Consider the following 57671-nt stretch of genomic DNA (forward strand, 5'->3'; position numbering starts at 1 on the left):
ACGGCCCGATGCTTGCCCCTCTCCCTGGTAGATCCATGATCGTCCGTGACTCTCGCTCCCCGACGGGGGCCAGGGACATGACGTTCGTTTCCGACCATGACCAGGAGCAAGACGCCCATGAAGATCACCATCTTCGGTTCCGGATACGTAGGACTCGTCACCGGCGCCTGCCTCGCCGACGTCGGCCACGAAGTGATGTGCGTCGATGTGGACGCCGACAAGGTGGCCCGCCTCAGCCAGGGCGAAGTGCCGATCTACGAGCCCGGCCTCGAGACGCTGATCCACCAGAACCTGGACGCCGGCCGCCTGCACTTCACCAACGATGCCAAGGCCGCGGTCGAGTTCGGCCTGCTCCAGTTCATCGCCGTGGGCACGCCCTCCGACGAGGACGGCAGTGCCGACCTGCGCCACGTGCTGAAGGTCGCCGAGACCCTCGCCACGCACATGACCGAGTACCGCATCATCGTCGACAAGTCGACGGTACCGGTCGGCACCGCCAGCAAGGTGGAGCGCACCGTCGCCGCCACCCTCGAGGCGCGCGGCGCGGACATCGAGTTCGACGTCTGCTCCAACCCCGAATTCCTCAAGGAAGGCGCCGCCATCGAGGACTTCTCGCGCGGCTCGCGCATCGTGATCGGCACCGAGTCCGAGCGCGTGCGCCAGACCATGCGTGAGTGCTACGGCCCCTACAACCGCCAGCGCGACAAGCTGATGTTCATGGGCGTGCGCAGCGCCGAGCTGACCAAGTACGCCGCCAACGCCATGCTGGCCACCAAGATCAGCTTCATCAACGAGATGGCCAACCTGGCCGAGCGCCTGGGCGCCGACATCGAGGAAGTGCGCCACGGCATCGGCAGCGATCCGCGCATCGGCTACCACTTCATCTATCCGGGCTGCGGCTACGGTGGCTCCTGCTTCCCCAAGGACGTCAAGGCGCTGGCCCACACCGCCGAGGCCGCCGGTCACCCGGCCCACCTGATCAACGCCGTCGAGCAGGTCAACGCGCGCCAGAAGAGCCGCCTGTTCGAGATGGTCAGCGACGCCTTCGACGGCGACCTGGCCGGCAAGACCATCGCGCTGTGGGGCCTGGCCTTCAAGCCCAACACCGACGACATGCGCGAGGCGCCAAGCCGTGCGCTGATGGAGGCCCTGTGGCAGGCCGGGGCCCGGGTCCAGGCCCATGATCCCGAGGCCGCCGAGGAGTGCCTGCGGATCTACGGCAACCGCGAAGACCTGGACCTCACCGAGCATCGCGACGAGACCCTCGAGGGGGCCCATGCGCTGGTCATCTGCACCGAGTGGAAGGCCTTCCGCACCGTCGACTTCGTCAAGCTCCGCGAGCGCCTGATCGAGCCGGTAGTGGTCGACGGCCGCAACCTCTTCTCGCCCGAGAGCGCCAGGGACGCCGGGCTCACCTACTACGCCATCGGTCGAGGCGCTTCCGTCCGTCCCGTCGTCGCCTGAGGCCTCGCCATGTCGAAGCTCCCCGACCACACCTCCGTCGCCAGCAAGGTGACGGAGGTCACCGCCCTGCTGCTGATGCTGGCCCTGCTGGTGCTGCTGCTTTCCGAGCTGCCGTCGGAGGTCTTCTCGCCGGCGTCGAAGAGCTTCTTCTTCGCCATCGGGGCCATCGGGGCCATCGGCGCCTGGCGCTACTCCTGGTGGTTCGTCCAGGCGCTGCGCTCGGTGTGGTACAACCGGCGCATCTTTCCGCGGCTGCGCGCCGCGGCGGACGCCGCCGGCGAGGCCGGCAAGCCCAGCGAACTGTACGTGCTGTGCACCTCGTTCCGCATCGATGCCGACGTCAGCTATCGCGTCTATGAGGCGCTGGTGCGCGAGGTCCGGGACTACGGCGTCCCGACCACCATCTTCGCCTCGCTGGCCGACCGCACCGATGTCGACATCATCACCCACGTGATGGACGACCTCGGCTGGCCGAGCAACGTCGAGCTGCGCTACATGTTCCAGAAGGGGGACGGCAAGCGCTCCGCCATGGCGGAAGTGCTGCGTGCCATCTCGCGCCGCGCCCCGGCCCCGGACGCCCTGCTGGTCTCGATGGACGGCGACATCCTGCTCGAGCCCCGGACCCTCGAGCGTTCGCTGTCGTTCTTCCGCACCAACGAGGATCTGGGCGCGCTGACCACCAACAACAGCGCCATCGTCACCGGCGGCGACGCCACCAAGGAGTGGTACGACCTGCGCTATGCCCAGCGCCATCTGGTAATGAGTTCCGGCTCGGTGTCGCGGCGCCTGCTGGTGCTGACCGGGCGCTACAGCGCCTTCCGCCTCGACCTCGCCACCCAGCCGAGCTTCATCGAACTGGTGGAGAACGACCGGGTCGACCACTGGCGCTTCGGCAACTTCACGTTCCTCTCAGGGGACGACAAGTCGACCTGGTACTGGCTGCTCAAGCACCGCTGGCGGATGCTGTATCTGCCCGACGTCTTCGTCACCGGCTTCGAGGAGCTGCCGGACCGCCGACGCTTCTTCAAGTCGACCACCGACCTGATGCGACGCTGGTACGGCAACATGCTGCGCACCAGCGGCCGGGCGATCGCCCTGGGGCCGCGCCCGATGGGCATGTTCACCTGGTGGAGCCTGGTCGACCAGCGACTCTCCATGTGGACGACCCTGATCGGCCCCACGGTGGCGATCCTGGTGACCCTGTTCGTGCGCCCCTCGTTCATCTTCGCCTACGCGCTGTGGATCCTGTTCACGCGCAGCATCTCGACGCTGATCCTGGCCTGGCAGCGCGGCCGCTTCAGCCTGCTGTGGATTCCGCTGATCTACTACAACCAGGTCTTCGGCGCGCTGCTCAAGACCTACGTCAGCTTCCGCTTCAATCGCCAGAAATGGTCCCGCCAGGGGATCTCCGCCGGCGAGCCGAAAGACCCGGCCGCGGTGAGCCGCCAGCGTCGCATGGGCCACGTGCTGCACGGCGCCTTCGTCGCCGTGATGCTCTACGTGCTGGTGCTGGCCACCGGCGTGCTGCAGCCACCGGATCGCACCGCCATGGCCATCCTCCATGGCCCCGCCGCCGAGGGCCAGGCGGGGACCGGCACGGACAACCGCTGGCTGGCCATGACCCTCGCCGACGGCTCCCCCAGCGGCAACGTCACCCTGCCGCCGTCGCGGCTCACGCTGGACGAGAATCTGCTGGACATCGTGGCCACCACCGAGCGCATGCGGACCGAGCGCCTCACCGGCGCGCCCGGCGACGAGCCGACCACGCTCGAGATCAGCCCCGACCTGGCCCGTCATATCCACGACGCCAGCGGCAGCCCGCTCGATGCCGGACAGCTCGCGACCTGCCACACGACCCTGGGCTGCGCCCTCGAACTCGACGGCCGCAAGGTGGCCCTCGTCGACCTGAATATCAGCGTGCAACCCGGCCGCTCCTGACCTCGCAGGACGCCGCCGGGAGGCAACCATTGGAGAGAGACTCCCCATGACCGATTACTACGCCGACAACCACGATCGAAGCGAGCCCACCCTGGGCGATCGGCGCCAGGACAGCCATGACAGCCGCGGCCAGGCAGGCCATCGAGGCCGGGGCCCCGACCAGACGCCTGGCGCCGGCATCGCCCACGAGCGCCGCGACGAACGGCGCTACCTGCGTGTAAAACGTGCCTTCCAGGTCAAGATGGATGACGGCCAGGTCTTCGACGGCGTCGACCTGTCCCAAGGCGGCTTCGCGATCCGCAGCCAGCGGCCGATCCGTGAGGGCGCCCGGGTCCAGGCCTCACTGCTGATCCAGGCCGGCGGCGCCGAGATGACCGTGCCCGTGTCCGCCGAGTGCCGGCACTGCACGACCGGCGAGCAGGGCTACACCGCCGGCTTCGAGTTCACCGACATCAGCCCCGGCCACCAGGAACTGCTGCGCCGCCTGATCCGCGCCAGCCTGAGCGCCCGCGAGATGGACCTCGAGGGCATGATGTCCGGCGAGGACCCGCAGACGCCCCGCAAGCGCGGTGGCGCCGGCCAGCCGCAGCCGGCCCAGCGTCCGCCCAAGCCATTGGGCCGCTATGTCGCGCTGTTCATGGCCATCGGCGTGCTGGGCCTGGTGGCGGCGGCCACCGCCTATCGCAACTTCATGCTGATCGAGCCGAGCTTCGCCGCGGTGACCGCGCCGCGCATCGACATCCGCGCGCCGGGTCCGGGCATCCTGCAGGCCCATGACCTCAAGGCCGGCGATCGGGTCGAGCGCGACGCGAAGCTGACCAGCGTCAAGAACGTCGATCTCGAATCGGACCTGATCCTGGCCCAGGCCGCCCAGAGCTATAACAGCCAGCTGATCGAGAACCTGCAGAACAACATCGATGGCGGCGCCAGCCAGGTCAGCCTGGCCAACTCCGCCCGCCCGGCCAACGGCGAGTCGGTGAGCTTCGAGACGGTGTCGCCGGAGATCGCCCGGGCTCGCATCGACCAGTTCGAGACCGCGCGCGACTTCCAGAGCTCGCGGATCACCGCGCTGGAGGCCCGCCAGTCCCAGAACGAGGTCTACAGCCCCTGCCACTGCCTGGTGGCCTGGGCGCTGAGCAGCTCCGACGGCACCTACATCAACGAGAGCGAGCGCATCATGACGCTCATCCGCACCGGCGAGAACGACATCATGGTCGAGGCCCTGGTGCACATGGACGACATCGATCGCATCGGCCCGGACCAGAAGGCCTACATCTCGCTGCCCAACACCGCCGGCCCGATCAGCGCCCGGGTGCGCAGCGTGGCGCTGGACATCGAGCGCCAGCCGCGTGCCGGCTTCCCCAGCTGGGTGCGCCAGCAGCAGAACGTGGCCAGCGTGCTGCTGGTGCCTGAAGAGCCGCTGCCGGCCGACAGCGTCGGCACCCCGGTGGACGTGCGCTTCACCGAGACCCCGCTGGTCGGCAGCGCCGCCGAGTGGGTCTGGCAGGGCGCCCGTTCGGTCGGCCAGCTGGTCGACGGCGTCACCGGCGCCAACGACGACGAGACGCCGCTCGCCGACAGCGAACGCCAGGCGAGCTGAGCCCGAGCGCCCTCTCACGAGGACATCCCGGCCGCCCTCGCGGCGGCCTCCGACCGGAGCCCGATATGTCAGCCGAACACGTCATCCCGAGAAAGCGTCCCCTGGCCCTGCTGATGCTGGCCCTGCTGCCCGGCCTGAGCGCCCCGGCCCTGGCCGAGGGCAAGGGACCCGCGATCACCTCACCGAGCGTGGCCGCCTGCTCGACCCGCTATCCCCAGGTCGCCGCGCCCTCCCCCGCCCTGCAGGCCGAGGATGCCCAGGCCGCCATCCGCGAAGGCTTCGGCACCCAGCGCGACTGGGGCACCGAGAACGCCGAGCGCCTCGCGGCCGGCGAGACTGGCCTCGATGAGGCCGGCCTGCGCATCCACTATCCCGAGGGCACCTCGTCACCCGGCGACACCGATAAGGGCGGCGCCGGCTTCTATGCCGCCCCCGACGCCCTGGCCGGCGCCGAGCGCGCCTGCCTGCAGTACCGGGTACGCTTCGAGCCGGGCTTCGACTTCGTCAAGGGCGGCAAGCTGCCCGGCCTGTACGGCGGCGAGGCACCCAGCGGCGGCGAGGAGGCCGACGGCGAGAACGGCTTCTCCATGCGCTACATGTGGCGGGCCAACGGCCAGGGCGAGCTCTACGAATATGCCGTCGACCAGCACGAGGACTATGGCAAGTCGGTCGGCCGCGGCCGCTGGACCTTCCCCACCGGCCAGTGGGTGACCCTCGAGCAGGAGGTCATCCTCAACGATCCCGGCCAGGACAACGGCATGGCCCGGGTGTGGGTGGACGGGCATCCGATCCTCGAGCAGGGCGGCATCGTCTATCGCACCAGCGAGTCGGTGACCATCGACGGCCTGATGTTCTCCACCTTCTTCGGCGGGCACGGCAAGGACTGGCGCACGCCGCGCGACCAGCACGTCGACTTCGCCGGCTTCCGCTTCTATGCCCCCCGATCCTGATCCCGAGGAATCCCGATGTCTCTGTCCCTCTCCACCGGCCCACGCCGCGGCGCCCTGCCCCGTCGCCTGCTCGCCGGCCTGTCCCTGGCCCTGTGCGGGCTGGGCGCGGGTGGGCTGTCCACGGCCCAGGCCATGACCCTCGAGGCGCGCGCCGAGCTCGATCTGTCGAACTACGAGGTGACGGCTCCCGACGCCTCCTACTTCGACGTCGAGAAGCGCATGGCGCTGCTCGAGGGCACCGACAACGCGATCCTGCTGCAGGAGATCGACCAGCTGTCCACGGGCACCAGCTGCTCGCAGCTGCTGCAGTACAAGCCGATCGACACCCGCATGCGGATCCCGGGCTACTACCCCAGCCCCAAGGAGTGGGAGCTGGCCTCGGAGCCGCTGTTCCAGTTCGAGGACAACGTCTCGCACCTGGCCGGCAGCTACGTCGCCACCGGCGATGCGTACTACGCCGAGTGCCTGGTGCGCTTCCTCGACAAGTGGTCCCAGGACGAGGCGCTGACCAACTTCTACTACGACTCCATGGAGCCCCAGGCCTGGTTCGCCACCGAGTCGATGATCTTCGCCGCGGCCATGGCCTACTCGGTGGTCCGCCCCGAGATCGAGGGCATGCAGGAGGAGCGCGAACGGATCGATGCCTGGCTCAACGAGCTGGCCCATCAGCATTCCGACATCCAGGGGCAGCCCGGCAACAGCTGCTGCAACAACCACTTCTACCGCCGGGCCCTCTACGCCAGCATGGTCGGCGTGCTGACCGAGGACAACGAGCTGTTCCGCTTCGGCGTCAGCGCCATCTACTCCGCGCTGCACGACATCACCGACGAAGGCGCCCTGCCCATGGAGATCGCCCGCGGCCGCCGCGCGACCCACTACCAGAACTACGCGCTGCTCTACCTGATCACCAACATGCAGGTCATCGCGCGCCAGGGCTACGACATCTTCGATCTGGAAGTGGACGGCCACCGCATCCACGACGCCGTCGACTTCGCCCTGGATATCTTCGAGGACCCGGCCGCTCTCGGCGACATGGCGCCCCACGAGCAGTACACCGGCTTCCTCAAGGACAACCAGTACTTCGCCTGGATGGAGATCTACCAGACCCGCTACCACGACTCGCGGATCGCCGACTTCGTCCAGCGGCAGCGTCCCATCTACAACCGCAGTGCCGGCGGCTACATGACGCTCTACTTCATGGCCCCCGACGCCCAGCAGAACATCGTCATGGATGAGACCCAGCGCGAGGACGCCGCGTTCAAGGGCCTGAGCGAGCAGTGAACGCTCGCCCCGACGTTCATCCATCACTTCGAGGCAAACTGACATCATGATCCAGATTCCACGCGACATCTCATCCCCTCGCCAGCCCACGGGTCTGAGACTGGCCGCCTCGGCCACCCTCGTGGCCTGGCTCGGCGGCTGCGCCACCACGCCGCAGCCCGACGCCCACGTCACCGCTCCCGTGCCGCCTCAGTATGCGGACTGGTTCGACGGCGGGCAGCCGCGCACCTTGGAATGGATGCACAAGAACACCGTGGAGAAGGCTCAACAGCTGCTCGAGCAGGGCCGCAGCCAGCAGGCCATCGCCGAGCTCGAGACGCTGATGCAGAAGGGGCTGCCCAAGGGCTACTACGAGATGGCCAAGATATTCGATCAGGGCAAGGGCGTGCCTCCCGACCCGGAGCGCGCGGCACGGCTCTATTCCGAGGCCATCAAGACGCCCTCCTACATCACCGGCAACGCCTCGCTGAACCTGGCCAAGCTCTACCGCGAAGGGCGCGGCGTCGAGCGCAACGACGTGCTCGCCTACTACCTGATCCAGCAGGCCATCGAGGAAGAGGTCGGCCCCCGGGCACAGGCCGCCATGGCCGAGCTGCTCGTCGAGGGCGGCAACGGCGTCAAGGCCGGCCCCGAGCAGGCCGCGGCGCTATACCGGCGCGCCGCGGAGGCCGACAACGCCACCGCCCTCGAGGCCCTGGCCAAGGCCCACGGTCCCGGCGGCTGGCTGGCGGAAGATCGCGGCCTGGCCAGCCAGTACGCCCAGCGCTACGCCGAGCTGCTGGAGCAGGACGCCCGCGCCGGCGACGTCGGCGCCATGAATCAGCTGGCCGGCGTGTTCGCCGAAGGCGGCCTGCTCGGCAGCCAGCCCCAGCGCCACATGCACTGGCTGAACAAGGCCGCCGAGGCCGGCGATCCCGGCGCCCTGAGTCGCGCCGGACGCGCGCTGGTGGAAGGCAACGCGCCCCAGCGTGGCCTGGCGATGCTCGAGCAGGCCGCGCTGGACGGTGATACCTCGGCCATGGAAACGCTGGGCAAGCTGATGCTGGAAGGCAATGCCAACGTGCCCGCCAGCCCGGAGCGGGCCCAGCACTGGCTGAGCGCGGCCATCGCCCAAGGCTCGGTGGATGCCCAGGTCACTCTGGGTCGCGCCCTGCTCGAGGGCGAGGGGCTGCCCGTCAATCCGCGCCGCGGCGTCGAATTGCTCAAGAAGGCCGGCGAACGGGACGACGCCCTGGCGCTGGCGCTGCTCGGCGCCTACTACCTCGGCGATGAGGGCCATGCCAGCCAGCCGATGCAGGCGCGCGAGTACCTGGAGCGCGCCAACGAGCTGGGCCATCCCTACGCCACCCAGCAGCTGGGGCAGATGTACCTGGAAGGCAACGGCGTGCCGGCCGACGGCCAGCGCGCCGAGGCCCTGCTGAAGGACGCCGCCGACCAGGGCCAGACCGCCGCCCTGCGCATGCTCGGCGAGGCCTACCTGGAAGGCGAGGTGCTGCCCTACCATCCGTCGAAGGCCGAGGAGCTGCTGACACAGGCCGCCGACGCCGGCGACGCCTCCGCCAAGACGGCGCTGGGCGCCGGCTATCTCGAGGGCACGCTCCAGCAGCGTCAGCCCTCGCGCGGCGTCGCCCTGCTGGAGGAGGCCGCCCGCGAGGGTGACGCCTACGCGATGGTGGTGCTGGGCCGTGCCTACCGCAAGGGCGACGGCGTGCCCCGCGACCTGGGCAAGGCCAGCGAGTGGCTGAACCGCGCCCGGGAGGCCGGGCACGGCTCGGCCGAGGACGCCCTGTCACGGCTGCGCTACGACCAGGGCAAGGCCGGCAACATCCAAGCCCTGGTGCAGGCCGCGGAAGACGGCCACCCCGGCTCCATGGCGCGGCTCGGCGAAGCCTTCCTCAACGGCCGCGGCGTGCAGCAGAACCTGGGCGCCGCGCGCTCCTGGCTGCAGCGCGCCGCCAGCGAGGGCCATCCCGGCGCCAGCGCCGATCTGGGGCGGATGTATCTGGAGGGCAAGGGCGTGGCACGCGACCCGGCCAGGGGCGCCCGCTACCTGCAGCAAGCCGTCGCCGGCGGCCACGTCGGGGCCCGCGGCGACCTGGGCAAGCTGCTGCTCACCGGCGAGGGCGTCAGCGCCGACCCCGAGCGCGGCATGCGCATGCTCGAGCAGGCCGCCGCCCGCGGCAACAGCGGTGCCCGCCTGGCCCTGGCCGATGCGCTGCTCGAGGGCGAGCACGTCGCCCAGGACACCCAGCGCGGCATCGAGCTGCTGCGCGAGTCCGCCGAGGCCGGCAACGACCATGCCGCCCAGCGCCTCGGCGCCGCCTATCTCGAAGGCAAGGGCGTCGAGCCCGATCCGCAGCAGGCCAAGACCTGGCTCACTCAGGCCAGCGAGGCCGGCAGCCTCTCGGCGCGCACCCTGCTCGGCACCGCGCTGCTGCGCGGGGAAGGCGGCATGAGCGTCGACGCCGCTCGGGGACGCCGCCTGCTCGAACAGGCCGCCGAGCAGGGCCACGCCGGGGCCCAGGCCACCCTTGGCCGGGAGCTGCTGCGCGGCGAGACCCTCGGCCAGGATCTTCGCCAGGGCGCCGACTACCTGCTGGAAGCCGCGCGTCAGGGCCACGAGACCGCGCGCCTGGCCCTGGCCAAGGCCTATCTCACCGCCAACGGGCTCGAGAACGCCAACCGCGAGCAGGCGCTGCTGTGGCTCGACGAGGTGATGGACGGCGACGGCGAGATGGCCGCCCAGACGCTGCATGACCTGCTGTCCGACCAGGACGCCATGCAGGCGCTGCAGGTGGCATCGGCCGAACGCTGATACCGATCGGCCTCTCATGTCGAGAGGCCACCAACGACGACGGGCCGGCAGTTTCCTGCCGGCCCGTCGTCGTTCGGGGGAAGGCCCGAAGGCCTACCCGCCGCGGCGCTCATTCAGCGAACGGCTTACTCACCGAAAGGATTACGCAGCACGATGGTCTCGTTGCGATCCGGGCCGGTGGAGATGATGTCGATGGAGGTGCCCACCTGCTCCTCGAGGAAGCTGATGTAGGCGCGGGCGTTGGCCGGCAGTGCCTCGACGCTCTTGATGCCCAGGGTCGACTCGCTCCAGCCCGGCAGGTCCTGGTAGACCGGCTCGATGGCCTCGTAGCCTTCGGAGTCCACCGGGTTGTCGAGCAGCTCGCCGTCCTTGCTGCGATAGCCCACGCAGACGCGGATGTTCTCCAGGCCGTCGAGCACGTCGAGCTTGGTCAGGCAGATGCCGGACACGGAGTTGATCTGCACGGCGTGGCGCAGGGCAACGGCGTCGAACCAGCCGCAGCGGCGCGCGCGGCCGGTGGTGGCACCGAACTCGTGGCCCTTCTCGGCCAGGTGACGGCCGTGCTCGTCGAACAGCTCGGTCGGGAACGGGCCGGAGCCGACGCGGGTGGTGTAGGCCTTGGTGATGCCCAGCACGTAGTCCAGATACAGCGGGCCGACGCCGGAGCCGGTGGCGGTGCCGCCGGCGGTGGTGTTGGAGCTGGTCACGAACGGATAGGTGCCGTGGTCGATGTCCAGCAGCGAGCCCTGGGCGCCCTCGAACAGGATGTTGTCGCCGGCCTTGCGCACGTCGTGCACCAGGCTCACGGTGTCGCAGACCATGGAGCGCAGCTCGTCGGCCATGCGCATGGCGTCGTCGAGCACCTGCTGGAAGTCCACCGGCTCCTCGCCGTGGAACTTGGTCAGCACGAAGTTGTGGTAGTCCAGCACCTCGCCGAGCTTGGAGGCGAAGCGCTCGCGGTGCAGCATGTCGCCCAGGCGCAGGCCGCGGCGGGCGACCTTGTCCTCGTAGGCCGGGCCGATGCCGCGACCGGTGGTGCCGATCTTGGCCACGCCGCGGGCCTTCTCGCGGGCCTGGTCGAGGCGCTCGTGGTACGGCAGGATCAGCGGGCAGGCCGGCGACAGGCGCAGGCGCTCGCGCACCGGCACGCCCTTGGCTTCCAGCTCGCGGATCTCCTCGAGCAGCGCCTCCGGCGACAGCACCACGCCGTTGCCGATCACGCAGGTCTTGTCGTCACGCAGGATGCCGGAAGGGATCAGGTGCAGGACGGTCTTCTCGCCATCGATGACCAGGGTGTGACCGGCGTTGTGACCGCCCTGGAAGCGCACGACGGCGCCGGCGGACTCGGTGAGCAGGTCGACGACCTTGCCCTTGCCTTCGTCACCCCACTGGGTGCCCAGTACGACTACGTTCTTGCCCATTTGCTCGTCTCTCGTTGCTGCGCCGCCAGCGTCGGGCGGTGCCGATATCGTGTCTGCCTGAGATCAGGCCTGATCGCTGGCCGCAGCCAGCGGCGCGACCTGCCAGCCGCCGTCGGCGGGAACCAGGTGCCGCCGGCAGCGGTGTTCCTGCGGACCGGTGCGCTGCCCGGGCAACGCCTGGACGACCCGCTCGCCCTGCTCGCGCAGGGCCGTGATGGCCTCGGCCAGGCCCTCGCCCTCGGCCGGCGCCCAGATGCCGTCATGGGGCGGCTCGCTGGGCACCAGGTTGGCCAGCAGCTTGAGCTCCAGGGAGAAGCCGGTGGCCGGACGGGCGCGACCGAAGGCGCGACCGGTGTCATCGTAGCGGCCGCCCTTGGCCAGCGCCTGACTGTAGCCGGGCACGTGGGCGGCGAACATCATGCCGGTGTGGTACTGGTAGCCGCGCAGTTCGGCCAGGTCGAAGTAGAGCGCCACGTCGGGGTGCTCGGCGACCACGCCGGCGTGCAGGGCACGCAGCTGATCGAGCGCCGCCCCCACCGCCTGGGGCGCCTCGGCAAAGGCCTCGCGGGCCTGCTCCAGCACCTCGGGACCGCCGTGCAGCTCGCCCAGGGCGCACAGCATGGCCGCCATGGCCGGATCGCTGACGCTTTCCTCGAGCCGCGCGGCCAGCTCGCCGGGCGACTTGAGCTCGAGGGCCTCGAACACCGCCTTCTCCTGCTCGGCGCTCAGCTCGGCGGCTTCCACCAGGCTACGGTAGATGCCGATGTGGCCCAGCGCCAGGTGGATCTCCCCGGCGCCGGCGACCTGCAGGCTGGTCAGCGCCAGGCGCAGGATTTCGATGTCGGCCTCCAGGCCAGCGTGGCCGAACAGCTCGAGACCGACCTGAACCGGGCTGCGACCGCCCTGATGGGGGTCGGCCTTGGCGCGCAGCACGGTAGTGCAGTAGCACAGCCGCACCGGGCCCTGGCGCTTCAGCGAGTGGGCATCCATGCGCGCCACCTGGGGCGTGACATCGGCGCTGACGCCCATCATCCGACCGGTCATCTGGTCGGTGAGCTTGAAGGTCTGCAGATCGAGTTCGGTGCCGGTGCCGGTGAGCAGGGAGTCGAGGAACTCCACGGGGGGCGGCATCACCTGGTCGTAGCCCCAGCGATGGTAGAGATCGAGCAACGCCCGGCGCAGCTCCTCCATGCGGCTGGCCTGAGGAGGCAGCACCTCGTCCATGCCGTCGGGCAGTAGCCAGCGGTCAGCGATGGTCATGTCGTTCTTCCTGCAAGACGATGATTGGCCTTCGGCAAGCCTGGCGGCAGGGTGAATCACACGCCTGGCGGAGCGCCGGAGGGGAATGCCGGGAGTGGTCGGCCACAAAAAACGGCCACAAAAAAACCGGGCCACGCCCGGTTACAGGAGTCTATCACGTTTGGCGGCGGGAGGAACCCCGCACGAATGGAAGGGGCGGCCGAGGCCGCCCCTGTGAGCCATCACTCGTCGCGCTTACTCGCTGCCTTGCGCGGTCGGACTCTTGAGGTACTGGAAGAAGTCGCTGGACGGGTCCAGCACCAGCATGTTGCCGTCGCCCTCGAAGCTCGAGCGATAGGCATCCAGGCTGCGCCAGAAGGAGAAGAACTCCTCGTCCTTGCCGTAGGCCTCGGAATAGATGGCCGCGGCCTCGGCGTCGCCCTCACCGCGCAGGGTCTCGGAACGCTCGTTGGCCTGGGCCAGCAGCACCTGACGGCGGCGGTCGGCGTTGGCGCGAATGCGCTCGGACTCTTCCTGGCCCTGGGCACGCCACTCGCGGGCCTCGCGCTCGCGCTCGGAGCGCATGCGGTCGTAGACCGCCGAGGAGACGTCCTCGGGCAGGTCGATGCGCTTGACCCGGATATCGAGGATCGCCACGCCGAGCTCGTCGCGCATCAGATCGTTGAGCTCCTCGGTAGGCCCGGTCATCAGCTCGTCGCGCTGCTCGGAGATGATCTGCGAGAGGTTCAAACGGCCGAACTCGTTACGCAGACTCTCGTCGACCCGCGGCTGGATCAGCCGCACGGCCTGCAGTTCGTCGCCGGCGGTGGCCTCGTAGTAGCGGGTGGGGTTAACCACCTGCCACTTGACGTAGGAGTCCACGATCACCGCCTTCTGCTCGAGAGTCAGGTAGCGGCTGGCATCGGTGTCCAGCGTCAGCACCCGGGTGTCGAACTTGCGGATGGTCTGGGTGATCGGGATCTTGAAGTGCAGACCCGGCTGGATGTTCTCCTCGACCACCTCACCGAAACGCAACTTCACGGCGCGTTCGGTCTCGTCGATCACGTAGAGGCTGTTGCTGGCCAGCCAGGCCACGGCGGCCAGGCCGCCGACGATGAGCAGGGAACGGTTATTGATCATCGTTAACGGCCCTCCCGGCTGATTCCGTTGCTGCGAGCACTGCGGCTGTCACTGCTGCCGTCGGCCTGGCTGGCGCTCAGGCGCTCGAGGAGCTGAGGGTCCATCGACACGCGGTCGTCGCCCTGGCCGCCGGCGGCACCGGTGCCGCCGCGGCTCAGGCGATCCATCGGCAGCACCATCAGCGGTGCGTCGTCGTTGACGTCGACCATCACCTTGGCGGTGTCGCCGTAGACGTCGGTCAGGGCGTCGAGGTAGAGGCGCTCGCGCATGATGGCCGGCGCATCCTGGTACTGGGTCAGCAGCGCGTTGAAGCGGTTGGCCTGACCGCGCGCCTCGGCCACCACCGATTCGCGATAGCCCTGACCCTGTTCGACGATGCGCTGGGCCTGGCCCTGGGCGGCCGGGATCACGGCGTTGGCATAGGCCATGGCCTGGTTGATGGTGCGCTGGCGATCCTCGCGGGCCCGGATGACGTCGTCGAAGGCGTCCTGCACCGCGTCGGGCGGCGAGGTGGACTCGACGTTCAGGGTCTGCAGGCGGATGCCGGTGCCGTAGCTGTCCAGGTAGGACTGCAGGCGGCTGGCCACCGCGGTGCCGAGGATCTCACGGCCGGAGGTCAGGATGTCGATCATGTCGGTGCCGCCGACCACGTGGCGCAGCGCACTGTCCAGGGCATTCTCGAGCGAGAGCTCCGGATTGCGCACGTTGAGCACGTAGCCGCGCGGATCGGCGACCTGATACTGGGCCGAGATCTCGACGGAGACGATGTTCTCGTCCTGGGTGAGCATCGACTGGGTCTGGCTGACCGAGCGCACCCGCGTCACGTTGACCATGCGCACGTCATCGATCAGCGGCGGGTTCCACTGCAGGCCGGGGGTGACCACTTCCTGGAACTTGCCGAACCGCAGCACCACGCCGCGCTCGGACTGGTCGACCAGGTAGAAGCCGGACGCGGCCCAGATGGCCAGGGCCACGATCAGCAGCAGGCCGGGCAGCGCGAAGGCGTTGCGCGGCTTGCCGCCGCCACCGCCCTTGCCACCGTTGCCGCCGCGCTTGCCGCGACCGCCCAGCATGCCGTTGAGCTTGTCCTGAAACTTCTTCAGGGCCTCGTCGAGGTCGGGCGGCCCCTGATTGTTGCCGCCACCGCCGCGGTTGCCACCGCCGCCGTTACCGCCGCGGCGCCCTCCCCCGCTCCAGGGGTCGTGCTGGTTGCCGCCGCCACCGGGCTCATTCCAGGCCATACGTCGTCTCCACTCTGCGTTGCGTTCCGCCGCGCGCTGCGGCGCGACGGGCATCGGTTGCGATCCTTGTGGTGCCGACCCTGGTGTGTCGGCACCCGAAGGCGACTCTTTATTACGTGCTCGTGATTCCGGGCTCGCTGTTCCGGGCTCGTTCCTGTCTCATCCGCGCCTCGCGGTTCCCCGCTCACTGCTCCCAGAGGGGGCGATCCTGCAGGGCCTCCGGCAGATAGTCATCGGCGCGCTCGCCGAGCCGCGCCATCAGCTGCAGGAAATCTCGCCGCGGCAGCCGGACCTCGAGCTGGGTACGGCCCATCTCGTCGAAGCGTTCCTCACGCACCGCGCCCAGCTCGTGCAGGCCGGCGCGCAGCTTGCCCTGCTGAGGCTCCAGGGTGACGTCGAAGTCGATGATGTCGTCGGCCAGGCACTCGGAGAGCGCCTGCTCGAACAGCTCCAGGCCCTTGCCGTCGCGGGCCGACAGCCACACCGTCTCGGGCATGCCGTCGGCGCCGCGCTCGATGCGCGGGGCGCTGTCGAACATGTCGATCTTGTTCATCACCTTGAGCGTCGGCACCTCCAGGGCGCCGATCTCGTCGAGCACCTCTTCCACCTGGCTCACGTTCAGGTCGCGGTCGGCGTCCGCCGCGTCGATCACGTGGACCAGCAGGGTGGCCTCGGCGGCCTCCTGCAGGGTGGCCTGGAAGGCCTCCACCAGCTTGTGCGGCAGGTGGCGGATGAAGCCCACGGTATCGGCCAGTACCACCGGTCCCACGTCCTCGATCTCGAGGCGCCTGAGCGTCGGGTCGAGAGTAGCGAACAGCTGGTCGGCCGCATAGACCTGAGAGGCGGTCACGGCGTTGAACAGCGTCGACTTGCCGGCGTTGGTGTAGCCGACCAGCGAGACGCTGGACACCTCTGCCCTGGAGCGCGCGCGCCGGTTCTGGTGGCGCTGGCTGCGGACCTTGTCGAGGCGCTTGTGAATTGCCTTGATACGCCCGCGCAGCAGCCGGCGGTCGGTCTCGAGCTGGGTCTCGCCCGGGCCACGCAGGCCGATGCCGCCCTTCTGGCGCTCGAGGTGGGTCCAGCCGCGCACCAGGCGCGTCGACATGTACTCGAGCTGGGCCAGCTCGACCTGCAGCTTGCCCTCGTGGGTCCGCGCCCGCTGGGCGAAGATGTCGAGGATCAGGCCGGTACGGTCGAGCACGCGACACTGGAGCGACTGCTCGAGGTTGCGCTGCTGGGAGGGGCTCAGGGCATGGTTGAAGATGACCAGCTCGGCCTTGTGGACCTGCAGCGCCTCGCGCAGCTCCTCGGCCTTGCCCGAGCCGATGAAGGAACGGGGGTCGGGCCGGCTACGCGAGCCGGTCAGCAGAGTGGCCGGCTCCGCGCCGGCCGAGCGCACGAGCTCGAGGAACTCGCCTGGGTCTTCGCGCTCTTGCTCGTCCTGGAAGTCGACATGGACGAGTACCGCCGTTTCACCGGCGTCGGGACGTTCAAAAAACAATCAATACCTCACGCATTGCTTTCCGACGGCGCATCGGGGGCCGGCAGCCGCACGTTGCGCGACGGCACAACGGTGGAGATGGCGTGCTTGTAGACCATCTGGCTGACGGTGTTGCGCAGCAGGATCACGAACTGATCGAAGGATTCGATCTGGCCCTGCAGCTTGATGCCGTTGACCAGGAAGATCGAGACCGGAATGCGCTCCTTGCGCAGGATGTTCAGGTACGGATCTTGAAGGGACTGCCCTTTGGACATGTTGCTCTCCCTGAATTGTTTCTGGAGTTAATCGTTCAGTGCTCGCCCCGTCCGGGGGCGACACGGGTAACCGATGAGCCCGGTCGTACGGCCGCTCGAAACGACCATCTTACGCTAAGTCCCGAATTCGCGCACCAGTTTCAGGAGCTCGTCGAGCGGCGCGGCGCCCAGGCTGTCGACCCAGTGCAGCTCGGGCCAGCGGCGCATCCAGGTCAGCTGTCGCTTGGCCAGCTGACGGGTGGCGACGATGCCGCGGTGACGAAAGGTCGCATGATCGACCTCGCCGTCGAGATACTCCCACCCCTGACGATAGCCCACGCTCTTCATCGACGGGAGGTCCGGTGTCAGATCGCCTCGCGCCTTGAGCGCCGCCATCTCGTCGAGGAAGCCGGCCTCGAGCATGGCGTCGAAACGCCGGGCGATGCGCACGTGCAGCACGGCGCGATCGGCGGGCGCGAGCCCTATCGACAGCGGCCGCCAGGGAAAGGTTTCGGGATGCTGTTCGTTCCACAGCTCGGTAAGCGACCGGCCGCTGACGCGATACACCTCCAGCGCCCGCATCAGCCGCTGGGGATCGTTGGGATGGATGCGCTCGGCGGCCGCCGGGTCGACCCGCGCCAGCTCGGCATGCAGGCCGGACAGGCCCAGGCGCTCGGCGTCGCGTTCCAGCTCGGCGCGCACCTCGGCGTCCGCCGAGGGCAGATTGGCCACGCCCTCCAGCAGGCGCTTGAAGTACATCATGGTGCCACCGACCAGCAGCGGCACTCGGCCGGCCGCGGTGATCTCGGCCATCTCGCGCAGCGCGTCCTCGCGGAACTCCGCCGCCGAGTAGGGCTCGGCCGGGTCGCGGATGTCGATCAGCCGATGCGGCGCGCGGGAAAGCTCGTCGGCGGAGGGCTTGGCGCTGCCGATGTCGAGGCCGCGATAGACCATCGCCGAGTCGACGCTGACCAGCTCGCAGCCCAGCCGCTCGTGCAGCTCGATGGCCAGGTCGGTCTTGCCCGCGGCGGTGGGGCCCATCAGGAAGATGGCGGGTGGGCGGGTGTCATGCATCGTCGTTTATTGACCTCTCAGGAAGAGGCGATCCAGTTCTTTCATGCTCAGCTCGGTCCAGGTCGGCCGGCCGTGGTTGCACTGGCCACTGCGCTCGGTGATCTCCATGTCGCGCAGCAGGGCGTTCATCTCCTCGACCGTCAGCTGACGGTTGGCACGCACGCTGCCGTGGCAGGCCATGGTGGCCAGCAGTTCGTTGATGTGCGCCTCGAGGCGATCCGAGCGGCCGTAGCGCTCGAGGTCGCCCAGCATGTCGCGGATCAGCGGCTCGACGTCGGCGTCGACCAGCAGCGTCGGCACCTGGCGCACCAGCAGCGTCTCGGGGCCGGCCACATCGAGCTCCACGCCCAGCCGGGCGAAGGCCTCGTGCTCGGCCTCGGCGGTGGCCACCTGGGCGGCGCTGGCGGCGAGCGACACCGGCACCAGCAGCGGCTGCGCTTCAAGCGCTCCACCGTGCACCTGGGTCTTCATGCGTTCGTAGACGATGCGCTCGTGAGCGGCGTGCATGTCGACGATCACCATCCCGCGCTCGGTCTGGGACAGGATATAGACGCCGTGCAGCTGGGCCACGGCGTAGCCCAGCGGCGGCGCCTTGGTGGCGTCCTCTTCCGGCATCGCCGGGCGAGGCGCGGCCCCGGGCGTCGACTCGGACGGCGCCGCAGCCGGGCCCTCGGCAGAGGCGGTGACCGTGGCACCGAACGGCGCGCGCGCCTGGCGCTCGGCCAGCGCCACGTCGGCGGCGGCTCCGCCGGCCCCCGGCGCGGCGGGCTGGGGCGTCAGCAGGCTCTCCTCGTGCTCGGGATGCAGCGCCCGATAGCCCTCCATAAAGGCCCTGACCCGATCGGGGTTCACGCCGCGAGACGATTCCTCCTCACGGCCGTGCAGCGCCATGGGCTGCTGCTGCCAGGCGGGCTGGGGCGCGGCCTCGCGGACCTCTCCGGTCCGGGGCGACGCCTCGGCGGGTGCGGCACCGCTCGCCTCGTCCTCCTCCGCGTCGCCACCGGCGCTGGCCCCGGCCCGGGCCTCGCCCAGCGCCCGGTGCAGGCTGGAGAACAGGAAGTCGTGGACCATGCGCCCGTCGCGGAAGCGCACCTCGTGCTTGGTCGGGTGCACGTTGACGTCGACCACCGTCGGGTCGACCTCGAGATACAGCACGAACACCGGATGGCGGCCATGAAACAGCACGTCGCGGTAGGCCTGGCGGATGGCGTGGGCCACCAGCCGGTCGCGCACCACCCGGCCGTTGACGAAGAAGTACTGCTGGTCGGCCTGGGCCCGGGAATGGGTCGGCAGTCCGACCCAGCCCCACAGGCGCAGCCCGCCGGTCTCCAGGTCCAGGTGCAGGGCATTCTCCAGGAAGCCCTTGCCGAGCAGCGCCTGCAGGCGCCGCTCGTGGCCCACCAGGTCGCCGCCGGGGCGCAGCTGATGGATGGTCTTCTGGTTGTGGCGCAGCACCCAGCCGACGTCGAGCCGCGACAGCGCCTGGCGGCGGAAGGCCTCCTCGACGTGGCCGAACTCGGTCTTCTCGGTGCGCAGGAACTTGCGCCGCGCCGGGGTGTTGAAGAACAGGTCGCGCACCGTCACCGAGGTGCCGCGCGGATGCGGCGACGGCGTGACCCTCGGCTCCATGCGCCGGCCCTCGACCACCACCCGCCAGCCACCGGTGGGATCGTCCTGGGTGTTCGAGACCAGCTCGAGCCGCGACACCGAGCTGATCGAGGCCAGCGCCTCGCCGCGGAAGCCAAGGCTGGCCACGCCCTCGAGGTCCTCGAGGGAGGCGATCTTGCTGGTGGCATGACGCGACAGCGCCAGCGGCAGGTCGTCCTCGTCGATGCCGCCGCCGTCGTCGCGCACCCGGATCAGCCGGGCGCCGCCGGACTCGAGCTCCACCTCGACGCGGGTCGCGCCGGCGTCGATGGCGTTCTCGACCAGCTCCTTGACCACCGAGGACGGCCGCTCGACCACCTCGCCGGCGGCGATCTGGTTGGCCAGCCGGGGATCGAGGATCCGGATATGTGAGTTATCGCTCATAACGCTCCCGTGCTCCGCTCACGAACGGGGAATCTGCAGCACCTGCCCGACCCGGATCACGTCGCCGTTCAGCTCGTTGGCCTGTCGCAGCTGCGCCACTGGCACGCCGTGGCGGGCGGCAATCTCGGACAGGGTGTCGCCGGGCTGGATGCGATATTCGTTGCCGCCGGTGTCGCGCCCCTGGTCGCGCTGCCAGGCCAGCAGGCTGGCCGGCGGCGGGTTGCGCCGGAAATGCGCCCGGATGCCGCCGAACACCGCGTCCATCATCCGGTCCTGATAGCCCGGCTGCTGCAAGCGACGCTCCTCGTCGGGATTGGAGATGAAGCCGGTCTCGACCAGCAGCGAGGGAATGTCCGGCGACTTGAGCACCACGAAGCCGGCCTGCTCGACGCGCGGCTTGTGCAGGTCGTTGATCCGCCCCAGCCGGTCGAGCACCTGACCGCCGATGGTCAGCGAGTCGTTCAGGGTCGCGGTCATGGTCAGGTCGAGCAGCACGCCGCGCAGCACCTCGTCCTTGTCGTCCAGCGACAGGTTGCCGTCGACGCCGCCGATCAGGTCGGAGCGATTCTCGGAGGCCGCCAGCCACTGGGCGGTCTCGGAGGTCGCCCCGCTCTGGGACAGCGCGAACACCGAGCTGCCGTGGGGCCGCGGGCTGCGGAAGGCGTCGGCGTGGATCGAGACGAAGAAATCGGCCTTCTGCTCCCGGGCGATGCGAGTGCGCTGACGCAGACCGACGTAGTAGTCGTCGTCGCGAATCATCACCGCCTTGAAGCCCTCGGTGGCGTTGATCTTGCGCGCCAGCCGGCGTCCCATCTCCAGCACCACGTCCTTCTCCCGGGTGCCGCTGGGCCCGATCGCCCCGGGGTCCTCGCCACCGTGCCCCGGGTCCACGGCGATGATGATATCGCGCTTGGGATGCGGCTGGGCCGGCTCCTGCACCGGCGCCGAATCGACGACATCGCGCCCTTGCACCCGAGCCTGTGCCTGGGCGCGGTCGGCGGCGATCTCCTGATCGCGGATCATCGCCTCGATGGGATCGATCGGGTCCTCCACGGCGCTCTCGCCGGGATACTCGAGATCGACCACCAGGCGGTGACCGTACTGTTCGTTGGGCGCCAGCCTGAAGTGGCGCGGCTCGACCTCGCGATTGAGCTCCAGCACCACGCGCAGGTCATCGCCGTCGCGCACGCCGGTGCGCACGTCGCTGATGGCGCTGCCCTCGAGGTCGAGCCGCTCGACGTCGGCGGCCAGGCGGGTGTCCGCAAGGTCGATGACCAGCCGGCGCGGATCGTCGAGGCTGAACACATTGGCCTCGGCCGAGGACGACAGGTCGAACACCAGCCGCGCATGGTCGGGGGCCGCCCACAGGCGCAGGTTGTCGACGCTGGCCGCGAAGGCCGCGGACGGCATCAGCGCCGCCAGCGCCAGCAGGCCGCCGAGCAGACGCCGGGACACGTTGCCCCGACTCATGAGAGGCGGCCGCCTTGCGAACCCGTCGCCCCGGGCTGCTCTGCCTCGGGCCGCTCTGCTGCAGACAAAGAGGCATCGGCGGCCAGGCGCTCGAGCACCGCGCGGCCGTGGTCGCTGCCGGCGGCCAGCGTCGCCCGGCGGCCCTCGCCGTCCAGGCTCAGCGCCACCGTCAGGTCCGGCGTCGGCAGCCAGCCCTCGCCGCGGGCCGGCCACTCGATCACGCACAGCGCGTCGTCGGCCAGCAGGTCTCGGCCGCCGATGAACTCGAGCTCCTCGGGGTCGCCCAGGCGGTAGAGGTCGAAGTGGTTCACGCGCACCGTCTCGAGCTCGTAGGGCTCGACCAGGGTGTAGGTGGGGCTCTTGACCGCGCCGCGATGCCCGTAGGCGCGCAGGATGCCGCGGGTCAGGGTCGTCTTGCCCGCGCCCAGCTCGCCCTCCAGAAAGAGCAGGCCGTGGCCGTCGAGGGCCCGGCCGAGGGATTCGCCGAAGGCCACCTGACGGTCTTCGTTCTCGAGTCGCAGCTGCATCGTCATTCGCCCATCGTCGGGTTGACCAGAATTCGCGCACAGGATGCCAGATCGCCGGCCAGCAGGCCACGCTGGCCGCCCGCCGCGGCGGCCTCGTCGGCGGCCAGGGCGTGCACCATCACGCCGACCCGGGCGGCGCTCTCGCCGTCGAGCCCCTGGGCCAGCAGCGCGCCGAGGATGCCGGACAGCGCATCGCCCATGCCGCCGCTGGCCATGCCCGGATTGCCGTAGGGGCACACGGCGAGCCCCGAGGGCCCCGCGACCAGGCTGCCGGCGCCCTTGAGCACCACCGTGCCGCCGTAGCGGCGCTGCAGCTCGGCGGCCGCCGCCGGGCGGTCGGCCTCCACCTCGGCCGCACGCGTGCCGAGCAGGCGGCCGGCCTCGCCGGGATGCGGCGTCAGCAGCCAGTCGTCCCGCCTGAGCCCGGTGAAGCGGCTCGCCAGCAGGTTCAGGGCATCGGCATCGACCACCAGCGGCCGGCCGGCATCGAGGGCGGCCTGCAGCATCGCCTGGCCCCAGCTTCCTTGCCCCAGCCCGGGGCCGACGACGAGCACATCGGCCTGCGACGGCAGCTCGCCGAGATCGGCGGCGCCGCGCACGCCGTGGACCATCACCTCGGGGCGGCGCACCAGACTCGCGGTGACATGCTCCGGCGCGGTGGCCAGGCTGACCTTGCCGGCGCCCAGCCGGGCGGCGTGCTCGGCGGCCAGCAGCGCCGCTCCGCCGAAGCCCGGCGCCCCGCCGAGCACCAGCGCATGGCCGGCATCGCCCTTGTGGGCGTCCCGCGGGCGCGGCGGCAGCGCCGCGGCGATGGCGCCGCGGTGGAGCAGCTCGGCCGCCGGCACCATGTCGGCCGCGGCCGAGTCGGGGGCGTCGAGCCCGCGGAAGATCACCTCGCCGGTCAGCGCCGGGGCGCGGCCGGTGTGCAGCCCCAGCTTGTCGCCGATGAAGGTGACGGTCCGCGTGGCCTTCACCGCCACGCCGAGCTCGGCGCCGGTGTCGGCGTGCACGCCGGAGGGAATGTCGATGGCCAGCACCGGCCGCTCGGCCGCGTTGATCGCGGCGATGGCCTCGCGGAAGTCGCCGCGCACCTCGCCGGCAAGCCCGGTGCCAAGCAGCGCGTCGACCACCACCTCGCCGGCAAGCGTGAGCCCCGGCCGCCAGGGCTCGAGCCCCACGCCCGTCGCGGTGGCCATGTCGGCGGCCAGGCGGGCATCGCCCGTCAGCGCCTCCACCGGCTTGAGCGCCACACGCTGCACCGCCCAGCCCTCGACGGCGGCCAGCGCCGCCAGCACGTGGCCGTCGCCGCCGTTGTTGCCGGCGCCGCACAGCACGCTGAGCGAGCGGGCCTCTGGCCAGGCCTCGCGCAGCAGCTGCCAGGCCGATGCCGCGGCGCGCTGCATCAGCGCGAAGCCCGCGATGCCGGCGGCGATGGTACGACGGTCCAGCTCGCGGACCTGCTCGGCGCGATACAGCGCCCGGCCGGATGCCTCGGACGATGCCGTCATTCCCTGTCTCCCTTCAAGGCGATGCTTTACCATAGACGTTCCACGAAGTGTGTCCTGTCTCCCGCCGCTCGCCAAGCGTCGCGGCGCCTTTCCGAACGGTGTTTCCTCAATCATGACCCAGCCGTCTCCCACGGGCGACGCCCCCGATCGTCTCACTCAACAGACCGACTTGGCCGAGCTGGCCGAGCGCATCAAGACCTGGGGCCGCGAACTCGGCTTCCAGCAGGTGGGCATCGCCGACGTCGACCTGGCAGAGGACGAGGCGCGCCTGCAGCGCTGGCTCGACGCCGGTCATCACGGCGAGATGGGCTTCATGGCCAAGCACGGCACCAAGCGCACCCGCCCCGCGGAGCTCGAGCCCGGCACGGTGCGGGTGATCAGCGTGCGCCTGGACTACCTGCCGCCGGAGGTGGAAACCACCAGGATGCTGGCGCGGCCGGAGAAGGCCTACGTCTCCCGCTACGCGGTCGGGCGCGACTACCACAAGCTGATGCGCAAGCGCCTGGCGAGCCTTGCCAAGCAGATCCAGGCCGAGATCGGCCCGTTCGGCTATCGCGCCTTCGTCGATTCCGCCCCTGTGATGGAGCGCGGCCTGGCGCGCAAGGCCGGGCTCGGCTGGTTCGGCAAGAACGCCATGCTGCTGAATCCGAAGGCCGGCTCGCTGTTCTTCCTCGGCGAGCTCTACACCGACCTGCCGCTGCCGGTCGACGAGCCCTTCGAGGCGGAGCACTGCGGCAGCTGCAGCGCCTGCCGCACGGCCTGCCCCACCGACGCCATCGTCGAGGACAAGGTGGTCGACGCGCGACGCTGCATCTCCTACCACACCATCGAGCTGCACGGCGCCATTCCCGAGGAATTCCGCGCCGCCATGGGCAACCGGGTGTTCGGCTGCGACGACTGCCAGCTGGTGTGCCCCTTCACCCGCTTCACCCGAGCCAGCCAGGAAGCCGACTTCGCGCCGCGCCACGACCTGGACCGCGCTGACCTGGTCGCGCTGTTCGCCTGGGGCGAGGAGGAGTTCCTGGACAAGACCGCCGGCAGCCCGATCCGCCGGATCGGCTACGAGCGCTGGCTGCGCAACCTGGCGGTGGGGCTCGGCAATGCGCCCTGGAGCGAGACGGTGGAGGCCGCGCTGCGCGCCCGGCTGGCGTATCCCTCGGACCTGGTCCGCGAGCACGTGCGCTGGGCGCTGGCGCGGCAGCAAGAGAAGCGGCAGCGGGTGATTGCGGTTGCCGGTGAGGGGTAAGGAGAAGCGCCACGGGGTCAGACCCTTAAGTGCCCTTAGGCGCGGAGCACCTAAGGGCACTTAAGGGTCTGACCCCTCATTATTCTGGGCCCGGACTACTCCTCCTCGTCGCCGTCCTCGTCCTCGAGGCGCAGGAAGGTCTGGCGATAGTGCGCCAGCTCGGCGATCGATTCCTTGATGTCGTCCATCGCCAGATGGACGTTGCGCTTGCTGAAGCCGACCAGCGCGCCCGGGTTCCAGCGCTTGGCCAGTTCCTTGACGGTCGAGACGTCCAGGTTGCGATAGTGGAAGAAGGCCAGCAGCTCGGGCATCTCGCGCTCGAGGAAGCGGCGGTCCTGGTGGATGCTGTTGCCGCACATCGGCGAGCTGCCCGGCGCCACGTGCTCCTTCAGGAACGCCAGCGTCTCCTGCTCGGCCTTGGCGGTGTCGACGGTGCTGGCCTTGACCCGCGAGACCAGCCCCGAGGCGCCGTGGGTCTTCTGGTTCCAGTCGTCCATGCCCTCGAGCAGGGCGTCCGGCTGGTGGACGGCGATCACCGGCCCCTCGGCGACCACGTTGAGCTCGGCGTCGGTGACCAGGGTGGCCACCTCGATGATGCGTTCGCGGTTCGGGTCGAGCCCGGTCATTTCCAGGTCGATCCACACCAGGCGCTGGGTGCGCGGATCCTGGGCATCTTGGTTCGCGGCCATGGGACGTTCCTTGGTCGTGCGGCCGGCGACAGCCGGCCCCGTTGATGAGTACAATGCCGCCATTGTACCGACCTTCGGGCCCTCATGAGCAAACGCAAGTTGACCCGCCAGCAGCGCTGGCGCATCGAGAAGATCCAGGCCGAACGCGCCAAGCGCGCCGACAAGCGCGGCCAGCAGGATGCCGAAAAGCTCGACGCCGGCGAATACGGCGCCGAACAGCCCGGGCGAGTGATCGCCCACTTCGGCCGCACCCTGGACGTGCGCCCGGAGGGCGACGGCGTCCCGGTGCGCTGCCACCTGCGCGCCAACCTGGAAGGGCTGGTGACCGGCGACCGGGTGATCTGGCGCGCCGGCGAAGACGGCAGCGGCGTAGTGGTGGCCCGCGGCGAGCGCGCCAGCGTGCTCGAGCGCCCCGATCCCCGGGGCCAGCTCAAGCCGGTGGCCGCCAACATCGACCAGATCCTGATCGTGTTCGCCGTGGAGCCCGAGCCCCACGCCAACCTCATCGACCGCTACCTGGTGGCCGCCGAGGCCACCGGCATCGCGCCGGTGCTGGTGCTCAACAAGGCCGACCTGCTGCCCGAGGACGGCGGCGAGCTCGGCGCGCTGCTGGAACGCTACGCGGCGCTGGGCTATCCGGTGGTGACCACCACCACTGCCCGCGACGGCGGCCTGGACGCCCTCCATCGGCGGCTGGCCGGCCGCACCTCGGTGTTCGTCGGCCAGAGCGGGGTCGGCAAGTCCTCGCTCATCGACCGCCTGCTGCCGGACGAGGAACTGCGCATCGGCGCGCTGTCAGAGGACTCGCGCAAGGGCCGCCACACTACCACCACCGCCCGGCTCTACCGCTTCGCCTCCAGCGAGCAGGACGACGCCGAGGCCGGCGAGCTGATCGACTCCCCCGGCATCCGCGAGTTCGGCCTGATCCACCTGGACGAGGATCAGGTCGCCGAGGGCTTCATCGAGTTCCGCGAGCACATCGGTCGCTGCCGCTTCCGCGACTGCCGCCACCGCAAGGAGCCGGGCTGCGCGCTGCTGGCCGCTGTCGAGAGCGGCGAGATTCACGCCGACCGCTTTGCCAGCTACCGCCGTATCGTCGATAGTCTCGAAGAGAGCTGAGAGCACAACGGCACGCCCGAGCCAGGACGTTAAGGCCAGAAAGATCAAGGAGAGCCCCATGAGTTCAGAAGACAACCTGCTGCCGCTGATCGTCGAGCCCGAGCAGCTCGAAGCGCAGCTGGACGCCCCTTCGCTGCTGATCATCGACGTGCCGCTGAAGGCCGAGAGCCATGAGCAGGGCCACGTGCCCGGCGCCGTCTATCTGGACCCCAAGCGGCTGCTCCGCGGCGAGGGCGACGTGCCCAACGAGGCGCCGGACGCCGAGGCGCTGTCGGCGCTGTTCTCGTCGCTGGGGCTGACCCGGGACACCCACGTGGTGGCCTACGACGACGAGGGCGGCGGCTGGGCCGGCCGGCTACTGTGGACCCTGGAGCTGATCGGCCACACCCGCTACTCCTATCTCAACGGCGGCATTCACGCCTGGCGCGCCGCCGGGCTGCCGACCTCCACCGAGACGACCGCCCCCGCGCCCAGCGACTATCAGGCCGAGATCCTCCATCCCGAGGTGGCGATCGACTGCGTCGAGCTGACCGAGCGCCTGGGCGAGAAGGGCTTCGCGATCTGGGACGCCCGCACCCGCGCCGAATACGACGGCGAAAAGGGCGACAACAAGCGGCTCGGCCACATTCCGGGTGCGGTGAACCTGGACTGGCTCGACGCCATGGACAAGGCGCGCGACCTGCGCATCCGCGACTACGCGGAGCTCATCACCGAGCTCGAGACGCTGGGCCTGACGCCGGACATGGAAGTGATCACTCACTGCCAGACCCACCACCGCAGCGGCCTCACCTGGCTGGTGGGCAAGGCGCTCGGCTTCGAGAAGATGCGCGCCTACCCCGGCTCCTGGAAGGAATGGGGCAACCGCGACGACACGCCGATCGAGAAATAAGCTGGAAGCTGGAAGCTGGAAAAAAAGCATGAACCCGGCCATCAAGCGGCCAAAGGTTTTCTTCCAGCTTCCAGGCGCGAAGCGCCGCTCTTCCAGCTTCAAGCTAACCGGTCATATCATTGATCTCATCGACATCGCCGAACTCCGATTCACCGCATAACCGGAATGCTCTCCTCGTGACCCCAGCCAAGCTGTTCGCCCTGATCCAGTATCCCCTGCCCCACCACCTGCTCTCGCGGCTGATCGGCCGGCTCGCCGACTGCCGGGTGTCCTGGGTCAAGGACCTCGCCATTCGCGCCTTTATCCGCCAGTTCAAGGTGGACATGGGCGAGGCCCACCAGCCGGACCCGAGCGCCTATCCGAGCTTCAACGCGTTCTTCACCCGGCCGCTGAAGGACGGCGCCCGCCCCATCGGCGAGGGGCTGGTCTCGCCGGCCGACGGCACCCTCTCGCAGTTCGGGCGCCTCGAGCACGGCCGGCTGATCCAGGCCAAGGGCCACGACTTCACCGCCGCCGACCTGCTGGGCGGCGACCTGGAAGCCGCCGGGCGCTATCGCGACGGCAGCTTCGCCACCGTCTATCTCTCGCCCAGCGACTACCACCGCGTGCACATGCCGGTGGCCGGCACGCTCAAGGAGATGGTCTACGTGCCGGGCCGGCTGTTCTCGGTCAACGCCGCTACCACCCACCACGTGCCCAACCTCTTCGCCCGCAACGAGCGCCTGGTGTGCCACTTCGACACCGAGCACGGCCCCATGGCGCTGGTGCTGGTCGGCGCCATGATCGTCGCCGCCATCGAGACCGTGTGGGCCGGGCAGATCACGCCCCTGCCCCGCGGCGGCGTGCAGCGCATCCGCTTCGACTCCCCGGTGCATCTCGAGCAGGGCGAGGAGATGGGCCGCTTCAAGCTCGGCTCCACCGTGGTGATGACCTTCGCCGAGCCGGTCGATTTCAACGGCCTGGACGCGGAACAGACGGTCAGGATGGGCCAGCGGCTCGGCGAGTTCGGCTGACACCAACCGTCCGGCTCCCTGCGTCACCCTCGAGCCGCCAACGAACAGGGCCCACTCGGATGAGTGGGCCCTGTCGTTTCCGGCCGATCATGTCACGTCACGATCGCCAGAGGCTCAGCTCGAGCGCTCCAGTTCGATCTCGACCGGCAAGCGCACGGCCCTCTTCGGCTTGCCCAGGATTTGAACGCCCATGGCGACGATGAAGATCCCCGCAAAGACCGGCGTCGGGATCTTGCCGAAGAAATGCAGCGCCAGGGTGGCCAGGATGATCGGCACCGTCACCAGCACTACGCGAGAATACTTCTTCGCCGCCTCTTCCATCTGGCGAAGATGGCTGGACAGCGTCTCGCGCGACGCCCCTGCCACGAGATCGTCGGCCCCGCACTTGGGGCACTCGGCCGTCTCGTTGCGCAGCAGGCGCAGCGCATGGCGATGCCGCAGGCCGACCCGTTCCTGGCATGCCGGGCAGACATAGGTGGCGATCTTGATACCCGAATCTTTCATGATGTTTTTCCCACCATCTTGTCTACGAAGTCTTTGAGCCAATAGCGGCCCGGACGAGGCAACCTGCCGATACGCCCGGGCGATTGGACCATGAGCCATGCCAGAAGGCCAGTCGGCTCGGCTCTCGCCACCCTCCTCAGGCCCTTGGCGTGGCGAAAGCCATCACCTCGGCCACGCTGTCCCGGTCCAGCGCCAGCTGGAACAGACGATCTAACCCCAGGGCCACGCCGCTGCCCGCCGGCATGCCGGCCTCGAGCGCGGCCAGCAGGCGCTCGTCCACGTCGACCTCGGCCAGGCCGGCGGCGCGACGGGCGGCGTTGTCCTCCTCGAAGCGGGCGCGCTGCTCCGCGGCATCGGTGAGCTCGTCGTAGCCGTTGGCGAGCTCGAGGCCGTGCCGGTAGACCTCGAAGCGCGAGGCGACCCACTCGCCGTCCTCCGGGTCGCGATGTCGACGTGCCAGCGCCGCCTGGCTGGCCGGATAGTCCACCACCACGTCGATGCCATCGCGGCCCAGCTGCGGCTCGATGGCCAGGCTGATCAACAGATCGAGGCAGTCGTCGCGTGAGGCCGCGGCCATGTCGAGCCCGCCGGTCTCGGCGGCCCGGCGACGCAGGGCATCGAGCGGTTCGCGGAAGGGATCGAGCCCGAGGTGTTCGCAAAACAGCTCACGATAGCGGCGACGGCGCAGCGGGCCGGGATTGGACGGCAGCACGTGGCGGATCAGCGCATCGGTCTCGGCGATCAGGCCGTCCAGGTCGAGGCCCGGGCGGTACCACTCCAGCATGCTGAACTCGAGGTTGTGGCGCCCGCCCACCTCGCCGTCGCGGAAGCTGCGGGCGATCTGGAAGATCGCTCCGCTGCCGGCGGCCAGCAGCCGCTTCATGGCGAACTCCGGCGAGGTCTGCAGCCACAGCCGCTCGCGGCCGGCCGGCGTCACGGCCTCGCAGTACAGCGAGGCCAGGTGCACGTCGGTGCTGCCGCCATGCCCGAGCACCGGCGTCTCCACCTCCCACACGTCGCGCTCGGCGAAGAAGGCCCGCACCTCGGCCATCAGCCGCGCGCGCTCGCGCAGCGTCGCGATCTCGGCCGTGGGCCGCCAATCAATGGTCATCGATCTTTCTCCACAAACGACAAAGGCCACGCATGCACACGTGGCCTTCGGAGCTGGAAGCTGGAAGCTGGAAGCTGGAAGCTGGAAGCTGGAAGCTGGAAGCTGGAAGCTGGAAAACAGCTTGTCGCCCAACCCTTGAGTCAAGAGTGCTTCTTCGCGCTTCAAGCTCCCGGCGAAGCCGAGTCGGCTTTACTTCCAGCTTCCAGGCGCGAAGCGCCGCTCTTCCAGCTTCGAGCTCGAGCCCGGGCGAAGCCCGAAATCAAGCGCGGGAGACGTACTCGCCGCTCCGCGTATCGACTTTCAAGACTTCGCCCTGGTTGATGAACAGCGGCACGCGCACCACGGCGCCGGAGGACAGGGTCGCCGGCTTGGAGCCGCCCTGGGCGGTGTCGCCCTTGAGGCCGGGGTCGGTCTCGGTGACCTCGAGCTCGATGAAGTTCGGCGGGGTCACGGCGATAGCGTTGTCGTTCCACAGGGTCACGGTGTAGACCACCTGCTCCTTGAGCCACTTGTCGGTCTCGCCCAGGGCCTTCTTCTCCACGGCGTACTGCTCGAAGGAACCATCGGTCTTCATGAAGTGCCACATGTCGCCGTCGGTGTAGACGTACTCCATGTCCAGCTCGAGCACGTCGGCGCCTTCCAGGGACTCGCCGGACTTGAAGGTGCGTTCCCAGACGCGACCGGTCATCAGGTTGCGCAGCTTGACGCGATTGAAGGCCTGGCCCTTGCCCGGCTTGACGTAGTCGTTCTCGAGGATGGCGCAGGGGTCGCCATCCAGCATGACCTTCAGACCGCCCTTGAATTCGTTGGTAGAATAGTTCGCCATGATGATCGTTCCATATTCCAGCGCGCCGGCGGCCGAAGCCGCGGGCGCGAGCAAGCAAATGACAATGGCCGAGGGACAAGCCCTCGCTCGCCTCGAAGTGTGCCACGCATGATAACCCGAAGCCCGATTCCTTTGCAGTGCCGGCCCGCCACGCCTGCGCCCGGCGCCTGGCAGGCGCAGCTGGCCGGCGCGATCCGCGACCCGCACGAACTCTGCCGCCGCCTGGGCCTCGCCCCGGAGTGGATGCCCGGCGCCGAGGCCGGCCATGCGCTGTTCGAGGTGCGGGTGCCGGAAGCCTATCTCGCCCGCATCCGCCCCGGCGACCCAAGCGACCCACTGCTGCGACAGGTCCTGCCGCTCGGCGAGGAGGCCGAGGCCGCGCCCGGTTTCGTCGCCGACCCGCTCGAGGAGGCCGACCATAGCCCTCGGCGCGGGCTGATCCACAAGTACGCCGGCCGGGTGCTCTTGATCGCGAGTCCCGCCTGCGCGGTGAACTGCCGCTACTGCTTCCGCCGCCACTTCCCCTACGAAGAGAACGCGCCCTCGCGGGCCCAGTGGGAGGAGACGCTTTCCTACCTGCGCGACGACGCCTCCATTCACGAGGCGATTCTCTCCGGCGGCGACCCGCTGGCGGCCAGCGACCGCCAGCTTGCCTGGCTGGTCGAGCGCCTCGAGGCCATTCCGCACCTCAGGCGGCTGCGGATCCACACCCGGCTGCCGGTGGTGATCCCCGACCGCATCGACGATGCCCTGCTCGACTGGCTCGGCGGTACGCGGCTGCAGAAGGTCATGGTGCTGCACATCAACCACACCCGGGAAATCGACGAGGCGGTGATCGAGGCCTGTCGGCGGCTGCAGGCCGCGGGCGTGACGCTGCTCAACCAGAGCGTGCTGCTGCGCGGGGTCAACGACGACGTCGATACGCTGGCCGCGCTCTCCGAGCGGCTGTTCGAGGCCGGCATCCTGCCCTACTACCTGCACGTGCTGGACCCGGTGGCAGGCGCCGCCCACTTCGACGTGACCGACGAGGCGGCCCGTGCGCTGGTCGCCGAGCTGCGCCGGCATCTGCCCGGCTTCCTGATGCCGACGCTGGTCCGCGAGGTGCCGGGCGAGGCCAGCAAGACGCCGCTGTAGGCGGCCCGGATAAGACAGCACCGGTGGCGGATGGCGGCACGGGGTCAGACCCTTAAGCCCCCTTAGGAACGGAGTTCCTAAGGGGGCTTAAGGGTCTGACCCCACAGCGGGCTTACCACAGCGAGCTTAAAGAAAACCCGAAGGTCTGGGCCTTCGGGTTTTCTTGTAGCTCGGCGCTTGTAGCTTGGCGCTGTTAAGCCAGCGTTTCGGCGGTCACGTTGGCCGCCGGCTCCTCGGTGGAGTGCTTGCGGTTGATCGCGCTCAGCACGCCCTTGATCGAGGCGCTGGTGATGCTCTCGTCGGTGCCGACGCCGAACACCGCCTCGCCGTTGACGCGTACCTCCACGTAGGCAATCGCCTCGGCATCGGCGCCCTGGCCGCGGGAGTGCTCGTGGTAGTCGATGATCTCGACGTCATGGCCCTCGCCGGCCAGCGCCTTGACGAAGGCCGCCAGCGGACCGTTGCCCTGGCCCTGGATGACGCGGCGCTCGCCGCCTTCCTCGACGGTCGCGTCGAGGGTCACGGTGGGGCTGTCCGGCTCGGAGGACATGCGATGGCTGATCAGGGCGAAGGGCTCGCGCTGCTCGAGGTACTCGTCGACGAAGGCCTGATAGATCATCTCGGAGGTGATCTCCTTGCCCAGCCGATCGGCCACTTCCTGCACCACCTGGCTGAACTCGATCGACAGGCGGCGCGGCAGCTCGATACCGTGCTCCTGCTCGAGCAGATAGGAGACGCCGCCCTTGCCGGACTGGCTGTTGACGCGGATCACCGCCTCGTAGCTGCGGCCCACGTCGAGCGGATCGATCGGCAGGTAGGGCACCGCCCAGATGGCATCGGGGTCCTCACGACGCTCGGCCATGCCCTTCTTGATCGCATCCTGGTGGGAGCCGGAAAAGGCGGTGAAGACCAGATCGCCGACATAGGGATGGCGCGGGTGCACGGGCAGCTGGTTGCAGTACTCCACCTCGCGCATGATCGGCGTGATGTTGGAGAAGTCGAGGTTCGGGTGCACGCCCTGGGTGTAGAGGTTCATGGCCAGGGTGACGAGGTCGACGTTGCCGGTGCGCTCGCCGTTGCCGAACAGGCAGCCCTCGACGCGGTCGGCGCCGGCCATCACCGCGAGCTCGGCGGCGGCCACGCCGGTGCCGCGGTCGTTGTGCGGATGCACGCTGACGATCAGATGATCGCGCTTGGCGACGTGGCGGCAGAACCACTCCACCTGGTCGGCGTAGTTGTTCGGCGTGGCGCACTCCACGGTGGCCGGCAGATTGACGATCATCGGCTTGTCGACGCTGGCGCCATAGGTGGCCTCCACGGCATCGACGATCTCCACCGCGAAGTCCATCTCGGTGGTGGAGAACAGCTCCGGCGAGTACTGGAAGGTCCAGTGGGTCTCCGGGGCCGCCATCATGTGCTCGCGGATGCGGGTAGTGGCGTCCACGGCGATCTGGATGCACTCGGGCTTGCTGACGTTGAACACTACGCGGCGGAACACCGGATCGGTGGCGTTATAGACGTGGACGACAGCGTTTCTCGCCCCCTTGAGCGCCTCGAAGGTACGATCGATCAGGTGCGGGCGCGCCTGGGTGAGCACCTGGATGGTGACGTCTTCCGGCACCTTGTCGTCTTCGATCAGCGAACGCACGAAGTCGAAGTCGGTCTGGGAGGCCGAGGGGAAGCCCACCTCGATCTGCTTGAAGCCGATCTTCACCAGCAGGTCGAACAAGCGCTGCTTGCGCTCCTGGTCCATGGGATCGATCAGCGCCTGGTTGCCGTCGCGCAGGTCGACGGCGCACCACTGGGGCGGCGTCTCGATGCGCTTGCTCGGCCACTGGCGGTCGGGCAGGTCGACGGCCACGAAGGGACGGTACTTGGCGGAGGGGTTATCGAGCATCATGGCGGCGTTCTCCCGGAGCGTTTATCGGATTCAGAAACGGCGACGCCCCGACTGCCGTAAGGCAGTCGGGGCGTCGTCGAAGTGTTCGGTCATGACCATCGCGACCCCACGGACCGGTCGGGCGGCGCGTACGACACAGACAGGGGCAATGTTCATGGGAATGACAGTAGCGGTGCGGGACATGTGACAACCTCGAATTCGACCTGGACAGATGGGCGATGCAGACGGCATCGCCCGGCGCGCTCAGCGGCGGGCTAGTAGTCGTAGGTCGAGGACGAGGCTGTACGATGTCATGTTCATGCTCTCTAGAAAATCAGCCCGCGGACGCCTTGTCAACTCTCGCCGGCCGACGGGTCGTCATTCAGGTCGTGGCATCTGCCGTGCCGAGCAGGGTCAGCAGGTCGCGGGCATGCTCGGCGGCCTCCTGGCCGGTGGCGGTGAGATAGCCGCCATCGTCCTGTGTCACCAGGCCCTTGCGATGCAGACGCCGTGCGGCCTCGATCATCGCCGGCTCGGCGCTGGAGTGCACCTTGATGCCCTCCTGATGATTGTTCGGATTGAACATACCAAGCATCTTGAGTTCGTCTAGCAGTTCCGGCGTGTAGCTGGGCTGAGGCATGGCGCATTCCTTGTCATTGTCGTGAGCCTCCTTCGACGCTACCCCGACTGAGCCGACGACGCCAGCGAAAACCGCCTCAACGCTCCTCCAGGTCACCCTGACGGTAGCCGATCAGGTAGAGCACCGCGTCCAGCCCCAGGGTCGAGAGCGAGTGACGGGCCTGCTGGCGGACCAGCGGCTTGGCACGGAAGGCGATGCCGAGGCCGGCCGCGGCCAGCATCTTCAGATCGTTGGCGCCGTCGCCCACGGCGATGGTCTGCTCCATGGAGAGCCCTTCGCGCTCGGCGATCTGACACAGCAGCTCGGCCTTGCGGTCGGCGTCGACGATCGGCTCGCGCACCTCGCCGGTGACCTTGCCGTCCTCGATCACCAGCTCGTTGGCGTGAACTTCGTCGAAACCAAGGCGATCCTTGAGGTAATGGGCAAAGTAGGTGAAGCCGCCGGAGAGGATCGCGGTGCGATAGCCGAGCCGCTTGAGCTGGCTCATCAGCCGCTCCAGCCCGTCCATCAGCGGCAGTGCCTCGGCGATCTCGGCCAGCACCGACTCGTCGAGGCCGCGGAGCTTCGCCATGCGCTCGCGGAAGCTCTGCTGGAAGTCCAGCTCGCCGCGCATGGCCCGCTCGGTGACCTCGGCCACCTCCTCAAAGACGCCGTGGCGGCGCGCCAGCTCGTCGATCACCTCGGCCTGGATCAGAGTCGAATCCATGTCGAAGCACACCAGCCGGCGATGGCGGCGCCAGATGGAATCTTCCTGCAGGGCGATGTCGACGCCGTGGGCCGCGCCCAGCGCCAGCGCCTTCTCGCGCAGGGCCTCGAGATCGACGTTGTCGCCGCGCAGCCAGCACTCCACGCAGGCGCCCTGGATGGCGTCATGCTCGCCGGGCACGCCGCCGTCCAGCGGCTCACGGCCGGAGAGCCGGTGGATCAGCTCCACGGTCAGGCCCTGCTCGGCGGTCAGCGCGCCGACCTCGGCCAGGATGCCGGCCGGCAGATGCGGCGCCAGCAGAGTCAGGATCAGCCGCGGCTGGCTGGCCTGCACGCTCCAGCGGTGATAGTCCTCGGCGCCGACCTGGATCGCCTGGACGTCGAGCCCCAGCCGATCGCCGGCGGCGGACAGCGCGCCTTCCAGGTCGCTTTCGCGGTCGAGCCCCACCAGGGCCTCCAGCGACACGATGCCGAAGGTCACGCTCTGGTTGATGTCCAGCAGCCGCGCGCCGCTCTGGGCCAGGGCGCGGCCCAGGCCGGCCAGCTGACCGGGCTGGGCGGCGCCGGTGGCGCGGATGAGTAGTCGTCTAGTCATTGCAACCCCGATAGCTAGAAGCTCGAAGCTGGAAGCCGGAAGTGTGCCGGTTTCCAGCGCCGAGCCGGGTTTTCTTCACGCTTCAAGCTTCCTGCTTCAAGCTTTCGAGTCGATCGACCTTCTGCAGGCCCCGGGGCAGCTTGCTGCCGCGCCGGCCGCGCTCGCCTCGATAGTAGTCGAGATCGTCGGCCTTGAGCGTCAGCTTGCGCTTGCCGGCGTGCACCACCAGGGTATCGCCGGGTGCCAGCAGCGTCAGGTCGCGCAGGAACTCCTCGCGCCGCGCGGCCCGAGCGCCGGGGATGTCGAGCATCTTGTTGCCCTTGCCCTTGGCCATCTCCGGCAGCTGGTCGAGCGGGAACACCAGCAGCCGCCCCTCGTTGGAGACCGCCGCCACGCTAACGCCTTCCCCTTCCGGCACCGCCCGCGGCGCGACCACGTTGCAGCCCTGGGGCACGCTGAGCACCGCCTTGCCGGCCTTGTTCTTGGCGGTCAGCGCCTCGAGGTGGGCGACGAAGCCGTAACCACCGTCGGTGGCCAGCAGGTAGCGGGTGGTCGGTGGCGCCAGCAGCACCCCGGCCATGTGGGCGCCGGCGGCCACGTTGACCCGGCCGGTGACCGGCTCGCCCTGGCTGCGCGCGCTGGGCAGGTTGTGGGCGCTCAACGTATAGGCGCGGCCGGTGTCGTCGAGCAGCACCAGCGGCTGGTTGGTCTTGCCGCGGGCGGCCAGGTGGAAGCGGTCGCCGGCCTTGTAGGAGAGCCCCTCGGGATCGATCTCGTGGCCCTTGGCGGCGCGGATCCAGCCCTTCTCGGAGAGCACCACGGTGATCGGGTCGGCGCCGAGCAGCTCGACCTCGGACAGCGCCTTGGCCTCCTCGCGCTCGACCAGCGGCGAGCGACGCGCGTCGCCGTAGTCCGCGGCGGCCTGGCGCAGCTCTTCCTCGATCAGGTCGGTCAGCGCGGCCTCGGAGCCGAGCAGCTCCTCCAGGCGGGCGCGCTCGGCCTCGAGGTCGTCCTGCTCGCCGCGGATCTTCATCTCCTCGAGCTTGGCCAGGTGGCGCAGGCGCAGCTCGAGGATCGCCTCGGCCTGGCGCTCGCTGAGCCCGAAGGCCTCGATCAGCGCGGCCTTGGGCTCGTCCTCCTCGCGGATGATGCGGATCACCTCGTCGATGTTGAGGTAGGCCGTGAGCAGGCCCTCGAGGATGTGCAGGCGATCCTGGACCTTGCCCAGCCGATGCTCGAGACGACGACGCACGGTACTGCGGCGGAAGCGCAGCCACTCGCCGAGCAGGTCGGGCAGCGGCATGACCCGCGGCCGGCCGTCGAGGCCGATCACGTTCATGTTGACGCGCACGTTCTTCTCGAGATCGGTGGTGGCGAACAGGTGCGCCATCAGCGCCTCGATGTCGACCCGGTTGGAGCGCGGCTCGATGACCAGCCGGGTGGGCTCCTCGTGGGTCGACTCGTCGCGCAGGTCGGCCACCATCGGCAGCTTCTTGGCCTGCATCTGGGCGGCGATCTGCTCGAGCACCTTGGCGCCGCTGACCTGGTAGGGCAGCGCGGAGATCACCACGCTGCCCTCCTCCAGGCCGTAGCGGGCGCGCATCTTCACCGAGCCGCGGCCGCTCTCGTAGATCTTGCGCAGCTCGCGATGCGGGGTGATGACCTCGGCGGCAGTGGGGAAGTCCGGCCCCGGCAGGCGCTCCATCAGATCGACGGTGGTGGCCTCGGGATGGCGCAGCAGGTGGCAGGTGGCCTCGACCACCTCGCCCACGTTGTGCGGCGGGATATCGGTGGCCATGCCCACGGCGATGCCGGTGCCGCCGTTGAGCAGCACGTGGGGCAGCCGCGAGGGCAGCACCACCGGCTCCTGCATGGTGCCGTCGAAGTTGGCGGTCCAGTCCACGGTGCCCTGCCCCAGCTCGCTGAGCAGGGTCTCGCTGAACTTGGACAGCCGCGCCTCGGTGTAGCGCATGGCGGCGAAGGACTTGGGGTCGTCGGGGCTGCCCCAGTTGCCCTGGCCGTCCACCAGCGGATAGCGATAGCTGAACGGCTGCGCCATCAGCACCATGGCCTCGTAGCAGGCGCTGTCGCCGTGGGGGTGGAACTTGCCGAGCACGTCGCCGACGGTGCGCGCCGACTTCTTGTACTTGGCGTTGGCGTTCAGCGCCAGCTCGCGCATGGCGTAGACGATACGCCGCTGGACCGGCTTCATGCCGTCGCCGATGTGCGGCAACGCCCGGTCGAGGATGACGTACATCGAGTAGTCGAGGTACGCCTTCTCGGTGTACTCGCGGAGGGACAGGCGCTCGACGTCGCCCTCCGCCACCTGGATATCCATGGTCATGGGTTCGGGGCCCTATCTGCCATCATGGAAACTTCGCGGGCCGTGCCCGCACGATACGTTCTGGAAAAGCTCGAAGCTGAAAGCTTGAAGCTGGAAGTTGCCCCCGGAACATTGCGGGTTTTCTTCCAGCTTCGAGCTTCGAGTTAAACCTCGATCTCGGCGAGGTTGCCGTAATCCTCGAGCCAGCTCTTGCGGTCGGAGGCGCGTTTGCGGGCCAGCAGCATGTCCATCATCTCGAGGGTGCCGTCGCCCTCCTCCCGGGTCAGCTGCACCAGCCGGCGGGTATCGGCGGCCATGGTGGTCTCGCGCAGCTGCAGTGGGCTCATCTCGCCGAGGCCCTTGAAGCGCTGCACGTTGGGCGTGCCGCGCTTGCCTTCGAGGCGCTTGAGGATCGCCGCCTTCTCGCTCTCGTCCAGGGCGTAGAAGACCTCCTTGCCGAGGTCGATGCGGTACAGCGGCGGCATGGCGACGAAGACGTGGCCGGCATCGACCAGCGCCGGGAAGTGGCGCACGAACAGCGCACACAGCAGCGTGGCGATGTGCAGGCCGTCGGAATCGGCGTCGGCGAGGATGCAGATCTTGTGATAGCGCAGCTTGCCCAGATCGTCGCTGCCCGGGTCCATGCCGACCGCCACGGCGATGTCGTGGACTTCCTGGGAGCCGTAGATGTCGTGGGACTCCACCTCCCAGGTGTTCAGGATCTTGCCGCGCAGCGGCAGGATGGCCTGGGTATCGCGGTCGCGGGCCTGCTTGGCGCTGCCGCCGGCCGAGTCGCCCTCGACCAGGAACAGCTCGCTGGCCGCCGGATCCTGGCCGGAACAGTCGGCCAGCTTGCCGGGCAGCGCGGGGCCGGAGGTGACCTTCTTGCGCGCTACCTTCTTGGCGCTCTTCTGACGACGCTGGGCGGCGCTGATGACGAGCTCGGCCAGCGCCTCGGCCTGGTCGACGTGGTGGTTGAGCCACAGCGAGAAGGCGTCCTTGACCACCCCGGAGACGAAGCCCGCCACGGTACGCGACGACAGTCGCTCCTTGGTCTGGCCGGCGAACTGCGGGTCGAGCATCTTCACCGAGAGCACGAAGGAGACTCGCTCCCACAGGTCTTCGGCGGTCAGCTTGACGCCGCGCGGCAGCAGGCTTCGGTAGTCGCAGAACTCGCGCAGCGCCTCGAGCAGCCCGGCCCGCAGGCCGTTGACGTGGGTGCCGCCCTGGGGCGTGGGGATCAGGTTGACGTAGCTCTCGAGCAGCGGCTCGCCGCCCTCCGGCAGCCACTGCACGGCCCAGTCGACGCCGTGCTCCTCGTCGGCGAAGTGGCCGACGAAGGGCGAGGCCGGCAGCACCTCATAGCCGTCGGTGGCCTGTGCCAGGTAATCGCGCAGACCGTCCTCGAACTGCCACACGCTCCGGGTGCCGTCGGCCTCGGTCAGCGAGACCTCGAGCCCCGGGCACAGCACCGCCTTGGCGCGCAGCAGGTGCTTGAGCCGCGACAGCGACAGCTTCGGCGAGTCGAAGTAGCTGGCCTCCGGCCAGAAGCGCAGGATGGTGCCGGTAGCGCGCTTGGCGGCGCTGCCGATCACCTCCAGCGGCGAGGCCAGCTCGCCGTGCTCGAAGGCCATGCCGTGGCGCTCCCCGCCCTTGAGCACCTCGACCTCGAGGCGCTTGGAGAGCGCGTTGACCACCGAGACGCCGACCCCGTGCAGGCCGCCCGAGAAGCGGTAGCTCGAGTTGGAGAACTTTCCGCCGGCGTGAAGCTTGGTCATGATCAGCTCGATGCCGGAGACGCCGTGCTCCGGGTGGATGTCGATGGGCATGCCACGCCCGTCGTCGCTGACCTCGACGCCGCCGTCCTCGAACAGCCGCACGCCGATCTTCTTTGCGTGGCCGGCCAGCGCCTCGTCGACGCTGTTGTCGATGACCTCCTGCACCAGATGGTTGGGGCGCGCGGTGTCGGTGTACATCCCGGGGCGCTTGCGCACCGGTTCGAGCCCGGCGAGCACCTCGATCGAGCTGGCACTGTATTGGGTCATGGCGTCGTCTGTGTCCTATGCATGTTCGAATCCGCACGCTCAGCCGCGGGGCGCCACCCGCCCGGCTTCCAGGGCATGGCCGCCCTGGGCGAAGATCGCCGGCAGGTAGTCGGCCAGCGTCGAGAAACCGTGATCGCCGCCGGGCTCGAGGATCGTCCGGGCGCCGCGATAGAGCGCGAAGGCGTCGGCGGCGTCCAGGGTCTCGTCGGTGGTGCCCAGCAGCAGCAGATAGCGTGCCGGCGTGACCCGCTCAACCGCCAGCGTCTCCAGCCCCCGCCGATGGGCGATGTCCACCGTGAAGCGCTGGCCGTGGTAGGGGTTGACGAAGACCTCGCCGATCCAGGCCTCGACCAGCCGCGCCGGCGCCACCGCCGGATTGATCAGCGCCGCCGGCAGATCATGGCGCTCGGCGAGCACCGTGGCCAGAAAGCCACCCAGTGAACTGCCGACCACCAGCGGCCGATCGCCCAGCTCACCGAGCCGGGCCTCGGCCGCTTCCAGGGCCCGCTCGGGGCGATGCGGCAGGTCCGGCGCGGCGCAGGGCAGGCCGAGCGTCTCGCAGGCCTCGCGCATCAGCGCCGCCTTGGGCGAGGCGGCGCCGCTGTTGAAGCCGTGCAGGTAGAGCACGCCGCTGGCCGGCTCGCGCGGCAGAGCGGCGCTCAGCATACCCGACCCCCTGTATAAATGGCCAGCCGATTTCCCGGTAAAGCCAGGCCGTCGACAGGCCTACGAGAGGCGCTGTAAACCCTTCCCTGGGCGCTACTTTTGCCTTCCTTGGCAAAAACCCTCTCTTCGACCTGTCCCCGGCACTCCCCAGCCGGGGCTGACACAGTATTCAGCCGGCTCACGCGTCCGCCCGGGGCTCAGCCGCCCAGACCGCCTCGATCAGGCCGCGGGTGGAGTCGTCCATGCCCTCGAGGCCGGCCTCGTGCTGGAGGATGCGCTGGGTCTCGCCGGCCAGGGTCTTGCCCAGCTCCACGCCCCACTGGTCGAAGGGATTGATGTCCCAGATCGTCGCCTGCACGAACACCTTGTGCTCATAGAGCGCGACCAGCGCGCCCAGGGTCCGGGGCGTGAGGCGGTCGAGCAGCAGGGTGCTGGAGGGCTGGTTGCCGCGGTAGCGACGGTGGCACGGGCGCGGGCCGTCTTCCGCCACCGCGGCGTCGCCGAGCATCAGCGCCCGGGACTGGGCGAAGCAGTTGGCCAGCGTCAGACGGTGCTGGCCCATCAGGTGGTCGCGGGTGGCCGGATCCGGCACGTCGTCGTAGCGCACCTTGGGCGCGATGAAATCGCACTCCACGGCCTGGGTGCCCTGGTGCAGCAGCTGATAGAAGGCGTGCTGGGCGTTGGGCCCGAGCTGGCCCCACAGCACCGGGCAGGTGGAGTAGCTCACGCTCTCGCCGTCGTGGGTCACCGATTTGCCGTTGGACTCCATCTCCAGCTGCTCGAGGTAGGCGGCGAAATACTCGAGCCGGCCGTCGTAGGGCAGGATGGAGTGGGCGCGGATGTCGAGGAAGTTGACGTTCCAGATGCCAGCCAGTGCCAGCAGTACCGGCAGGTTGTCGGCAAGCTCCGCCTCGCGGAAGTGGCGATCCATCTCGTGGGCGCCGGCCAGCAGGCCGCGGAAGTGCTCCATGCCCACCACCAGGGCAATGGGCAGGCCGATGGCGCCCCACAGCGAGTAGCGCCCGCCGACCCATTCCCAGAACTCCAGCTGGTGATCGTCGGCGATGCCCCATTCGCTCATCTTCTCGGGGCTCGCCGAGACGCCGATGAAGTGCTGGCGCATCAGCAGCGCCTCGTCGACGCCCTCCTGGCGAGCGCCGCCCAGCAGCCGCGCCTTGAGCCAGTCCCGCGCGGTGCGCGCATTGGACAGGGTATCGATGGTGGTGAAGGACTTCGACGACAGCACGAACAGCGTGGTCTCGGGATTCAGCCGCGCCAGATAGTCGGCCAGCTGGGAGCCGTCCATGGTCGAGGCGAAGTGCACGTCGATGTGCTGCTCGACGTCGGGACGATAGTCGGCCAGGGCATGGGTGACCATCAGCGGCCCCAGATCGGAGCCGCCGACCCCGAGGTTGACCACGTCGCGGATCGGCTTGCCGGTGGCGCCGCGCCACTGGCCGTTGTGGAAGCGCTCGACCATGGCCTCCATGCGATCCAGGGTAGCGTGGACCGAGGCGACCAGATCCTGGCCCTCGACCTCGAGGCGGGCGTCGGCGGGCAGGCGCAGGGCGGTGTGCAGCGCCGGGCGGTCCTCGCTGCGATTGACGCGCTCGCCGGCCAGCAGGCCGCGGATCGCCTCGGGCACGTCGGCCTCGCGGGCCAGGTCGAGCAGCAGCTCGAGGGTCTGGTCGGTCCAACGCTGCTTGGAAAGGTCGAGGGTCAGACCCGCGGCGCTACGGCCGAAGGTCTCGTAGCGGCTCGGCTGCTCGTCGAAGAGGTCGCGCAGGTGCCGGCGCCCCATGCCCGCGGCATGCTCGGCGAGGGCACACCAGGCCCTCTGCTGATCGATGGGGGTATGGCTCATGGAATTTCTCCTGGACATCCTGTCGTGTAGCCGACAACAGGGGAGTAGAATGTCGGGCTTCCAGCCCATGAATCCCTGCGATATGAGTGACGCATCTTACCGTGACGCCATCTTTTCCACACCCCTGGACCGGGTGGCGCGCTTTTCGTTCGACGAGCGGGTGGTCTCCTGCTTCCCCGACATGATCCGGCGTTCGGTGCCGGGCTATGGCCAGATCCTGGCCATGCTCGGCCCGCTGGCCCGGCGACACCTGCGTCACGGCGGCCACGTCTATGACCTGGGCTGCTCGCTGGGCGCCTCCGGACTCGCCCTGGCCGGTCAGCTGCCGCCGGCGGCCTTTCGCTATACCGGGGTAGACCTGTCCCCGGCCATGGTCGAGCGCGCCCGCGAGACGCTGGCCACCGAGAGCCCGGATCACGACCTGACGGTGATCGAGGGCGATATCCGCGTCCTCGACTACGCGCCGTCGGGGATGATCCTGCTCAACTTCACCCTGCAGTTCCTGGCGCCGGAAGATCGCGACGCCGTGATCGCCCGGCTCTATGAGGCCCTGGAGCCCGGCGGCGTGCTGGTGCTCTCGGAGAAGATCAAGGCCGCCGACGAGCAGGAGAACGCCTGGCTGGTGGAGCGCTACCACGACTTCAAGCGCGCCAACGGCTACAGCGACCTGGAAATCAGCCAGAAGCGCACCGCGCTGGAGAACGTGCTGGTGCCGGACACCCTGGACGCGCACAAGGAGCGGCTGGCCCGCGCCGGCTTCTCGCGCTCGCTGGTGTGGTTCCAGTACCTGAACTTCGCCTCGCTGATCGCCTTCAAGGAAGACTGACGTGCCGATTCCCGATGCCCATCGCCCGCTCTACCGGGCCTTCCTCGATCAGGGGCTCGACACCTGGCTGGCCCGGCTGCCCGAGCAGCTGGCCCGCGGCCTCGACCGCTCGCGCTTCGGCGACCTGCCGGCCTGGGAGAAGGCGGTGGCCAAGCTGCCGCCGCTGCCGGAACGGCGCGAGGTGCGCCTCGACGCCGACCACGTCACGGTGGACGCCGAGCTGGACGCCTCGCGCCGCCGCCAGAGCGAGAGCCTGCTGCGCGTGCTGGCGCCGTGGCGCAAGGGGCCGTACAAGCTCGGCGGCGTGACCATCGACACCGAATGGCGCTCCGACTGGAAATGGCAGCGGGTGGCGCCGCACCTGGCGCCGCTGGCCGGCCGGCGGGTGCTCGACGTGGGCGGCGGCAACGGCTATCACGCCTGGCGCATGGCCGGCGACGGCGCCGGCTTCGTGCTGGTGATCGACCCCTCGCCGCGCTTCTACTGGCAGTTCCAGGCGGTGCGCCACTTCGTCGGCGACGCCGATGACGGTGCGGTTCACTTCCTGCCGGTGGGCATCGAGGACGTGCCTGAGGCGCTGGCCATCTTCGACACCGTGTTCTCGATGGGCGTGCTCTACCACCGCCCCTCGCCGCTGGAGCATCTGGCCCAGCTCAAGGCCGCGCTGCGCCCAGGCGGCGAGCTGGTGCTGGAGACCCTGGTGGTCGAGGGCGACGCCACCACGGTGCTGCTGCCGGGCGACCGCTACGCCGCCATGCCCAACGTCTACTTCCTGCCCTCCTCCGCCGCGCTGTGCCAGTGGCTCGAGCGCGCTGGCTTCGACAACGTGCGGGTGGTCGACGAGGCCGACACCTCGCTGGACGAGCAGCGCACCACCGAGTGGATGACCTTCCAGTCGCTGGCCGACTTCCTCGACCCCGACGATCCGACCAGGACCCGCGAGGGCCACCCCGCGCCGCGCCGCGCGGTGCTGGTCGCCAACCGGCCACGCTGATACCGCTTTCGGCTGCCGCCATGGGGTCAGACCCCGGCGGCGGCGATACGGCGGGCGAAGTGCACCATGACGGGCCTGGCGGCTTGGCCGGGGTCTGACCCCATAAAAGCCCGTGCCTTCATGCCCTGAAAGCAACGAGGCCCCGTCGCTTGCGCGATGGGGCCTCGTGTTATCCGCAGGGCGGATCAGGGCATCAACGGCCGAGCAGCTGGCTGATGTCCTTGGCCTCCCAGTGCGGGAAGTACTTGCGCACCAGGGCGTTGAGCTCGACCTCGAAGCCGGCCCAGTCGACATCGCCCGCGGCCACGCTGCCGGCCTCGGCAGCGCCGCGGATCATGCCCGCGCCCACGGTGATGTTGGACAGCCGGTCGATGACGATGAAGCTGCCGGTGCCCGGGCTGCGGTCGTAGCTGTCGATCGGCACTTCGCCGGTCAGCGCCACGCGGCAGCGGGCGATGGCGTTGAGCTCCAGGCGCTCGGCCTGATGCTGCTCCAGGGTGTTGACGTCCACCTGGTAGTGAATGGTGTCGACGTTGCCCGCCACCGAGCGGCCGGCGAGGCGGATGTCGACCTGGCGACCCGGCTCGAGGGCCTGCTCGCTCATCCACACGATGTCGGCGTCGAAGGCCGCGGCCTCGGTCACCTCGGCATCGGCGGCCACGATCCAGTCGCCGCGGGAGATGTCGATCTCGTCGGCGAGGGTCACGGTGATCGCCTGCCCCGGGTAGGCGTCGTCCAGGTCGCCGTCGAAGGTGACGATGCGCTCGACCGTGGAGGTCTTGCCGGACGGCAGCACCTTGACCGCCTGGCCGGGGCGCAGCACGCCCGCTTCCAGGGTGCCGGCGTAGCCGCGGAAGTCCAGGTTCGGGCGGTTCACGTACTGCACCGGCAGGCGCAGGTCGGTGAGGTTGTGGTCGGCGCGGACCTCGACGCTCTCGAGCAGCTCGAGCAGCGCCGGGCCGTCGTACCAGCCCATGGTCTCGCTCTGGTTGACGACGTTGTCGCCCTTCAGCGCGGACAGCGGCACGAAGCGGATGTCGTCGGCGCCCAGCTGCTCGGCGAAGGCGCGGTACTCGGCGACGATCTCGTCGAAGCGCGCCTGGCTGTACTCGACCAGGTCCATCTTGTTGACCGCGATCACCAGGTGGCGGATGCCCACCAGGTCGGCGATGAAGCTGTGGCGCTTGGTCTGGGTCTGCACGCCGTAGCGGGCGTCGATCAGGATCACCGCCAGGCCGGCGGTGGACGCGCCGGTGGCCATGTTGCGGGTGTACTGCTCGTGGCCCGGGGTGTCGGCGATGATGAACTTGCGCTTGTCGGTGGAGAAGAAGCGATAGGCCACGTCGATGGTGATGCCCTGCTCCCGCTCGGACTGCAGGCCGTCGACCAGCAGCGCCAGATCCACCTCTTCCCCGGTGGTGCCGCTCTTCTTCGACGCCTGGGTGATGGCCGCCAGCTGATCGTCGAAGATCATCTTGGAGTCGTGCAGCAGCCGGCCGATCAGGGTCGACTTGCCGTCGTCGACGCTGCCGCAGGTGATGAAGCGCAGCAGGTCCTTGTTCTCGTGCTCGTGCAGGTACTGCTCGATGTTGTCGGCGATGAGTTCGGACTGATGTGACATGTTTAGAAATACCCCTCGCGCTTCTTCTTCTCCATCGAGCCGGCCTGGTCGTGGTCGATGGCGCGGCCGCTGCGCTCGCTGGTGCGGGTCAGCAGCATTTCCTGGATGATCTCGGGCAGCGTGGTGGCGGTGGACTCCACCGCGCCGGTCAGCGGGTAGCAGCCGAGCGTGCGGAAACGCACCCACTTCTCTTCCGGCACCTCGCCCTCCTCGAGCGGCAGGCGGTCGTCGTCGACCATGATCTGCATGCCGTCGCGCTCGACCACCGGACGCGGCGCGGAGAAGTACAGCGGCACGATCGGGATCGACTCGAGGTAGATGTACTGCCAGATGTCCAGCTCGGTCCAGTTGGAGAGCGGGAAGGCGCGGATCGACTCGCCCTTGTTGACGCGGGCGTTGTAGAGGTTCCACAGCTCGGGACGCTGGTTCTTCGGGTCCCAGCGGTGGTGCTTGTCGCGGAAGGAGAACACGCGCTCCTTGGCGCGGCTGGCCTCTTCGTCGCGGCGCGCGCCGCCGAAGGCGGCATCGAAGCCGTACTTGTCCAGCGCCTGCTTGAGCGACTGGGTCTTCATCACGTCGGTGTAGCCGCTGGAGCCGTGATCGAAGGGGTTGATGCCCGCCTCGACGCCTTCCTGGTTGATGTGCTCGATCAGCTCCATGCCGGATTCCGCGGCCATGCGGTCGCGGAACTCGATCATCTCGCGGAACTTCCAGGTGGTGTTGACGTGCATCAGCGGGAACGGCGGCGGCCCGGGATAGAAGGCCTTGCGCGCCAGGTGCAGCATCACCGAGGAGTCCTTGCCGATGGAGTAGAGCATCACCGGGTTGGCGAACTCGGCCGCCACCTCGCGGATGATGTGGATGGACTCGGCTTCCAGCTGCTGCAGATGCGTCAGCCGCCGCGGCGTCAGACCGGCAGCGGCACTGCTGCCTTCGGCCGTGACGGCACTCTCGCGTGTCGGTGCATGAAGACTGTTCATGGCCCGGCTACCTCGCATGACATGGGCGGAAAAAGGATCATGCGCCGCAGGTTACCGCCCAAGCAATAATAACGTAAAAGAATTAATATCTATCTTTTTAGACGCAAAAGCGCTATTGGCCTTTTCCCTCAGAGGTCGACGCGCTCGACCCAGGTGGAGAGGCCTTCCCGCGTCAGATCGATGACCCGGAAGCCGGGGCGCGAGGCCTCGTCCACGGCGAAGTCCTCGGCGCCGGGCAGGAACTGGTCGCTGGACGAGGGGCAACCGTAGACGGGCACGCCGCCAGCGCTCTCGGGGCCACGGCCGACGAAGGCCTGATGGATATGCCCGCAGATCACCGCCTCGACGTGCGCATGACCGGCCACGACGTCCCAGAAGGCGTCGGCGTCGGTCAGGCCGAGCGCGTCCATCCAGGCGGAGCCCACCGCCACCGGCGGATGATGCATGGCCACGAGCGTCGGCCGGTCGTCCTCGGCGAGACGCTCCGCCAGGGCCGTCAGCCGGGCCTCTCCGAGCTCGCCGGCCTCCTGACCGATGCGCTGGGTGTCGAGCAGCAGCAGGCGGCGCCGGCCCAAGTCCAGGGTCTCGTGGAAGGGCCGGCAGTCGGCCATCAGGCCGGGCTCGTCGTGATTGCCGGGCAGCCAGAACCAGGGGCACGCCAGCGGCGCCAGCAGTCGCTCTGCCTCGGCGTAGGAGGCGGCGGTGCGATCCTCGCTGATGTCGCCGGTCATCAGCACCATGTCGGGCCGCAGGCCGGCGGCGGCGGCCACCACGCGCTCGAGCTGGCGATGGGGCAGGCCGGTGCGCGAGCGCGCCTGGGCATCGGCGTGGAGATGACAGTCGGTGATCTGGATCAGTCGCATCGAGCCGGGGCGTCCTTGATGACGGCCCTCTGGCGGGGCCTTGGGAGTGGCAGAAGGTTCACGGGAGTTCGGGCAGGTCCATGGAGTGGCCGTGGGCCAGGCCGTGGTCGAGCCATTCGCCCAGGAAACGATTGAGCTGCAGCTTCTCGTCGGGCTGGTGCATGCGCGCGTTGGGATAGCGGTAGCGGCCATCGAAGTGGCGCTGGCGCTGGAAGTCGTTGACCTCGGCCATGCGCACGTCGTGATAGAGGTGCACACGCATGCGCGGCGATTCGAGCACGCCGTCGAGCACGCCCCGCTGGGAGACCCGCACGATGCTGGTGTAGGGCGCTCGCTCGAGGAGCTCCAGGCACAGCGCGCCGACTCGGCGCCCATGGCTGACCAGCTCCACCTCGCGCGTCTCGCCGACCTCCATGTCGCCCAGCAGACGGGTCAGCCGCACGTAGTTGGCGGTGCACTCGCCCTGCAGGGTCTTCAGGTCAGTCACATAGGCGTTTCTCGACACGCTACCTCCTCGCTCGCAATGAGGCCCGCTCCGCCGCCAGCCAGTGGAAGGCGATCAGGCACATGGCATTGTCGAGTCTTCCGGCCCGCATGAGTTCCCAGGCCCGGGCGAAGGGCATCACCTGCACGCGGATGTCCTCGTGCTCCTCGTCGAGGCCGTGAATGCCGCCCAGGCCCTGGCTGTCGATGAGCCCGCAGAACAGGGTGACCCGCTCGTCGCAGGCGCCCGGGCTCGGGTAGTAGGTATGCAGCTCGATCAGCTCGCCCACCGGGCAGCCGGCCTCTTCCTCGGCCTCGCGGCGGGCGACGTCGGCGCGGCACTCGCCGCGCTCGACCAGCCCCGCCACGATTTCCAGCTTCCAGGGCGAGGCAGGGTCGTCCAGGGCACCGGCGCGGAACTGCTCCACCAGCGCTACGGCGTCCCGCTCCACATCGTAGAGCAGCACGCCCACGGCGTCATGCCGGCGATGCACCTCGCGCACCACCGGAGCGCTCCAACCGCCCTCGAAGAGGCGGTGCCGAAGGTGCAGCTCCTCGAGCCGGAAGAAGCCCTGATGCAGGCAGCGCCGCTCGATCAGCTCCACGTCGCCGGCGTCGAAGGGGGCGGCGTCGAGGGCATCGGCGGCCTGGTGTGGATCGTGTTGCGACATGAGCCCTCCGATGATCGCGAAAGTGCTCATTATCCCGGCGTGGCGACGGCGTGCCAACCTCGCCGCCGGCCTCGCGCCCTACTCTTCGAGTCGAGCGACCATGGCCCTGGCCTCGTCACGCAGCGCCGCATCGGAGGCCTCACGCCCCTCGCGCAGGGGGCCATCGACGGCCCGCCGGGCATGCACCAGCGCCTCGGCTTCCCGTCCCTCACCCTCGAGGAAGGCGGCGTAGTAGAGGTGGACGTCGATGCCCTCGGGGCGGATCGCCTCGGCGCGCCGGAACATCCGCTCGGCGGTTTCCTCGTCGCCGAAGGCCACCGGCCAGCCCGGCGCACGATCGTAGAGCGCCCCGAGCGTCACATAGGCCGACCCCTGGAGCCCGCCGGGGGCCCGCTCGAGGGCCGACTCCAGCACCCGACGCGCCTCCTTGGCCGCCCCCAGGGCGTCGAGGCCGCTGCTTTCCCGGGCCAGGGATGCCAGGATGATGCCGCGCCACACGCTCGCCTCCGCCCTCTCGGGATGAGACTCGGCCAGGGTCTTCGCCTCCGCGGCGAGGGCCTCGAGGGCGTCGACGCGACGCGTCTCCGGCATGGCGGTGGTGGTGTGCTCCCAGCGGCTGCGCAGCGAGAACAGGTCGTCCTGCGGCGTCTGGGCCTGGAGCAGCGGGGCGAACGCGAGCCCCATCCCGAGAACGACGGTCGGCAGGCGGCGTGCAGACATGGCGCTTTCCTCATGCATTGTGGTTGTGATGGTCGAGGCGACACCACGAGAATGTAACGAACGTTTGAATCAGCCGCCAGTCTGGCCTCGACCGTGCCCTCGCCTCACAATGAAGGCCTTTGCTTCGCATCCCACAGGAGGGCGCTGCCGATGAAAGGCCGCAACATGACTCGCTGGCGCGATCCCGCCAAGGACCCGCGCCAGGAGCCCAAGAGCAACCTGATCACCGCCGAGGGCGCCGAGCGCCTGCGCGGCATCCTGGATCACCTGTCGCGGGTCAAGCGTCCCGCCCTCTCGACCAAGGTCGGCGAAGCCGCTGCCTTGGGCGATCGCAGCGAGAACGCCGACTACACCTACAACAAGAAGGAGCTCAACCGGGTGATCGCCCGGATCCGCTACCTGACCAAGCGGCTCGACGAACTCACGGTGGTGGACCGGCTGCCCGAGGACACCGAGCGGGTGTTCTTCGGCGCCTTCGTGACCCTGGAGGACGAGGACGGCGAGGAGATGCGCCTGCGCATCGTCGGCCACGACGAGACCGATACCGGCAAGCACTGGATCAGCGTCGACGCGCCGCTGGCCAAGGCCCTGCTCGGCCGCCCGCTGGACGACGAGGTGACGGTGGCCGCACCGGGCGGCGAGACCACCTACATCATCACCGAGATCGACTACCGCCAGCCTTAGCGGGAAGGCCGTCAAGCGCCCCGCGACGCGCCATGGCGACAGAAATAACATCTTGAAATTCAGTGACCTGTATTTATGGCACTTGCGGCATCGTCGCCACACGCCAACGCCTTGCGTCGCTCGAAGCGCGGCAGACACCCGACACGGCCCCATGCCATGAAACACAACCTCATGTTATGCAAGAAGAAACCTCATCAATGGCATGAGACTGGCTTGAGAGGAAGCAGACGAGCCCATCGGCTCGTGGTACGCCAAGCACGCATTCCAGGAGGATTCCCATGAAAACGCTGCTGAAGACGACCCTGCTCCCCCTCGCCCTGCTCGGTGCCGGCGCCGGCGCCGCCGTCGCCAACCCGCCGTCCTTCGATCGGCTGGATCTCAACGGTGACGGCATGCTGAGCGCCGAGGAAGCCCTCGCCGTGGACGGCATCGACCTCGAAACCGCGGATACCAACGGCGACGGCGCCCTCAGCCGCGAGGAATACGAGGCGGCGCGCCAGTCGCTGCCCGGCGGTGCCGACGGCAGCATGAACGGCTCGAGCGAGATGGGCGGCTCGGCCGGCCTGAGTGGCTCGGGAAGCATGACCGGCTCGGGTGACATGAGCGGCGCCGGCGAGATGAGCGGCTCCACGGAAATGAGCGGCTCCACGGAAATGAGCGGCTCCGCCGGTCAGTCCACCGCCCAGTAGGCCGCACGCCCGGCCCTCAGGCCCGTTCGACCCACGCCCGCCGGGGACGCCCGGCGGGCGTGGGCGGTATCGGGCACGAGCCACGATCAGACCCGGGCCGAATAGACCTTGAAGCGGCGGTCATCGGCGAGTACCTCGAAGCCGCCGAAGGCCCGCTCGAGCAGGTCGGGATAGGGCAGGAAGGCGTTCGCCACCAGCACCAGCCGCCCGCCAGGGCGCAGATGCCTGGGCGCCTCGGCGATCAGTCGCCCCGCCGGCCCGTAGTCGATGGCCCGCTCCTGATGGAAGGGCGGGTTGCTGACGATGGCATCGAAGCGCCGGGCGCCGCCGCGCCGCTCGCCCAGGCCGTCGAAGACATCGCCGGCCAGCACCTCGCCATCGAGTCCGTTGACGGCCAGGGTGCGCCGCGTGGCCTCGACCGCGAAGCCGTTGACGTCGACGGCGGTCACCCCGTGGCCGCGGTGCGCCAGCCAGGCGGCGAGAATGCCGTCGCCGCAGCCCAGGTCCAGCACCTCGCCCGTCGCCGGCAATGCCGCGGGCAGCTGCTCGAGCAACAGCCGGGTGCCGTCGTCCAGCTTGCCGTGGCCGAACACGCCGGGATGGCTGGCCAGCGTCAGGCGCTCGCTGCCGATCTCCGCCTCGAACGAGGTCCAGGCCACATCGGGTTCGAGGGCGACGCGGTCGAGGCTGGAGGCGAACAGGGTGCAGCGTCGCGCGCTGTCGACCTTGCGGCATCCCAGGCCCAGCGCCGCCAGCACCTTGAGCACCCGCTTGATACCGCCCTGATTCTCTCCGACCACCTGCAGCGGCGTGCCCGCCGGCAGCCGCGCGCACAGCCACAGCAGCCACCACTCGCCCAGGGCGTGGGCCTTGGGCCAGAACAGCACCACGCCTGGCGGTGCCGGGGCGTCGTCGTCGAAGGGCGAGAGCGCCGGGCGACCGCGCTGGCGCCAGGCCGCCAGCACCGCCTGATCGGCGGCCAGCAGCACGCCCTCGCCGCCCTCCAGCCAGGCATCGCGAGGCGGCGCCACCCACAGCCAGCCGCGGTAGTCGGCGTCCTGGCGCTGCAGCAGCTGGCAGACGGGGGTCTCGGCATTCATCGCACGGGCTCCTCGGGGCGAATCAGGGTGTAGAGCAGATAGCGGCCCAGCCGCCAGTGGGGATCGATGCGGCAGTACTGCCATTCCAGCGCCAGCAGGTCGCGGCGCTCGGCCTCGGTCTGCGGCGGCTGGCGCAGGTAGTCGTGGAAGACGCGCACGCCGGCCGTGGCGTGCACCTCGAGACCCAGCTCCGCGGCCCAGGTCACGATCTGGTCGTGGGTCAGCGGCGAGATGGGCGTCAGGCGCTTGCGCTGCCCCTTGCCCTCCAGGCGGTCGGCCAGGGCCTTCTCGAGGTTGCCCTTGACCACGTTGGAGAGCCTGAGCGCATCACGATTGAAGACCATCAGCGACAGCTGGCCGCCGGGGGCCAGCAGGCCGGCCAGGGTGGCCAGCGCCGCCCGCGGGTCGCCCAGCCACTCCAGCACCGCGTGACAGGTGATCAGCGGCCAGGGGCCCGGGGCCGCCTCGGTCAGCGCCTGCAGCGGCGCCTCGACGAAACGCACCGGACGACCGGCCAGCGCTTCCCGGGCGCGCTCGCGCATCTCGGCGGCGGGCTCGCACAGGGTCACGTCATGGCCGCGCTCGGCGAGCCAGCCGGCCAGCTGACCGAGCCCGCCGCCGACCTCCAGCGCCGGCTGGCCGTGCAGATCGAGCATCTCGGGCAGCAGGCGGTCGAGCAGCGCCAGGCGCAGCTCGCCGCGCAGGCCACCGTAGAGGCTGGCTGCGAACTTGTCGGCCAGGCCATCGAAGTGGCGGTCTCCCGCCGGGGAAAGAAAAGGCTCGGGCATGCCACGTCATCCGCATGAGTGATGCCGGCATTCTACCCGGGAAGGCGCCGCCACGGCACCGCTGCGACGGGTTTATCTCGCCCGCTCAGGCGCTTATACTAGCGCTCGTTTCGCCCCTATAGCTCAGCTGGATAGAGCGTCCCCCTCCTAAGGGGAAGGTCTCAGGTTCGAATCCTGATGGGGGCGCCACGCCTTCCTCCCCTCTTCATTTCTCTCGACACGTCCTGCTATCGACAAGATGCCCGTGCTGCTCGCCGGTAAAACCGTGCGCTTCTCGACAGTCACGCCGATGATCTCGACCGCCGACGCCACAGCGCCGACGGCCGGCAAGACGATTCAGCCCTCGCGGCCCAGACGGTCGTGGCCGTTGCCGAGGAACGGATAGTCCGTATAGCCCTCCAGGCCACCACCGTAGAAGGTGTCGGGATTGGGCTCGTTCCAGGCCGCTCCAGTACGAATGCGCTCGACCAGGTCGGGGTTGGCGATATAGGGCCGGCCGATCGCTACGGCGTCGGCGATGCCCGCCTCGATCAGGCGCTCGGCGCGCTCGGCGTCGTAGTGGCCGCAGAAGATCAGGCTGCCGGAGAAACGCTCGCGCATGCTGCGGCGGAAGTCGTCGGTGAACTGGATCTCGCCGCCGGCCCAGTCGGGCTCGTTGAGGTGCAGGTAGGCAATGCCACGGGCGGAGAGCTGCTCGGCCAGATAGTGCGCCATGGCCTCGGACTCGTCATCGGTGAGGCCGAACAGTTCGATGAAGGGCGTCAGGCGCACGCCGACGCGCTGCGGACCGACTTCCTCGGCCACGGCGTCGATGACCTCCAGCGGGAAGCGGGCCCGGTTCTCGAGCGTGCCACCGTAGCGGTCGGTGCGATGGTTGGTGCCGGTGGCCAGGAACTGGTTGAGCAGGTAGGCGTTGGCCGCATGCACCTCGACCATGTCGAAGCCGGCGCGATCGGCGCGGCGTGCCGCCTGGCGATAGTCCTCGACGATGCCCGGCAGCTCATCGATCTCGAGCGCCCGGGGCGTGCTGGTGGGATGGCGGCCGGCGCTGCCGTCCGGAAACTCGACGAAACACTGCGCGCCTTCGGCGTCGAGCGCGCTGGGCGCCACCGGGGCCTGGCCGTCCGGCTGCACCCATTCGTGGGAGACCCGGCCGACGTGCCACAGCTGCAGCGCGATGCGCCCGCCCTTGGCATGCACCGCCTGGACGACGCCCTTCCAGCCGGCTTCCTGCTCGTCGGTCCAGATGCCCGGCGTGTAGACGTAGCCGCGCGCCGTGGGTGAGATATTGGTCGCCTCGCTGATGATCATCCCGGCCCCGGCACGCTGACCGTAGTAGGCCTGCTGCGCCTCGCCGGGCACGCTGTCCGGCGTACGGGCGCGAGTCAGCGGCGCCATGAGGAGGCGGTTGGGCAGCGTCAGCTCGCCGAGGCGAAACGGGGTCAACAGGGTATCGACGGACATGTCGCGTCTCCTTGCACAGAATCTGGTGATCTGAGCGATCTCTCATCAGCATGCAGATCGAGAGCCGCATCAGCCTGACGAGAGATATGGAGACGCTTCGCCTTTCGGACAACCCCTTCGCTTTCTATTTTTTAGCGAGAGAACATCCTAGCCGTCGTCGCTCTCGGCAGACACCTCGCAGGTGACGGCACGATTGCGCCCTTGCCGCTTGGCCCGATAGGTGGCGTCATCGGCGCGCTCGATGACCGCGGCGATACGCTCATCGCCCTCCTGAAAGCTGGTCAGCCCGAGGCTCAGCGTGACACGGAAATCGCGCCCGCCCTGGGAGACCTCGACCTCGCCGACCGCCTCTACCAGCGACTGGGCCAGCTGCTCGGCATGGGCCACCGTGCAGCTGGGCAGCAGGACCGCGAACTCGTCGCCGCCCTGGCGCGCCACGTGATCGCTGCGGCGCACTTCCCACGCCACCACCTGGGCGATGCGCCTGAGCATCTCGTCACCCAGGGCATGCCCGCCTTCGTCGTTGATCGGCTTGAAGTGATCCAGGTCGAAGAGAATCAGGGAAGCCGGATTGCCGGTCTTGCGCCAGTCCGCCAGGGCTTCCTCGAGGCGTCGCTCGAAGCCGCGGCGGTTGAGCAGTCCGGTCAGGGGATCATGCTCGGCCTCCCACTGACGAAGCGCCTCCTCCTCGCGCCGCTCGGTGATGTCCTTCACCGTGCCTACGAATCCCAGCACACGATCCTCCGCCATCGCGGGGCGAGTATGCACCTCGAGCCAAAGCGGCTCGCCGCTTCGACGGTAATAGCGAAACTGCTGCAGGAAGTCCTCGCCGCTCGCCATGCTGTGATGCCAGAGTTCCAGCACCGTGGCGCTATCGTCAGGATGGATATGGCGCATCCACTCGTGACGTGCCTCCTGGTACACCTTGAAGCCGGTCAGCTCGACGAGGGCCTGGTTCATGTAGGTCAGGGCGCCTTCGGTGTCGGTCACGAACATGCCGACCGGCGAGCTGGCGAGCACCGCATCCAGAAAGGCCTGGCGACCTTCCAGGCTGGCCAGCGCCTGGCTGCGCTCCACCTCGACGTGATTGAAGGTATCGGCCACCTGCTGGAGCTCGTGCATGCGCGTATCGAGCGACACCCGTTGCCGATGCCCTCTCCCGACCTCCTGCATCTGGCGCTTCAGCCGTAACAGAGGGCTCAACAGCCGCCACAGCAGCCAGCCAATGAGCGGCAGCAGCAGGCCGGCGACCAACACGAACCACCCCCCCAGGCGCCTCAGCCATCCTTCCAGCGGCGCGATCACCTGGTCGCGCGGCAGCGTCACACTGACGATCCAGCCCGCCGGCCAGATCTGACGATAGGCCTTGTAACCCGCCCGTTCGCCCGACAGCAGCTCGCTCGCTTCGCCTTCCCAGCCCATCAGGGCCAGCTCCTGCCAGTCCGTCCGCTCCTCCTCGGGCAGCGTGTGCAACACCTTGTCGTCCCGGGGGTGGTAGAGGTAGGTTCCGTTGTCGCTCATCACGCTGGCATAGCCATGTTCACCCAGCCGAAGGCGATCCAGTCGCTGGAAGAGCCCGCCCCCTTGCCTGCCCCCGTTCAGCTGCAACGCACCGCCGACCATGCCCTGGAAACGTCCAAGCTCGTCCCGCCTCGGCACGGCGAACACGACCATCGGGATGTCACTCAGCAACGAGTGAAAAGGCTCGCTGACGTAGGGGCGACGAAAGGCACGAACGTGCTGGAAGTAGTCGCGAAACGACAGATCGACCCCCTGCATATCCGGATTTTCCGGCCAAAGCGCCGAGACCCCTCCCTCGGCATCGGTGACCATGAGCCAGTCGAACCACTCGAGCAGCGCCTCGCTATGACGAAGTCCGTGCTGTGGCGACGGAACGCGATCCACGTCGAGCCGATTCGCCAGACGCTCCAGCGAACGGAGTCGCGACGCCACCTGGCTCGTCAGGTCATCGGCGATCAGCCGAGCCTCATAGCGCAGATGCGTGTTGCTGGAGGATTCGAGCAGCCTGTCGCCGGTTCGCCATCCAAAGGTGAGCAACAGGGCCATGACGACGATCCAGGTCGACAGCAGGCCCAGCATCAGACGGCCCTTCAGCGACTGGGCATGGCGCCAGTAGGTCGAGAGTCGGAACGGCACGGATCACCTCCATATGACGGGGCCGTCACTACTGTATCAGACTAAACTAAACTTACTTCTCCCCTTTTGTCGGCACCTGACACAAGCCACCGATTGATCCCCGCCCCAGGCGGAAACGGCAACGCAAGGGCAAGGAAAGACGGCATGGCAAGGATGCCCGACAGGGAAAGATTCGGAGGCCGCGCACGTTACGCAACCCGGGGCCCCGTGAACATCACCATGCGCACCGATAATCGGCACTGCACGCCATGTCAGGGTATTCGAAGACCGCAGAGGAAAGCCGGACGAGAAGCTCAGCAGCAGAAGCCTAAACGCCGAGCAACGCATCGAAGCCCGCAGCACGGATGAGGTGACTCCACCGGCAGGCCGGCAGGATGATGGAAAACACGAAAGAGGCGGGACGACCGGTCGCCCCGCCTGCCACTCAGCGCTTCTCGACGCGAAGCTCGTAGTTATTGACGCCTGTCATCCCTGAACCGAATTTCTGCCCCTGCACTTGGATGCGATACTGTCCCGGCGCCAGCTCGGTGGTCAGGTCGACATCGCCGTCGAAGCCCTGCCCGGCGCCTTCGACCACCACTCGGCCCGCGTCGTCGAGCACCTCGAGTTCGATCCGGTAGGTGTCCTCGTAACCGGTGGGGAAAGTCGAGGTGGTGATGGCGACCCTGCCCTGCTCGGCCATTTCGAAGGTCATGACCTTACCGCGGGCGCGGATCTTGACGTCGGTGACGATGGTCTCGAAGCCGGAGCGCTGGGCGGATTCGCCCTCTTGTGTGCTCTGAGCCACTGGCTCGGCGCTTGCGGAAGCGTTGGCGGCCTCACCGGCCGAGGCCGTCGCCTCGGCTTGAGCCCCAGCGGCGCCGCCGCCGAGGGTGGCCACGGCGTCATCACCGCGCACGAATACGGAATCGCCGCCCTGCCGGTTCGTGCCGGTGAAGAAGATGCCCTCG

The 57671-nt window shown here is 69.0% G+C and carries 49 protein-coding genes and 1 tRNA gene (1 of these 50 cut by a window edge); 17 read left to right on the top strand and 33 right to left on the bottom strand.

The genetic code is table 11. The features are described 5' to 3' along the window. The first annotated feature begins 117 nt into the window (after positions 1–117). The 6 genes from C9J49_RS05165 (at position 118) to C9J49_RS05190 (ending at position 10048) form a co-directional block, all read left to right on the top strand. Positions 118–1464: a UDP-glucose/GDP-mannose dehydrogenase family protein gene (locus C9J49_RS05165; RefSeq protein ID WP_107182303.1), complete on the top strand. Its 1347-nt coding sequence runs from the start codon at positions 118–120 to the stop codon at positions 1462–1464. Between the two features lie 9 nt (positions 1465–1473). Continuing rightward, positions 1474–3402 (top strand): glycosyltransferase, encoded by a 1929-nt coding sequence (locus C9J49_RS05170; protein WP_107182302.1) that lies wholly within the window; start codon positions 1474–1476, stop codon positions 3400–3402. Between the two features lie 46 nt (positions 3403–3448). Then, a complete protein-coding gene (locus tag C9J49_RS05175) occupies positions 3449–5002 on the top strand; it encodes a PilZ domain-containing protein (RefSeq protein WP_107182301.1) in 1554 nt (517 codons plus the stop codon). A gap of 65 nt (positions 5003–5067) precedes the next feature. After that, entirely contained in the window at positions 5068–5952 is an 885-nt protein-coding gene (locus C9J49_RS17400; RefSeq protein WP_107182300.1) for a polysaccharide lyase, read from the top strand. Between the two features lie 15 nt (positions 5953–5967). After that, entirely contained in the window at positions 5968–7233 is a 1266-nt protein-coding gene (locus tag C9J49_RS05185) for an alginate lyase family protein (RefSeq protein WP_258393785.1), read from the top strand. A 46-nt stretch (positions 7234–7279) separates the two neighbouring features. Continuing rightward, the gene (locus C9J49_RS05190; RefSeq protein WP_107182299.1) at positions 7280–10048 is read left to right on the top strand and encodes a tetratricopeptide repeat protein; all 2769 of its coding nucleotides are present in this window, start codon (positions 7280–7282) and stop codon (positions 10046–10048) included. Positions 10049–10173: 125 nt separating this feature from the next. On the opposite strand, the gene C9J49_RS05195 is transcribed toward C9J49_RS05190, so the two are convergent. The 11 genes from C9J49_RS05195 to C9J49_RS05245 form a co-directional block, all read right to left on the bottom strand. Beyond that, the gene (locus tag C9J49_RS05195; protein WP_035598036.1) at positions 10174–11469 is read right to left on the bottom strand and encodes an adenylosuccinate synthase; all 1296 of its coding nucleotides are present in this window, start codon (positions 11467–11469) and stop codon (positions 10174–10176) included. Positions 11470–11532: 63 nt separating this feature from the next. Beyond that, complete coding sequence (locus C9J49_RS05200) at positions 11533–12729, bottom strand: ATP phosphoribosyltransferase regulatory subunit (protein ID WP_107182298.1); 1197 nt, start codon at positions 12727–12729, stop codon at positions 11533–11535. Between the two features lie 234 nt (positions 12730–12963). Then, complete coding sequence (gene hflC / locus C9J49_RS05205) at positions 12964–13848, bottom strand: protease modulator HflC (protein ID WP_107182297.1); 885 nt, start codon at positions 13846–13848, stop codon at positions 12964–12966. 2 nt (positions 13849–13850) lie between these two features. Continuing rightward, positions 13851–15089: an FtsH protease activity modulator HflK gene (gene hflK, locus C9J49_RS05210; RefSeq protein ID WP_107182296.1), complete on the bottom strand. Its 1239-nt coding sequence runs from the start codon at positions 15087–15089 to the stop codon at positions 13851–13853. Between the two features lie 184 nt (positions 15090–15273). Further along, positions 15274–16590: a ribosome rescue GTPase HflX gene (hflX, locus tag C9J49_RS05215; protein WP_107182295.1), complete on the bottom strand. Its 1317-nt coding sequence runs from the start codon at positions 16588–16590 to the stop codon at positions 15274–15276. A gap of 8 nt (positions 16591–16598) precedes the next feature. After that, positions 16599–16844, bottom strand: a complete 246-nt coding sequence (gene hfq, locus C9J49_RS05220; protein ID WP_016855436.1) for an RNA chaperone Hfq — start codon at positions 16842–16844, stop codon at positions 16599–16601. Positions 16845–16958: 114 nt separating this feature from the next. Then, positions 16959–17897 (bottom strand): tRNA (adenosine(37)-N6)-dimethylallyltransferase MiaA, encoded by a 939-nt coding sequence (gene miaA / locus C9J49_RS05225; RefSeq protein ID WP_107182294.1) that lies wholly within the window; start codon positions 17895–17897, stop codon positions 16959–16961. 6 nt (positions 17898–17903) lie between these two features. Beyond that, positions 17904–19928, bottom strand: a complete 2025-nt coding sequence (mutL, locus tag C9J49_RS05230; RefSeq protein ID WP_107182293.1) for a DNA mismatch repair endonuclease MutL — start codon at positions 19926–19928, stop codon at positions 17904–17906. A gap of 18 nt (positions 19929–19946) precedes the next feature. Next, a complete protein-coding gene (locus C9J49_RS05235) occupies positions 19947–21398 on the bottom strand; it encodes an N-acetylmuramoyl-L-alanine amidase (RefSeq protein ID WP_107182292.1) in 1452 nt (483 codons plus the stop codon). Further along, positions 21395–21925, bottom strand: coding sequence for a tRNA (adenosine(37)-N6)-threonylcarbamoyltransferase complex ATPase subunit type 1 TsaE (tsaE, locus tag C9J49_RS05240; protein ID WP_258393795.1), 531 nt, complete (start codon positions 21923–21925; stop codon positions 21395–21397). Before tsaE ends, C9J49_RS05235 begins: the two co-directional genes overlap by 4 nt. Before the next feature lie 2 nt (positions 21926–21927). Next, complete coding sequence (locus tag C9J49_RS05245) at positions 21928–23433, bottom strand: NAD(P)H-hydrate dehydratase (protein WP_107182290.1); 1506 nt, start codon at positions 23431–23433, stop codon at positions 21928–21930. A gap of 112 nt (positions 23434–23545) precedes the next feature. Between C9J49_RS05245 and queG the strand changes: the two genes are divergently transcribed. Further along, positions 23546–24679, top strand: a complete 1134-nt coding sequence (queG, locus tag C9J49_RS05250) for a tRNA epoxyqueuosine(34) reductase QueG (protein ID WP_107182289.1) — start codon at positions 23546–23548, stop codon at positions 24677–24679. A gap of 95 nt (positions 24680–24774) precedes the next feature. Here queG and orn read toward each other — a convergent pair whose 3' ends face one another. Further along, positions 24775–25368, bottom strand: a complete 594-nt coding sequence (gene orn / locus C9J49_RS05255) for an oligoribonuclease (RefSeq protein WP_107182288.1) — start codon at positions 25366–25368, stop codon at positions 24775–24777. Positions 25369–25452: 84 nt separating this feature from the next. On the opposite strand from orn, the gene rsgA reads away from it, so the two are divergent. Genes rsgA through asd form a run of 4 tightly spaced genes read left to right on the top strand, consistent with a single transcriptional unit; the run spans position 25453 to position 28389 of the window. Continuing rightward, entirely contained in the window at positions 25453–26487 is a 1035-nt protein-coding gene (gene rsgA / locus C9J49_RS05260; RefSeq protein WP_107182287.1) for a small ribosomal subunit biogenesis GTPase RsgA, read from the top strand. Positions 26488–26545: 58 nt separating this feature from the next. Continuing rightward, positions 26546–27376, top strand: coding sequence for a sulfurtransferase (locus C9J49_RS05265; protein ID WP_046079154.1), 831 nt, complete (start codon positions 26546–26548; stop codon positions 27374–27376). 28 nt (positions 27377–27404) lie between these two features. Further along, on the top strand, positions 27405–27536 hold the full coding sequence (locus tag C9J49_RS17310; protein WP_258393786.1) for a hypothetical protein: 132 nt from the start codon (positions 27405–27407) through the stop codon (positions 27534–27536). A gap of 16 nt (positions 27537–27552) precedes the next feature. Further along, complete coding sequence (gene asd, locus C9J49_RS05270; protein WP_046079155.1) at positions 27553–28389, top strand: archaetidylserine decarboxylase; 837 nt, start codon at positions 27553–27555, stop codon at positions 28387–28389. Positions 28390–28503: 114 nt separating this feature from the next. Here asd and C9J49_RS05275 read toward each other — a convergent pair whose 3' ends face one another. The 3 genes from C9J49_RS05275 to efp form a co-directional block, all read right to left on the bottom strand. Then, positions 28504–28893 (bottom strand): hypothetical protein, encoded by a 390-nt coding sequence (locus tag C9J49_RS05275; RefSeq protein ID WP_107182286.1) that lies wholly within the window; start codon positions 28891–28893, stop codon positions 28504–28506. Positions 28894–29029: 136 nt separating this feature from the next. Beyond that, on the bottom strand, positions 29030–30004 hold the full coding sequence (epmA, locus tag C9J49_RS05280; protein ID WP_107182285.1) for an EF-P lysine aminoacylase EpmA: 975 nt from the start codon (positions 30002–30004) through the stop codon (positions 29030–29032). 259 nt (positions 30005–30263) lie between these two features. Continuing rightward, on the bottom strand, positions 30264–30830 hold the full coding sequence (gene efp, locus C9J49_RS05285) for an elongation factor P (protein WP_016856108.1): 567 nt from the start codon (positions 30828–30830) through the stop codon (positions 30264–30266). Positions 30831–30938: 108 nt separating this feature from the next. On the opposite strand from efp, the gene epmB reads away from it, so the two are divergent. Further along, complete coding sequence (gene epmB / locus C9J49_RS05290; RefSeq protein WP_107182284.1) at positions 30939–31964, top strand: EF-P beta-lysylation protein EpmB; 1026 nt, start codon at positions 30939–30941, stop codon at positions 31962–31964. Between the two features lie 193 nt (positions 31965–32157). Here epmB and leuA read toward each other — a convergent pair whose 3' ends face one another. The 7 genes from leuA to pgi form a co-directional block, all read right to left on the bottom strand. Then, positions 32158–33864 (bottom strand): 2-isopropylmalate synthase, encoded by a 1707-nt coding sequence (gene leuA, locus C9J49_RS05295; protein ID WP_107182283.1) that lies wholly within the window; start codon positions 33862–33864, stop codon positions 32158–32160. Positions 33865–34225: 361 nt separating this feature from the next. Beyond that, the gene (locus C9J49_RS05300; protein WP_107182282.1) at positions 34226–34483 is read right to left on the bottom strand and encodes a TIGR02647 family protein; all 258 of its coding nucleotides are present in this window, start codon (positions 34481–34483) and stop codon (positions 34226–34228) included. A 76-nt stretch (positions 34484–34559) separates the two neighbouring features. Next, positions 34560–35783 (bottom strand): phosphoserine phosphatase SerB, encoded by a 1224-nt coding sequence (serB, locus tag C9J49_RS05305; RefSeq protein ID WP_107182281.1) that lies wholly within the window; start codon positions 35781–35783, stop codon positions 34560–34562. Between the two features lie 82 nt (positions 35784–35865). Continuing rightward, the gene (gene parC / locus C9J49_RS05310; RefSeq protein WP_046079183.1) at positions 35866–38127 is read right to left on the bottom strand and encodes a DNA topoisomerase IV subunit A; all 2262 of its coding nucleotides are present in this window, start codon (positions 38125–38127) and stop codon (positions 35866–35868) included. A gap of 143 nt (positions 38128–38270) precedes the next feature. Then, positions 38271–40151: a DNA topoisomerase IV subunit B gene (parE, locus tag C9J49_RS05315; RefSeq protein ID WP_107182280.1), complete on the bottom strand. Its 1881-nt coding sequence runs from the start codon at positions 40149–40151 to the stop codon at positions 38271–38273. 39 nt (positions 40152–40190) lie between these two features. Further along, entirely contained in the window at positions 40191–40817 is a 627-nt protein-coding gene (locus C9J49_RS05320; RefSeq protein ID WP_107182279.1) for a YqiA/YcfP family alpha/beta fold hydrolase, read from the bottom strand. 178 nt (positions 40818–40995) lie between these two features. Continuing rightward, positions 40996–42681, bottom strand: a complete 1686-nt coding sequence (gene pgi / locus C9J49_RS05325; protein ID WP_107182278.1) for a glucose-6-phosphate isomerase — start codon at positions 42679–42681, stop codon at positions 40996–40998. A gap of 82 nt (positions 42682–42763) precedes the next feature. On the opposite strand from pgi, the gene cmoA reads away from it, so the two are divergent. Beyond that, positions 42764–43507: a carboxy-S-adenosyl-L-methionine synthase CmoA gene (gene cmoA, locus C9J49_RS05330; protein WP_046080386.1), complete on the top strand. Its 744-nt coding sequence runs from the start codon at positions 42764–42766 to the stop codon at positions 43505–43507. Position 43508: 1 nt separating this feature from the next. Beyond that, a complete protein-coding gene (gene cmoB, locus C9J49_RS05335; RefSeq protein WP_107182277.1) occupies positions 43509–44501 on the top strand; it encodes a tRNA 5-methoxyuridine(34)/uridine 5-oxyacetic acid(34) synthase CmoB in 993 nt (330 codons plus the stop codon). Between the two features lie 193 nt (positions 44502–44694). Here the strand turns inward: cmoB and cysN are convergent, their stop codons facing one another. From cysN to C9J49_RS05365, 6 genes are all read right to left on the bottom strand, one after another. Next, positions 44695–46122, bottom strand: a complete 1428-nt coding sequence (gene cysN / locus C9J49_RS05340) for a sulfate adenylyltransferase subunit CysN (protein ID WP_046079188.1) — start codon at positions 46120–46122, stop codon at positions 44695–44697. Between the two features lie 2 nt (positions 46123–46124). Continuing rightward, complete coding sequence (gene cysD, locus C9J49_RS05345; protein ID WP_081945790.1) at positions 46125–47102, bottom strand: sulfate adenylyltransferase subunit CysD; 978 nt, start codon at positions 47100–47102, stop codon at positions 46125–46127. Positions 47103–47230: 128 nt separating this feature from the next. Then, on the bottom strand, positions 47231–47965 hold the full coding sequence (locus tag C9J49_RS05350; protein ID WP_046079189.1) for a metallophosphoesterase: 735 nt from the start codon (positions 47963–47965) through the stop codon (positions 47231–47233). A gap of 58 nt (positions 47966–48023) precedes the next feature. Next, positions 48024–48470: a DUF1249 domain-containing protein gene (locus C9J49_RS05355; protein WP_035594237.1), complete on the bottom strand. Its 447-nt coding sequence runs from the start codon at positions 48468–48470 to the stop codon at positions 48024–48026. A 1-nt stretch (position 48471) separates the two neighbouring features. After that, a complete protein-coding gene (locus tag C9J49_RS05360; protein ID WP_237022353.1) occupies positions 48472–49119 on the bottom strand; it encodes an NUDIX domain-containing protein in 648 nt (215 codons plus the stop codon). A gap of 78 nt (positions 49120–49197) precedes the next feature. Beyond that, positions 49198–49839, bottom strand: a complete 642-nt coding sequence (locus tag C9J49_RS05365; protein WP_046079191.1) for a hypothetical protein — start codon at positions 49837–49839, stop codon at positions 49198–49200. A gap of 150 nt (positions 49840–49989) precedes the next feature. Here C9J49_RS05365 and greB point away from each other — a divergent pair, with 150 nt between their 5' ends. Beyond that, complete coding sequence (gene greB, locus C9J49_RS05370; protein ID WP_082090894.1) at positions 49990–50523, top strand: transcription elongation factor GreB; 534 nt, start codon at positions 49990–49992, stop codon at positions 50521–50523. Between the two features lie 278 nt (positions 50524–50801). After that, positions 50802–51212 (top strand): EF-hand domain-containing protein, encoded by a 411-nt coding sequence (locus C9J49_RS05375; RefSeq protein WP_107182276.1) that lies wholly within the window; start codon positions 50802–50804, stop codon positions 51210–51212. A gap of 86 nt (positions 51213–51298) precedes the next feature. Here C9J49_RS05375 and C9J49_RS05380 read toward each other — a convergent pair whose 3' ends face one another. Further along, positions 51299–52312, bottom strand: coding sequence for a class I SAM-dependent methyltransferase (locus C9J49_RS05380; RefSeq protein ID WP_107182275.1), 1014 nt, complete (start codon positions 52310–52312; stop codon positions 51299–51301). Beyond that, positions 52309–53100, bottom strand: coding sequence for a methyltransferase domain-containing protein (locus C9J49_RS05385; protein WP_107182274.1), 792 nt, complete (start codon positions 53098–53100; stop codon positions 52309–52311). Before C9J49_RS05385 ends, C9J49_RS05380 begins: the two co-directional genes overlap by 4 nt. A gap of 112 nt (positions 53101–53212) precedes the next feature. Between C9J49_RS05385 and C9J49_RS05390 the strand changes: the two genes are divergently transcribed. Further along, positions 53213–53289, top strand: a tRNA-Arg gene (locus C9J49_RS05390). A 147-nt stretch (positions 53290–53436) separates the two neighbouring features. Here the strand turns inward: C9J49_RS05390 and C9J49_RS05395 are convergent. The 3 genes from C9J49_RS05395 to C9J49_RS05405 all read right to left on the bottom strand — a co-directional run. Beyond that, entirely contained in the window at positions 53437–54564 is a 1128-nt protein-coding gene (locus C9J49_RS05395) for an alkene reductase (RefSeq protein WP_107182273.1), read from the bottom strand. 147 nt (positions 54565–54711) lie between these two features. Beyond that, a complete protein-coding gene (locus C9J49_RS05400; protein ID WP_107182272.1) occupies positions 54712–56721 on the bottom strand; it encodes a diguanylate cyclase in 2010 nt (669 codons plus the stop codon). A gap of 424 nt (positions 56722–57145) precedes the next feature. Further along, a protein-coding gene (locus C9J49_RS05405; RefSeq protein ID WP_107182271.1) for a hypothetical protein crosses the window boundary here: on the bottom strand, positions 57146–57671 show its 3' portion. It continues 491 nt past the right edge of the window; 526 of the gene's 1017 nt are visible here — the last part of the coding sequence; the start codon falls outside the window, past its right edge — the gene reads right to left on this strand; it ends in the stop codon at positions 57146–57148.

The organism is Halomonas sp. SL1 (genome assembly GCF_003030865.2).
GTDB lineage: Bacteria > Pseudomonadota > Gammaproteobacteria > Pseudomonadales > Halomonadaceae > Halomonas > Halomonas halophila.

Bases quoted from the DNA above. Each gene is read 5' to 3' on its own strand.
- C9J49_RS05165 (WP_107182303.1), top strand. From the start codon at position 118: ATGAAGATCACCATCTTCGGTTCCGGATACGTAGGACTCGTCACCGGC.
- C9J49_RS05170 (WP_107182302.1), top strand. From the start codon at position 1,474: ATGTCGAAGCTCCCCGACCACACCTCCGTCGCCAGCAAGGTGACGGAG.
- C9J49_RS05175 (WP_107182301.1), top strand. From the start codon at position 3,449: ATGACCGATTACTACGCCGACAACCACGATCGAAGCGAGCCCACCCTG.
- C9J49_RS17400 (WP_107182300.1), top strand. From the start codon at position 5,068: ATGTCAGCCGAACACGTCATCCCGAGAAAGCGTCCCCTGGCCCTGCTG.
- C9J49_RS05185 (WP_258393785.1), top strand. From the start codon at position 5,968: ATGTCTCTGTCCCTCTCCACCGGCCCACGCCGCGGCGCCCTGCCCCGT.
- C9J49_RS05190 (WP_107182299.1), top strand. From the start codon at position 7,280: ATGATCCAGATTCCACGCGACATCTCATCCCCTCGCCAGCCCACGGGT.
- C9J49_RS05195 (WP_035598036.1), bottom strand. From the start codon at position 11,469: ATGGGCAAGAACGTAGTCGTACTGGGCACCCAGTGGGGTGACGAAGGC.
- C9J49_RS05200 (WP_107182298.1), bottom strand. From the start codon at position 12,729: ATGACCATCGCTGACCGCTGGCTACTGCCCGACGGCATGGACGAGGTG.
- hflC (WP_107182297.1), bottom strand. From the start codon at position 13,848: ATGATCAATAACCGTTCCCTGCTCATCGTCGGCGGCCTGGCCGCCGTG.
- hflK (WP_107182296.1), bottom strand. From the start codon at position 15,089: ATGGCCTGGAATGAGCCCGGTGGCGGCGGCAACCAGCACGACCCCTGG.
- hfq (WP_016855436.1), bottom strand. From the start codon at position 16,844: ATGTCCAAAGGGCAGTCCCTTCAAGATCCGTACCTGAACATCCTGCGC.
- miaA (WP_107182294.1), bottom strand. From the start codon at position 17,897: ATGCATGACACCCGCCCACCCGCCATCTTCCTGATGGGCCCCACCGCC.
- mutL (WP_107182293.1), bottom strand. From the start codon at position 19,928: ATGAGCGATAACTCACATATCCGGATCCTCGATCCCCGGCTGGCCAAC.
- C9J49_RS05235 (WP_107182292.1), bottom strand. From the start codon at position 21,398: ATGAGTCGGGGCAACGTGTCCCGGCGTCTGCTCGGCGGCCTGCTGGCG.
- tsaE (WP_258393795.1), bottom strand. From the start codon at position 21,925: ATGCAGCTGCGACTCGAGAACGAAGACCGTCAGGTGGCCTTCGGCGAA.
- C9J49_RS05245 (WP_107182290.1), bottom strand. From the start codon at position 23,433: ATGACGGCATCGTCCGAGGCATCCGGCCGGGCGCTGTATCGCGCCGAG.
- queG (WP_107182289.1), top strand. From the start codon at position 23,546: ATGACCCAGCCGTCTCCCACGGGCGACGCCCCCGATCGTCTCACTCAA.
- orn (WP_107182288.1), bottom strand. From the start codon at position 25,368: ATGGCCGCGAACCAAGATGCCCAGGATCCGCGCACCCAGCGCCTGGTG.
- rsgA (WP_107182287.1), top strand. From the start codon at position 25,453: ATGAGCAAACGCAAGTTGACCCGCCAGCAGCGCTGGCGCATCGAGAAG.
- C9J49_RS05265 (WP_046079154.1), top strand. From the start codon at position 26,546: ATGAGTTCAGAAGACAACCTGCTGCCGCTGATCGTCGAGCCCGAGCAG.
- C9J49_RS17310 (WP_258393786.1), top strand. From the start codon at position 27,405: ATGAACCCGGCCATCAAGCGGCCAAAGGTTTTCTTCCAGCTTCCAGGC.
- C9J49_RS05275 (WP_107182286.1), bottom strand. From the start codon at position 28,893: ATGAAAGATTCGGGTATCAAGATCGCCACCTATGTCTGCCCGGCATGC.
- epmA (WP_107182285.1), bottom strand. From the start codon at position 30,004: ATGACCATTGATTGGCGGCCCACGGCCGAGATCGCGACGCTGCGCGAG.
- efp (WP_016856108.1), bottom strand. From the start codon at position 30,830: ATGGCGAACTATTCTACCAACGAATTCAAGGGCGGTCTGAAGGTCATG.
- epmB (WP_107182284.1), top strand. From the start codon at position 30,939: ATGATAACCCGAAGCCCGATTCCTTTGCAGTGCCGGCCCGCCACGCCT.
- leuA (WP_107182283.1), bottom strand. From the start codon at position 33,864: ATGATGCTCGATAACCCCTCCGCCAAGTACCGTCCCTTCGTGGCCGTC.
- C9J49_RS05300 (WP_107182282.1), bottom strand. From the start codon at position 34,483: ATGCCTCAGCCCAGCTACACGCCGGAACTGCTAGACGAACTCAAGATG.
- serB (WP_107182281.1), bottom strand. From the start codon at position 35,783: ATGACTAGACGACTACTCATCCGCGCCACCGGCGCCGCCCAGCCCGGT.
- parC (WP_046079183.1), bottom strand. From the start codon at position 38,127: ATGACCATGGATATCCAGGTGGCGGAGGGCGACGTCGAGCGCCTGTCC.
- parE (WP_107182280.1), bottom strand. From the start codon at position 40,151: ATGACCCAATACAGTGCCAGCTCGATCGAGGTGCTCGCCGGGCTCGAA.
- C9J49_RS05320 (WP_107182279.1), bottom strand. From the start codon at position 40,817: ATGCTGAGCGCCGCTCTGCCGCGCGAGCCGGCCAGCGGCGTGCTCTAC.
- pgi (WP_107182278.1), bottom strand. From the start codon at position 42,681: ATGAGCCATACCCCCATCGATCAGCAGAGGGCCTGGTGTGCCCTCGCC.
- cmoA (WP_046080386.1), top strand. From the start codon at position 42,764: ATGAGTGACGCATCTTACCGTGACGCCATCTTTTCCACACCCCTGGAC.
- cysN (WP_046079188.1), bottom strand. From the start codon at position 46,122: ATGTCACATCAGTCCGAACTCATCGCCGACAACATCGAGCAGTACCTG.
- cysD (WP_081945790.1), bottom strand. From the start codon at position 47,102: ATGAACAGTCTTCATGCACCGACACGCGAGAGTGCCGTCACGGCCGAA.
- C9J49_RS05350 (WP_046079189.1), bottom strand. From the start codon at position 47,965: ATGCGACTGATCCAGATCACCGACTGTCATCTCCACGCCGATGCCCAG.
- C9J49_RS05360 (WP_237022353.1), bottom strand. From the start codon at position 49,119: ATGTCGCAACACGATCCACACCAGGCCGCCGATGCCCTCGACGCCGCC.
- C9J49_RS05365 (WP_046079191.1), bottom strand. From the start codon at position 49,839: ATGTCTGCACGCCGCCTGCCGACCGTCGTTCTCGGGATGGGGCTCGCG.
- greB (WP_082090894.1), top strand. From the start codon at position 49,990: ATGAAAGGCCGCAACATGACTCGCTGGCGCGATCCCGCCAAGGACCCG.
- C9J49_RS05375 (WP_107182276.1), top strand. From the start codon at position 50,802: ATGAAAACGCTGCTGAAGACGACCCTGCTCCCCCTCGCCCTGCTCGGT.
- C9J49_RS05380 (WP_107182275.1), bottom strand. From the start codon at position 52,312: ATGAATGCCGAGACCCCCGTCTGCCAGCTGCTGCAGCGCCAGGACGCC.
- C9J49_RS05385 (WP_107182274.1), bottom strand. From the start codon at position 53,100: ATGCCCGAGCCTTTTCTTTCCCCGGCGGGAGACCGCCACTTCGATGGC.
- C9J49_RS05395 (WP_107182273.1), bottom strand. From the start codon at position 54,564: ATGTCCGTCGATACCCTGTTGACCCCGTTTCGCCTCGGCGAGCTGACG.